Here is a 42,035-nt window from a genome sequence, read left to right as displayed (position 1 = left end):
CCCAGGCCGCCATCCAGCAGCTCGGCGCCGGCGACACCATCACCGACAGCTTCACCGCCGTCTCCTCCGACGGCAGCGACAGCCAGCTCGTCACCGTCACCATCCATGGCACCAACGACAGCGCGGTGATCACGGCCAACGGCGCCCAGGACACGTCCGTCACGGAGAAGAGCGGCGTTGCCAACGGTACGCTGGGCGATGCGACGGCCTCGGGCGACCTCAACGCAACCGATGTCGACAACGCGGCGACCTTCAACGTCCAGGCTGCCGTGGCCAAGAGCTATGGCACGTTCTCGATCGATGCTGCCGGCACCTGGAGCTATACGCTGGACGACAGCAACGCCACTGTTCAGGCGCTGAACAGCAGCGGCGCGAACACCACGCTGCATGAACTGGTGACGGTCACCACCGTCGACGGCACGCAGCAGGTGATCGACATCACCATCCACGGCGCCAACGATGCCGCGGCGATCACCGGCACGGCGACCGGAACCGTCGTCGAAGCGGGCAGTTCCAATGGCGGCGGCACACCGACAGCGACCGGCGACCTTCTGTCGACCGATGTCGACAACACCACGGACGCGTTCCAGGCCGTCAATTCCGCGACGGCCAGTGCGTCCGGCTACGGCACCTTCACCGTGACATCAGCCGGTGTCTGGACCTACACGCTCGACAATTCGAACCCGACGGTCAACGCGCTCAGCAACGGGCAGCCCTTGAGCGACAGTTTTACCGTCTATTCGGAGGATGGCACCGCAAAGCTGGTCTCGGTCTCCATCACCGGCGCCGACGACGGCCCGCCGCGCTTTGCGCCGACCGATATCCAGCTGACGCCGAGCACAACAACGGATAATCTGAATTTCAATTCCTTCCAGTTCACGGGAACCCTGAGCGCGACCGACTCAGATCCTGGCAGCTTTGTCTACAGCATCACCTCGCAATCGAATACGAACCTGTTTTCGATCAGCGGGAACACGCTCAGCTCGGGAAGCCTCACGACGAACAGCATATCCACCGTGACCGTGCAGGCCACCCAAGTCGGCGACCCGGTCGGGCCCGCATATCAGTACAGCGAGACGTTCCAGATCATAACGGGCAGCAACGGCTTGAACGCGGGAGAAACACTCAACGATCCCAGCAACAACAACGGCGACGACGTCCTCTACGGCAATGGCGGAGCGGACTCGATCTTTGGCCTGGCCGGTAACGACACGCTGTTCGGGCAGGACGGCAACGACACACTGAACGGCGGCGATGGCAACGACCGATTGGTGGGCGGCGTCGGCACCGACACGCTCACTGGCGGGGCGGGATCCGACACGTTCTACTACGGATCGGCCATCTCGGATTCCCCGGCAAGCGCCGCGAACGACACCATCACCGACTTCGTACATGGCGTCGACAAGATCGACCTCTCCTCGATCGATGCCGCTGCCGCCGCGGGCGATCAGGCCTTCCTGTTCGGCGGGCAAAACGGGGCTACCGTCGCCAACAGCATCACCTGGTCCGAAAGTGGCGGCAACACCGTCATCCACGTCGACGTGACCGGCAACACGACGGCCGACTTCCAGATCACGCTGACCGGCACCGGGCTTGGACTGACAGCGAGCGATTTCGTGCTGTGATGAAGGAGGTGAGCCGGCGGCTCCGCCGACTCACCTCATCTCTCTCCAGCCGCGGATTCGGCCTGCGAATTAAGGTTTACATCAGGTTTACAAGCGGATCGCGTGGCTGGCGGGAAGATCGGGAGTAGTATCGGTTCGGGCGTGTAGACAGGGGGCGGTTCTCCGCTGGGCATTTTGGGCATCGATAACAAATCGCAGATCGTGAAGGACGCGCTTGGGGCGTGCCGCCGCTATTTCCTGGTCGCGGCGGCGTTCAGCCTGGCGATCAATCTGCTCTATCTCGCCTCGCCGCTCTACATGCTGCAGATCTACGACCGGGTGGTTACCAGCGGCAGCCAGACGACGCTGGTCATGCTGACGATCGTGCTGCTGGCGGCCTTCCTTGCGCTGGCCGGCCTCGATCTGGTGCGCGCCTGGATCCTGACGCGCGCCAGCGCGCGCCTCGATCGGCTGCTTTCGGCGAGGATCCTCGCCGCATCTGTCGAAACGCCTTCGCAGGGCGCCGCGCAAAGCCAGCCGATCCGCGACTTCGACACCTTCCGCCAGGTCATCACCGGCAGCGGCATCCACGCGCTGTTCGACCTGCCCTGGTCGCCGATCTACATCGGCATCATCTTCCTGCTGCATCCCTGGCTGGGCTTCTTCGCGCTCGGCTCAGCGCTTCTGCTCATCGCCATGGCCGTGCTCAACGAATACCTGGTGCGCGCGCCGCTGAAGCAGGCCAACGACATCGCCACGACCAACTACAATTTCACCGAGATGAGCCTCAGGAATTCGGAGGTCGTGCGCGCCATGGGCATGATCGACGGCCTCGTCCGCCGCTGGGGCCGCGACCGCAACCTTGCACTCTTGCGTCAGGCACAAGCCAGCGACCGCGCCGCGCTGATGACGGGGCTGATCCGCTTCCTGCGCCTGACCATGCAGTCGCTCATCCTCGGCCTCGGCGCCTATCTGGTCATCGAACGGCAGACCACCGCCGGCTCGATGTTCGCGGCCAGCCTGTTGCTCGGCCGCGGGCTGCAGCCGGTCGAGCAGATCGTCGGCCTGTGGCGCAGCCTGATCCTGGCGCGCGCCGCACTTGCGAGGGTGCGCAAGCTGGTCGATGGCGGCGGGCAAAGCGAGCGGTCTTTCAACCTGCCGAAGCCCACCGGCAGGATCTCTGTCGAGCAGGTGAGCTTCGCCGTTCCCAGTGTGCAGAAGGTGCTGCTGCGCGACGTGTCGTTCCGGCTGGAGGCCGGCGAGGCGCTGGGCATCGTCGGCCCTTCGGGCGCCGGCAAATCGACGCTGGCCAGGCATCTGGCGGGCGTCATGCAGCCCAGCCGCGGCACCGTCAGGCTGGATGGGGCCGACATGTCGCATTGGGGGCGCGATGCGCTGGGCGACCACATTGGCTATCTGCCGCAGGATATCGAGCTCTTCGCCGACACCGTCGCCGCCAACATCGGCCGCTTCAAGACCAATGTCGACCAAGAGGTGATCGAGGCCGCGCGGCTGGCCGGCGTGCATGAGATGATCATCCGTCTGCCGCAGGGCTACGAGACGCAGATCGGCGAAGGCGGTGCGGTGCTGTCCGGCGGCTATCGCCAGCGCATCGCCCTTGCCCGGGCCGTGTTCGGCACGCCGAACCTCATCATCCTCGACGAGCCGAGCTCCAATCTCGACGCCGATGGCGACCGCGCGCTGAGCGACTGCGCGATCGAGCTAAAGAGGCGCGGCAGCACCGTCATCATCGTCTCGCACCGGCCCTCGACACTCGCCAATGTCGACAAGATCCTGCTCTTGCGCGACGGCGCCGTCGAAGCCTTCGGCATGCGGAACGAAATCGTGGCACTGCTCAACCAGCGCCAGGCTCCAATAGCGGTGGCAACCCAATGAGCTGCGAGGGGAGAGACGTTTGAGCGACAGCGCCCTCATCTATCGCAGCCTGCCCGGCGAAGCCGGTATCCCGGCCCCGGATTCGATCCGGGTGCCGGCCCTGATCGGCCTGTTGATCATCCTCGCCTTCTTCGGCGTCTTCGGCGGCTGGGCGGCCTTCGCCCCGCTGAACGGCGCCGTGCTCGCCGATGCTGTGGTCAAGGTGGAAGGCAACCGCAAGAGCCTGCAGCACTTCGACGGCGGAACGGTGAAAGAGATCCGCGTCAAGGACGGCGACATCGTCAAGACGGGCCAGGTCCTGCTGCTGCTCGACGACACCAGGCTGCGCTCCGAGTTCAATCTCTACGCCCAGCAATATGCGCTGCTGCGCGCCACCGACGCCAGGATCCGGGCGGAGTTGGACGGCAGCCAGGACGTTGCCTTCCCTCAGGACATCGCCGGCGAGCACCAGGCCTATCTCAAGGACGCCATGGCCAACCAGGTCGCCGACCTCGAAAGCCAGCGCGCTTCGATGGCCGGCGCCAGGCAGATCCTCCAGAAGCGGATAGCCGAGCTCGACGAGCAGATCGACGGCAAGCAGGCCCGCGTCGATTCATACCGTGCCCAGTTGCAATCGACCGTCGACGAGAAGGCGAGCCTGTCGAAGCTGCTGAAGGCCGGATTGACCACCCGCCCGCGCATCCTGGAACTCGACCGATCCGCCTCGGACCTGCAGGGCCTGATCGACGAGAACCTCGGCGCCATCGCCGGCAGCCGGCAGACCAAGGCCGAACTCGAGAGCCAGATCGCGCAATTGACCAACGAGCGCCGGGCCAAGCTCTCGGCGATGCTGATCGAAACGCAATCCAATCTCGCCGACCTGGTGCCCAAGATGTTCGCGGCTCAGGCCGCCATGGACCGCGCCGAGGTCCGCGCGCCCTATGACGGCCAGGTGATGGACCTCACCGTCTTCTCGATCGGCGCGATCGTCGCGCCGGGCCAGACCATCCTCGACATCGTGCCGACCAAAAATTCGCTGATCGTCCAGGCGCAGGTTCGCGTCGAGGACATATCGAGTCTCAGAGCCGACATGACGGCCGAAGTCCGCTTCACCTCCTACAAGCAGCGTTCGATACCGATCATCCACGGACACGTCACCCGCATATCGGCCGACCGCATCACCGACAGCAAGACCGGCCTTCCCTATTATGTCGCCGACATTGCGGTCGATCCGGCCGAACTGGCGGCCGCCCCTGAGATATCGCTCTATCCCGGCATGCCGGCCTCGGTGATGATCGTCACCGAGGAGCGCACGGCGCTCGACTATATCCTTGGGCCGCTGGTGACATCGTTCCACACCGCCTTCCGGCAGAAATAGCCCCGGACCGGATCAAAGGGACGCTCGGTCGTTCTGATCCGGGACACGGCTCTGCCTGAAAGCGCGCGCCGGCTCGGCGACCGGGTAGAGCCTGTGATATCGGGCAGTCAGACCAGCATGCCCATCGGGTTTTCGATCATGCGCTTGAAGGCGCCGAGCAGTTCGGCGCCGAGCGCGCCGTCGACGGCGCGGTGGTCGGTCGACAGCGTCACCGACATGACGTTGGCGATCTTGATCTCGCCGTTCTTCACCACCGCCCGCTGCTCGCCGGCGCCGACCGCCAGGATCGTCGCATGCGGCGGGTTGATGACGGCGGCGAAATCCTTGATGCCGAACATGCCGAGATTGGAAACAGCCGTGGTGCCGCCCTGGTATTCTTCCGGCTTCAGCTTGCGGCTGCGGGCACGGCTGGCCAGGTCCTTCATCTCGTTGGAGATCGTCGACAGCGTCTTTTCGTCGGCATGGCGGATGATCGGCGTGATCAGGCCGCCGGGGATCGACACGGCGACGCCGACATCGGCATGTTTGTGCTTGACCATGGCGCTGTCGGTCCACGAGGCATTGGCATCCGGCACCGCCATCAGCGCCATCGCCATCGCCTTGATCACCATGTCGTTGACCGAGAGCTTGTAGGCGGGAACCTCGCCCTTCTCGGTCTTCTTCACCGGTGCTGCGGCATTGAGCTGCGTGCGCAGCGCCAACAGCGCGTCGAGCTCGCAGTCGAGCGTCAGGTAGAAATGCGGGATGGTGCTCTTGGCCTCGACCAGGCGGCGCGCGATGGTCTTGCGCATATTGTCATGCGGCACGAGTTCGTAGGAGCCTTCGGCAAACAGCTTCAGCACCTGGTCGTCCGACATCGGCTTCGGCGCCGGGGCGGAGGCAACAGCGGCTGCGGGAGCCTCCGGCGCGACCCTTGGGGTGGCGTTGGCGATCGCCGCGTCGATATCCGCCTTCACCACACGGCCGTACGGGCCGGTTCCAGCAATATTGGAAAGCACGATGCCCGCCTCACGAGCGAGACGACGGGCCAGCGGTGTTGCACGTGCGCCCAACGGCGATTGGCTGATCTCCCCCCTCGTGGGGGAGATGGCCGGCAGACCAGAGGCGGGCGCGGCAGAATGAGATGCTGGCGGGACAGCGCCCCCCTCTGTCGGCTTCGCCGACATCTCCCCCACGAGGGGGGAGATTGGAGCCTCATCCTGCTTCGCCACAGCATCAGCCCCATAAGCCTCGCCGTCAGCATAAATCCAGGCAACAGGCGCGCCGACGGGAATGTCGACGCCCTCCTTGCCGGTGACATCAAGCAGAATGCCGCTCGCCGGCGCATCGATTTCCATCGCCGCCTTGTCGGTCTCAATCTCGAACAGCACGTCGCCCTGCTTGACGACGGCGCCCTCGGTGACAAACCAGCGCGAGATCTGGCCGGTCGCCATGTCCATGTCGACCTTGGGAAGGATGACTTCGACGGGCATCGGCTAGCGCGCTCCCCTGACCAGATCGCGCGCCGCCGCGACAATGTCGGGCACTTGCGGAACGGTCGCCCTTTCCAGGTCGGGATTGTAGGGGATCGGTATCTCGGCGCCTCCCAGCCGCACGATCGGCGCATCGAGGAAGTCGAAGGCCTCGCTCTCGGCGATCATGGCGCTGACCTCGGCGCCGACGCCCAGCGTCTTCACCGCCTCGTAGACGCAAAGCAGCCGCGAGGTCTTCTTGACGCTTTCGATGATGGTGCGCTTGTCCATCGGCCGCACGGTCCTGAGGTCGATCACCTCGATGTCGATGCCCTCGGCTTGCAGCGCTTGCGCCGCCTCCAGTGCCTTGTGCACCATGATCGAGGTCGCGACGATGGTCAGGTCGCTTCCCTCGCGCCGGACATCCGCCTTGCCGATCGGCACCGTGTAGTGGCCCTCGGGCACCGGCCCCTTCATCTTGTAGAGCAGCTTGTGCTCGAAGATCATCACCGGATCGGGATCGGCGACCGCCGCCAGCAGCATGCCCTTGGCATCGTAGGGCGTCGCCGGCTGGATCACCTTCAATCCCGGCACATGGCCGAGCCAGGCTTCCAGGCTCTGGCTATGCTGCGCGGCCGCGCCGGTGCCCGAGCCGGCCGGGAACCGCATCACCACCGGCACCGAAACCTCGCCACCCAGCATGAAGCGCATCTTGGCCGCCTGGTTGACGATCTGCTCCAGGGCAAGCGTCGCAAAATCGGAAAACTGGAATTCGAAGATCGGCCGCAAGCCGGTCATCGCCGCGCCGACGGCGACACCGGCGCCGCCGAGTTCGGAGATCGGCGTGTCCATCACCCGGTCGACGCCGAAACGCTCGACCAGATCGCCCGTCACCTGGAAGGCGCCGCCATAGACGCCGATGTCCTCGCCCATCAGCAGGACGCGCTCGTCGGCCTCCATGGCGATCGCCATCGCCTCCTGGATCGCCTGCGCATAGCTCAGTTCGCGCACCTCGGCATCCATCACGCCAGCTCCGTATAGACGTAGTTCTGAAGATCGCCGATGTCCGGAGTGGGGCTCGCCTTGGCGAATTCGATGGCCTCGATGATCTCCCGTCTGACAGCTTCGCGCACCGCTTCGATGCCGTTGTCGTCGATGATGCCGAATTCCTTCAGTTCAGTCTCGAACAGCGTGATCGGATCGCGGTTCGACATCCAGTCCTCGATCTCCTCCTTGCTGCGGTAGCGGTTGCGGTCGCTCTTGGAGTGGCCGCGATAGCGGTAGGTCTTGGATTCGATCAGCGTCGGTCCCTCGCCCGCCCGGGCGCGCTCGACGGCGGCATGCGCGGCTTCCGCGACTTCCGAGAAGCTGTTGCCGTTGACGATGACGCCGGGCATCGAATAGGCCGCAGCCCTGTCGGCGATGTTCCTCACAGCGGTCGAGCGGGCGGTCGATGTCGACATGCCGTAGCCATTGTTCTCGCAGACGAACACCACCGGCAGCTTCCAGATCGACGCCATGTTCAGCGCCTCGTGGAAGGCGCCCTCATTGTTGGCGCCGTCGCCGAAGAACGAGACCACCACCTTGCCGGTCTTCAGCCGTTTGGCGGAAAGCGCCGCGCCGACCGCGATCGGGATGCCGCCGGCGACGATGCCGTTGGCGCCGAGATTGCCCTTGGCGACATCGGCGATGTGCATCGAGCCGCCGCGCCCTTTGCAGTAGCCGGTGGTCTTGCCGAAGAACTCCGCGAACATCTTTTTGACCTCGGCGCCCTTGGCGATGCAGTGGCCGTGGCCGCGATGGGTCGAGGTGATCTGGTCGTCCTCGGCAAGCGGCATGCAGATGCCCATCGCGCTTGCTTCCTGCCCGATCGACAGGTGCATGGTGCCGTGGATCAGGCCGCGCATGTAACAGTCCTCAGCGCCCTCCTCGAAGCGGCGGATGAGGTACATCTTGCGCAGCACGTCCCTGAGCTGGCCGGCGTCGTAGTGCCGGTAGGCAAAGGGCAGATTGGTGGGCGCAGCCTTTTCCAGCACGGCTTTCCTGGCCATCGGTCATGCCCTCCCGTAGACCAGCTGGTCCTGTCGTGCCCTGAGCTCCGCGATCCTTGAACCCGGCGCGGGCGCCGCATTGGCATAGGTGATGAGATCGCCCTTCCTGATCGGCGCACTCACCGAGGCGCCTTGCAGCAGGCCGCAGGGAACGGCTCCGGCCGCCTTCGCCTCCGGCGCGGTCATGATCCAGGCGCGGTAGCAATACTCGCCGATCGCATCGAGCCGTTCGCCCGGCTGCATGTCCTTCTTGGCGACCGCGCAGACCTCCGCCACCGGCTTTGCCAGCGGCACCATGTCGGCCTTGCCGTAGAGGACGACGCGCGCGCAGGTCAGCGGCACTTCGAGCGAGGTCAGGTGATACGGTCGATGAAAGGTGAAATATGGGCCCTTGCCCATCTTCAGGTCCTCCATGCGCTCCGAGATGCGCGGATGCGACATGTCGGCGACGACGAAGACACCCGGCGCGACGCCCTTGCCGATCGAATAGTCGACGACGCCGACCTTCGACAGCACGCCGCCATCCTTCTGCGGCACCAGCACCTTCGACAATTCGCCAAGCGTCGCAGCGGGCCCGTGCATGCCGGGCCTGTCGGGCACCAGTCCGGTGGCATTGGCGATCGCCGCCATCTCGACCATCGTCTTGGAGCCGTCGACGAATTCCACCAGCATGCGAACATTCATGTGGCGGCGCGCGGCCTCCTCGGCATAGTCATGCGGGACGGCGTCGATGTTGAGCGGGTTGTTCTTGCCTTTGCCGGCGGCGACGATCGGATGGCCCATCGCCGAAACGAACTCGATCAGTTCCATGCAGGAGGACGGCTCGTCGCCGGCGCCGAGCGAATAGGTGACGCCCAGCCTGTCGGCCTCGCTCTTCAGATAGGCGCCGATGGTCACGTCCGCCTCGACATTCATCATTACCAGATGCTTGCCGTGCTCCATCGCCCGCAGGCCGTATTCGGCGCCGACCGCCGGAACGCCGGTGGCGTCGATCACCACATCGATCAGCTCGTTGTTGATGACGAGGTCGGCATCGCCAGTGACCGCGACCTTGCCGGCCTCGATCGCCGTGCTCATCGCCGCGACGCTTGAGACCTCGCGCGAATGGCCGCTCTCCTGAAAGGCGATATCGACCGCCTTGGCCGCCGCCGGAAGGTTGAGTTCCGAGATCGCACCGATCTCGATGCCGGTCATGTGGACGACCCTGGTCACGATGTCGGTGCCCATCTCGCCTGAACCGATCAGCCCGATGCGGATCGGCTTGCCGGACTTCGCCCGCTCGGAAAGATCGCGCGCAAGGCCGGTCGGCGCCACGTTGATGGTCATTGCTATATCCTCCCAGGGGCGTCTTGCCTCCGGTCTGACAAATACTGAACATCTGTCTCCATATCAAGACGAATGTACAAATCTTTGCGGCAAAATCCGCAGCAGGAATTGCCTGCCGGATGAGAGGTCACGCACCTCGCGAGGGCATTGCTGCTTTCCGGCCCGAGGACCGGTTGCCCTCGCCTGAAAATCAGATCGAATCGCTCGGACGTGACTGCCCGAACGCATCGCCGGGCCGTAGGGCGACAAGCCCGGCCCGTAGGCCGATTGGGCTGAACCTGCTCCCTGGACCGGAGCGCCGACAGACCGACGCAGCGGAAAACGCAAGAACGGACTCGGCGCGCCGCAGCCTATCTCGTCGCTGCCGGAGGCAGGCGGTCGAGCGCCGTTTCGCGGGGAGCGGCGAGCGCCTTCTTGATCGCCGCCCTCTCCTGCGCCATCGCCGGGAAGAGCCAGTTCGGTTCCAGGCCGACGAACTGGTCGAGGAAGGCGATCGACATGTTCGGATCCTCCTCGGCGTTTTCCCGATAGGACCACCAGACGCGCAGATCGGAGGCGGCCTTTTCGAGATCGCGGGATTGCCCGAACTCCTGTTCCTGGACCGCGGCAATGCCGCAGACGCAGAAATTCGTATAGAGAAAGCCTTCCGGCCAGAACCGCGCGATCTCGAGCGTGGCCTTGTCATCCGCCTCGCTCGTCCCGGCATCCGAAACCATGACCGCCGGCTTGGTCCGGATCAGCTCGCGCAGGGCTAGCCCCGCGACGAAGACGATGTAGTCGGCCCGGTCGATCGCTGCCGAATCGTCCTGCTGGTCGATCGCCGCCAGCCAGTCGAAGAAGACCTGGTTCAACAGCTTGTCGTCGATCCGGTAAGAGAACCCAAAGTGCTCCTTCACCAGTTCCGCATTGTTCCGGAAGGCCTTGGAAAACCACCGCAATTGGCGGAGCCGGTGCCGCAGGTCGGGTATCGAGGACAATTTGTCCTTGGGTGTCAGATCCATTGTCCAGTTCCAACTGAGGCGCCCGCGATACCCAACCGCGACAGGGCATCAACATGTACATCTGTTGCACAAAAAATGCAAAGGTTCATCTCCGCCAATTTCGCGACAACCTCTCGCGAACGACCCGCTACGGAAGATGCGGGATCAGATCGGCAAAGACCCGCGCCAGGTCTCCAGGCCGATCCTGGCTTGCCAGCGCCTTGCTGAACAGCACGTAGCGCGCGTCGACCGCAGCGCAGACGCCCGCATAGATATCGTCATCCGCCGTGACGTCGGCGCTATAGCTGGCGACGGCGGTGGCCAAGGCGAGTGCCGCCGCGACATATATGCCCGTGTCCAGCATCCGGCCGCTGGCCGCGTCATCGATGTATCGCGGCGACTCGACCGGACGGGCGCGAAGAATGGCATGGGCCATGGCGGCCGCCTGCAGGGCAATGTCGTCGAGCGAGGCATCGTCGGTGCCTTTCGATCGGCCGGCCGGGGCCGGCTGCTCGGTTCTGGCCGCGAGGCGATGGGCTTCGCCGAACAGTTCCTCGCTCAGCCGCGGATTGGCGACCCCTTTCGCCAACAGGATCTGCTTGGCGGCGAAATAGCAGTCGCGCGCGAACAGCGCCTGGGAGGTCGCATTCTCGGTATCGAAGTAACGGCCAAGCGGATAGGCGGACGCGCTGCCGAAATGCGCCTTGGGGTCGGAAGAGAGCAGCCCAATGGCGACAGATTCCAATGCCGAAAGCGCGCTGTCGGAGAAGTCGGCGATCGCCGTCACCAGCCCGGCCGGGCCGGCGGCGCGGTCGCTCCGTTCTGGCGATTGGTCGTCCTGCCCCTTGCGGGTGGTCGCACGCATTTCGCGCGCCACGAACCGGGCGTCGCGCAAGCGCTCCTTCACCTTGGTCCGCAGTTCCTCCGGCAAAAACGGCGCCATCACCTCGGTCCCTTTGACTGCCAATCGCTACTCCTTGCAAAGATAGACAATTATGGGCTGCAAAGCTATGACATCGTCATCCGCGCATCCTGTGTTCCGGCTGTGACAGGTGGGCTGGAATGACGGGAGCCAAGGGGACCATGCGCCAGAGGAAACGGGGCTCGAAAGATCCCGAGATGCCGTTTGGCGAGAATGTCCGCGGCTCGAGTCAGGCCGACCGCGTCCGCATCCGGACCGCCTGGATGTACTATGTCGAGCAGCTCACCCAGAGCGAAATCGCGGCCATCCTCAATGTCGGCCGGGTGACCGTCGTCAGGCTTCTGGCCGATGCCCGCGCCCGCAACGAAATCAAGATCACGATCAACGCCAAGGTCGCCGACACGACCGAGCTGGAGCGCGGCCTCGAGGAACTGTTCGACATCCAGAAGGCGATCGTGGCGCCGCTGTCCGGCCAGCAAGCCGATCCGGTGCCCGTCATCAGCGCCGCGGCGGGCGACTATATCTCGCAGATCGCGACATCGAACATGCGCGTCGGCGTCGGCTGGGGACGGACCCTCTACAACACCTTGCCCTTCATCAAGGGCCAGTCGCTCACCGGCTTCCGCGTCTACTCGCTGCTGGGCGGCATCATCCAGGCGCGCCGCTTCAATCCGGCCGAGTTCGCCTGGCAGCTGGCCGAGCTCTTCCAGGGCGAGGGCTTCCTGGTGCCGGCCCCGGCGATCGTCGACAGCGTCGAGACGAAGCGCACCCTGATCGAGCGCTGCGGCCTCAACACCATCTTCGAAATGGCCGAGGATCTTGACGCCGTGCTTCTCAGCGTCGGCGGAACCACGTCGACCGCCACCTCGTACCAGGTCGGCTACCTGACCGATGCCCAGCACGACTCGCTGGTTGCGGCCGGCGCGATAGGCGACCTTTTGTTCCACTTCTTCGACGAGCGCGGCAACCTCATCGATCACGAGATCAACGACCGCGTCATGTCGGTCGGCCTCGACCGGCTGCGCCGGGCGCCGATCCGGCTGCTCGCATCCGGCGGGCCGGAGAAAGTGGGCGCCCTGATCGGGGCGATGAAACTGGTCAACCCGACGGTTTTCATCACCGACGAGGTCACCGCGGCGAGCATGATCGAAAAGACGCGGCTGAACGGATCGCGGAAGAAGGCATAGAGCGCCCGACGGCACGGCCGGCGCCCGAGCCGCGCCTCAGGCGGCGAGCGTGTTGGTCTTTTTCCTCGTGCGCCGCGCGAAGTCCATCGTGTGCTCGAACGACACCACTCCGGCCTGGCTGCCGAGCCCGGTTGCGTTCAGCGCCGAGGTCGCCTGCGCCAGCGTGACCGCGCTTTCCGCGTCGAGCCTGCGATGCAGGCCCGCCGCGAAGCCGGCGTTGAAGGCATCGCCGCAGCCGCAGGTGCAGATCACATCGACCTCGAAGGCCGGGATATGGAAGCGCGTGCCGTCGGCATGGTGATAGTAGGCGCCGTGTTCGCCAAGCGTCAGGATGCAGCAGCCCACGCCGCGATCGAGCATGAAGCGCGCCACGTCCTGCGTGTCGGTGAGACCGGACAGCAGCCGCGCCTCCTCGACCGAGGGCAGGAAATAGTCGACATGCGGCAACAGCCTTGCGATCATCGGCATGTCCTCATGCCTCGCGGAAGCGACGTCGAGCGTGGTCACGCAGCCGCGCTTCTTGGCGCGCGCCAGAAGGTCGAGGGTCGGCTCGCCATCCATGCGATCCATCAGGCCCGCGCCGCCGACATGCACGAACGATGCATCGAGCACCCGCTCGAACTGGTCCGGCGTGACTTCGAAGAAGCCGGTCGCGCCCTTCATGTGCATGGCCGGCCGCTGGCCGTTGTCCTGGACAGCGACGATGCTGGACGAGGTGCCGACACCGTCGATGCGCTGCATCATGCTGGTGTCGACGCCGTAGCGGTTGAGCCGGCCAAGCACCCAGTCGCCCATGTCGTCGGCGCCGACGCCGCCGACGCCGAGCACCTTCATTCCGTATTTCGCCGCCACGATCGCCGCCGCCCCGGCGGCGCCGGAAACGGCGATGGTGATCTCCTCGAGGAAATCGAATTCGGTCGGACCCGGAATGCGGCGCACCGGCCGCCCGAGGCAATCGAAGGTGAAGAAGCCGATTGAGGCGTAGTCGTAGAGCACGGTGGTTCCCGTCAGTTGAGGCGGATGCGCTGGCCCGATTCCGCGTCGAAGAAATAAAGCCGCTCGGGGTCGAGCTCAATGGCGATCGAGGTGTCGAGCGGCTGCCGGAAATCCCGGTCCGCCTTCACCTCGACGACCATCGCATCGGTGCGAACCGAAAGGAAGGTCTGGTCGCCGGTCGGCTCGAGCCCGTAGAGCTGCCCCTTGAGGTGAGCGGCCGTGCCGGTCGCCACTTTCGCGTCCTCGGGCCGCACGCCGAGAATGACGGCCCGGCTGTCCGGCAGATTGATGCCGGCGACCTCGACCCCCGGAGCGGAAAACCGCTTGCCGCGCACCTCGCCCTTGATCAGGTTCATGGGCGGCGAGCCGATGAAGCCGGCGACGAAGGTGTTGTTGGGATTGCTGTAGATCTCGTCGGGCGTTCCGAGCTGCTGGATGCGCCCCTTGTCCATGATGACGATCCTGTCGGCGAGCGTCATCGCCTCCACCTGGTCGTGGGTGACGTAGATGGTGGTGATCTTCAGCTGGCGCTGGACATGTTTCAGCTGCACCCGCATCGCGTTGCGCAGCTTGGCGTCGAGATTGGACAGCGGCTCGTCCATCAGGAAGACGCGCGGCTGCCTGACAATGGCGCGGGCAAGGGCCGCGCGCTGCCGCTGTCCGCCCGACAGCGCGCCCGGCTTGCGGTCGAGGTAGGCTCCGAGCTCGACCATGTCGGCGGCCCGGCGCACCCGCGCGTCATGCTCGGCCTTCGGGATGCCGCGCATCCTGAGCGGAAAGCGGATGTTTTCGTAGACGGTCATGTTTGGATAGAGCGCGTAGCTCTGGAACACCATCGCCACGTCGCGGTCGCGCGGATCGAACTCGTTGACCAGTTCGCCGTCGATCCAGATTTCGCCCGAGCTCAAATCGTTGAGGCCGGCGATCATGCGCATCGTCGTGGTCTTGCCGCACCCCGATGGTCCGAGGAAGACCATAAACTCCTCGTCGCGGATATCGAGGTCGACATTGTCCACGCCGACGACCGATCCCCACCCCTTGGTTACCTTCTTGAGCTGAATCTGAGCCATGTTCGTCTTTCCGGTTCTTTCTTTGGCCGCGCCGGAGCCCTTTGGGCCGGCGCGAAATCTCAGCCCTTGACCGCGCCCATGGTCAGGCCTCGCGACAGGTGCTTCTGGATCAGCACGACCAGAAGCATGATCGGCACGAAGGCGAGGAAGGCGACAAGCGCGATCGCGTTGTAGATGATGCCGTCGGACCCGCCGGTGAAATTGGCCAGCGCCACGGACAGCGTGTAGGCGTTCTTGGTCGACGCGATCAGCAGGGTGAAGAGGAACTCGTTGACCGCGAAGATGACGGCGATCACCGCAGCGGTGATGATGCCCGGCAGGCACATCGGCACGATGATCGACACCAGGATGCGCAGGTCGGACGCGCCATCGGTGCGGGCCGCGTCCTCGATCTCATGCGGGATGTCGAGCATGTAGGAGCGGATGATCCAGGTCACCAGCGACAAGTTGATCGCCGCATAGACCAGCATCAGCGCCCAGACCGAGTCGAGCAGGCCAAGCTGGCGGAACAGGAAGAAGATCGGGATGGCGACGATCGCCGGCGCCATCATGCGGGTCGACAGGATGTAGAAGCCGATGTCCTCGCGGAACCGGTAGTTGTAGCGGGCGAGCGAATAGGCGGCCGGGATCGCGAGCAGAAGATCGATTACGACGCTGCCGCCGACCGCCACGACCGAATTGCGCAGATAGTTGCCCATCGGCCAGTCGGTCCAGATCATGTCCCAGGCATCGAGCGACAAGCTCGGCCAATAGATCGGCTGGGCGGCGATGATTTCGGTCCTCGGCCGCAGTCCGATCGACAGGAACCACAGGATCGGGGCCAGGCAGAACACCGCCCAAGCGCCAAGCACCAGGTAGCGCAGCAGCAGGCTTTCGGAGGATTTCGCTTTGGCGGCCATGGGCTATTCCCGTCCCGAGCGGAAGAAGCGTTTCACGAACAGCTGCGCGACGATGACGGTCATTGCCAGCATCACCACCGAGACGGCCGAGGCGTAGCCGAAGTTGAAGGTCTTGAAGCCGATGCGATAGATGAAATAGCTGATCGTCTCGGTGGCGCCGCCGGGCGTCCCGCCGGTGATGATGAAGACCGAGGCGAACATCGTGATGATGTCGATGGCGCGCAGGATCAGCGCGACGACGACGATCGGCATCATCAGCGGCAGCGAGATGTTCCAGAAGATCTGCCGCCATTTGGCTCCGTCCAGCCGCGCCGCCTCTTCCATCTCGGCGTCCTGGCCCTGCAGCGCGGCGACGAAGATGATGAACAGGAAGGGCGTCCACTGCCAGACGTCGGCGACGATCAGCGTCAGCCGGGCAAGCCAGACCGAACCCAGGAAATCCAGGTTGCCGTCGATCAGCCCCAGCCGCATCAACAGGTCGCTGACGACGCGGCCGTCGTTGAAGGCAAGCTTCCAGATGAAGGCGACGGCCGAGGGCATGAACAGCATCGGCATCAGGAAGATGATGCGCCACGACCGCACCCAGGGATCGCGATAGGCGAAGGCCGCGATGCTGATGGCGATCGTGCATTCGAGCGCGAGCGCGATCGCGCCCATGACGAAGGTGTTCCACAGCGCCTGCCAGAATTCCGGATCCGACAGCAGCTTGCTGTAATTGTCGAAGCCCGCGAAGGTCCAGTTGTTGAAACGGACGTGGAAGAAGCCCTGATAGATCGCATAGATGCCGGGATAGAGCGTGATCCCCAGCAGGAAGATCACCGAGGGCGCCACCAGAAGATAGGGAAAGACCTTGCGGCGCCACCGGCTCCGGGGTCGGAGCCTGACGCCGGGATGAGCGGCCTTGGCCGCCCATCCTGTACTGTTCTGGACCGCGGAGTCCTGCATTACGTGAAGTCTCCCTGGACCAGTCGGCAAGCCAGCATCGTTCAATCGTCAGACCGGCGGGGTCTTGCCCTTGCCGGCCCAGGTCGCCGGAGCCACGGCGGCGTATTTGAAGGGTTCCTTGTCCGAGAAGAAGCCATTCTTGGTCATGATCTCCTTCCAGGCCTTGGCGCCGGCATCCAGCGCCTCCTTCGGCTTCGCCTGGCCGACGATCGCCTTGTTGATCTCGTTTCCGAGCGCCTGTTCCATCTCGAACATGCCGGGAATGCGCGGCGCGCACCAGGCATAGTCCAGCGAGTCCGCCCAGACCGCGGCGGGCTGGGAAACCGACCGCAGCTTATCGTTCTTCAGCACCGACTTGTAGCCCGGCGCGACGCCATTGGCGTTGGCCTCGTTCATCGCCATGATCGATGCCGTGGTCAGGAAGGCGAGCATCAGGAAGGCGCCCTCCGGGTTCTGCGACGTGGCCGTCACGCAGGAGGTCGACCCGGCAATGTTCGGCGGCGCGAAGCGGGCGCCTTCGATCTGCACGCGCGGCTCATAGATGGTCAGCACGTCGCCGACGATGCGGCTCTGGTCCGGGCGTGTCGCCTGGGTGCCGGAATCCTGCCAGGAGATGTTCATGGCGAGCTGGCCGCCGAGCCAGGCGGCGCGGTTCTCGCCCCAGCCCCATCCGGCCACGCCTTCCGCCGAAGACGCCTTCAGCGCCAGGATGGTTTCCAGCGCCTTGACGCCGGCATCGCTGTTGAAGACCGGCTCCCAGGAATCGTTGAACAAATCGACGCCGTGCTGTGCGGCGATGTGCTCCCAGGTGTAGGTGGACCAGAAGCCGCGGGCGCCCATCAGGCCGACGCCGGCAACGCCCTTCTCAACCTTGTTGAGCTCCGCCGAAAGCCGGATCATCTCGTCATAGGTCGGCACGGTCAGCTTGGTGTCGGCATCCTTGCCCGTCACCTTCTTCAGGAGCGACGGACGCACATGCACCATCTGGATATCGCAGTCGAACGGGATGCCGTACAGGCCCTGGTCGCCGAAATAGCCGTAGTTCAGGCGATAGGTGTCGTAGAAGTCGTCGAGCGGCAGCTTCCACTTCGCGGCATAGTCGTCGAGCTTGGCAAGGAAGCCCGGGCCGGCGAAGTCGCCGAGCCACGGCGAGAAGAACTGCAGCGCGTCGAAGCTGGCGTTGCCGGAGATGAACTCGGCCAGCACCTTGTCGTACATCGAATCGTCCGGGATCGGCACCAGCTCGACCTTCATACCCGAAAGCTGCTCGAAGGGCTTCAGCCCGTCCGCGGCCGATTCCATGTCGGCGGCGCCGATGGCGAACTTGACCGTCTTGCCGGAGAATTCGCTGCGCACCTTCTCCCAGTCGACGGTGCGGATCCAGTCCTTCGCCGGATCCCAGAGCTCATCGCCATCGGCGAGCTTGTAGAGATCGCGGTATTCCTTCTTGACGTAGCCGCCGACATTGATCTTGGCGAGAATGTCGGCGGGGTTCGCGGCTTCCTGCGCGAAGCTGCGCCGCACATTGAACAGCGACACGCCGCCGGCCGCCACAGCCGAGGCGCCAACCGCCGCCGTCGACATCAGAAACGACCGACGCGATACATCCTTCCTACTTCCCATAGGCATTGCAGATCCTCCCAAACGCCCGCCAGAAAAATCATGCACCGTTGCGGGCCGACGACGATGCTAGCTTCGCGGACAGGGCCGTTGCGGACCCTGCATTGATTCAACCAATCACGCCATATCTTGCCGGGGCCGCGCGGAAATCAGTCCACGCCGGTGCAATCCCGAAACAACACGAACAGACATGTGACTGGGCCTCCCAACTCCCCCGATTTCAGCCGAGGTCGCTTGCCTCTGCATGAACATCGTTATTCTCACAAAGTCAAATGTTCATATCAGCGGGGCGTTGTCAATACGCTCTCGACGGACTTCCGCGCATCTTGGCGAGGCGAGCGCCGGTTAGAGATTGCATGCGGGAAGTGGCGCAATTCGACGTGCTGTCATCCGCCTTCGCCCTCACCGATGGCCGCGCCAATGCAACGCCTCCCGATCCGTCCAGACCGGGCCGGTGAGCAGGGCCTTGCCGGTCACGTGCAGACCGGGGGCGATGGCCGCCCCGCAGGCGCGTTGGTGTGACTATTCGAACGAGTAGGTGAACCCGTCCGCGGAAGCGCCGACGGTCACTTTCGTCATCTTGGCGCCTTCCAGCGAACGGTTCAGGACGCCACGGCTCAGTTCCGGCAGCAGCGTGTTGGTCAGGATGGCGTCGATCATCCGTCCGCCGGATTCGATCTCGGTGCAGCGCGCCTTGACCAGATCCATGACGCCCTCGCCGATCACCAGCTCGGCATCGTTGGTCGCCCGCAGCCGGCGCGCGATCTTGCCGAACTGGTGCCGGGCGATCGCCTCGATCATCGAGTCCGAGAGCGGGTAGTAGGGTATGGTCACGACACGACCGAGGAAGGCCGCCGGAAAGACCTTGAGCAGCGGGCCGCGCAACGCGGTATCGAGATCATCGATCCCGGTCCGCACGGTGCCGTTCTTCGTACGGTCCATGATGACCTCGGAGCCGACATTCGAGGTGAGCAGGATCAGCGAGTTCTTGAAATCGATCCGCCGGCCCTCGCTGTCGTCCATCATCCCCTTGTCGAAGACCTGGAAGAAGATCTCGTGCACGTCCGGATGCGCCTTCTCGACTTCGTCGAGCAGGATCACCGAATAGGGTTTCCGGCGCACCGCCTCGGTCAGGATGCCGCCCTTGCCGTAACCGACATAGCCGGGAGGAGCGCCCTTCAGGGTGGAGACCGTATGCGCTTCCTGGAATTCGGACATGTTGATGGCAATGAGGTTCTGTTCGCCGCCATAGAGCGTCTCGGCGAGCGCCAGCGCGGTTTCGGTCTTCCCGACGCCCGAGGGACCGCAAAGCAGGAACACGCCCACCGGCTTTTCCGGCGCGCCGAGCCCGGCGCGGCTGGTCTGCACGCGTCTGGCGATCATCTCCATAGCGTGATCCTGGCCGACCACGCGTTCGGCAAGCGTGGCGGCGAGCTTGAGCGCCTTCTCGGTCTGGCTGGACAGCATCCGTCCTGTCGGGATGCCGGTCCAGTCCTGCACCACGGCGGCGACCGCGTTGCGGTCGACGGATGGCAGGATCAGCGGCGTCTCGCCCTGCGCCGCGGCAAGTTCCGCCATCAATTCGCGCAGTCGTGCCAGGTCGGCGGCGGAATCCGGTGGCGAGGCGACGACCTCGGCAACGGGCGCCTCGACCTTGGCTGCCTTCGTTTTCGCGGCCTTCGTCTTCGAGGTCTTGGCTTCCGCGGCTTTCGCCTCCGACGCCTTGGCCTCGAGCACCTTCTTCTCGGGCGCCTCTGCTCCCGTCGCGGCAGCCGTTTCGTCGCCGGCAGCACCCTCGGCGTCCACCGGATCGAGCGGCACGCCCTCGCCGCGCAGCCGTGCGCGCAGCTCTAGGATCTCGGCCACCAGCGCCTTTTCCCGGTCCCAGCGTGCCTGGGCGGCGGACAAAGCGGCTTCGGTTTCGGCCAGGCCGGCCTCGACCTTGGCCTGCCGGTCGGCCACCTCGATGCCGATTGCCGCCTCGCGGCCGATGATGCCGCGCTCGACTTCGAGCGCCTGGCGGCGACGCAATATGTCCTCGACCTCGGCCGGCGTGGCATGCTGCGAAACGGCGACGCGGGCGCAGGCGGTGTCGAGCAGGCTGACCGCCTTGTCCGGCAGTTGCCGCGCCGGAATGTAGCGATGCGACAAGGCAACCGCCGCCTCGATCGCCTCGTCCAGGATCTGCACCTTGTGGTGCTGTTCCAGGACGCCGGCGACGCCACGCAGCATCAGCACGGCCACGACTTCCGACGGCTCATCGATCTTGACCACCTGGAAGCGACGGGTCAGCGCCGGATCTTTCTCGATATGCTGCTTGTATTCGGCCCAGGTCGTGGCCGCGATGGTGCGAAGCTCGCCGCGTGCCAGGGCAGGCTTCAAGAGGTTTGCGGCATCGCCGGTTCCGGCGGCACCGCCAGCGCCGATCAGCGTGTGCGCCTCGTCGATGAACAGGATGATCGGCGTCTCGGAGGCCTGGACCTCGTCGATCACCGCCTTCAGCCGCTTCTCGAACTCGCCCTTGACGCTGGCACCGGCCTGCATCAGCCCGACGTCGAGCATGCGCACGCTGACATTCTGCAGCGTTGGCGGCACGTCGCCCTGGGCAATGCGGAGCGCAAAACCCTCGACCACCGCGGTCTTGCCGACGCCGGCCTCGCCGGTCAGGATCGGGTTGTTCTGCCGGCGTCGCATCAGGATGTCGACGATCTGCCGGATCTCGGGATCGCGGCCGACGACCGGATCGATCTTGCCGTCATGGGCGCGCTGGGTCAGGTCGGTGGCATATTTCGCCAGCGCCGAATCCCCGCCGGGGCCGCGTTTTACCGGCGTCTCCGTGGCTGGGGTGGCCGGGGCAGCGCCGGCCTCCAGCGAACCTTCCATGACATCGGCGAAGCGGGAAATGACGCCGTCCGCATCGATCCGGTCGAATTCGGCGCTGATCTTCGACACCAGCCCCTCCAGCACCGGCGTCTTCAGGCAGGCAAGCAGGATATGGGAGCTGCGCACCTCTTCCACGCCGAACTCCAGTGTCGCCAGGTTCCAGCCTTCCTGGATGGCGTGGAAGATGTGGTCGGAGAATTCCTCCACCGAGGTGGCGCCGTAGGGCAGCTTGTCGATGGCACGGGTCATGTCCGCCGTCAGCCGGCTGGCGTCCAGCCCGGCATCGGCGACGATCATCTGTACGTCCGAGCGCTCCGACAGCACCAGTTGCTGAATGAAATGGACCAGTTCGACATAGGGATTGCCGCGCAGCTTGGCCGTGTCGGCCGCGGCCTTGAAGGCACGCACCCCCGTGGCATTGAGCTTGGCGACCAGTTCCTTGCGCTTGAAGCTCTGCGATGACCGGCGCTGTTCCATCGAACGTGCTCCCGAAATCAGCCAGCCGATACCCTGCCATAGAAGCAGCAGGTTGACAAAGCATGTGATGGATGACGCGCCTCGATCCCCGATTCGGTCGGCATCTTCCGTTTTAAGGAAAGCCCAGCATCCCCAAGCAAACAAACACGAAATTGCCCCTGCCTATGCGACGCATTTCACATACGGCGCCGGACAATCACGCCATGGGTTTCGACGACAGAACGGCCGCGTTTAGCTTCCGTTAGTTTTTGAGCAGTCCTTGAATTGTGATAAAGTGACGCAGTGTGATAACCTCACGTCACGCAAGGTCTAAAGGCCGCTCCTGGGGGTTGGTGTGATTGATCTCGCACTCTGGCTGAATCCTCTCGACGGTGAGAATCCGTCAGGTGAGGATTTGCGCAACGACCCGGCTTTTCATGAGCTGGAGCGCCTGACCGAACAGCAGACCAAAGTCGAGTATGACGAGCGCAACAAGCCGTCCGCGGAAGCGATCATCCCGATCGACTGGCCCGCCGTGCTTGCCAAGACCGAGGAATTGCGTCCGCGCGGCCGGGATCTGCGCCTTCTCGTCATCGTCACGCGTGCCCTGGCCAATGAATACCGGCTGGCCGGACTGGCCGAGGGCCTGAGCCTGATTGCGCAGACGTTCGACGCCCACTGGGAAACCCTGCACCCGGCGCTGCGATCCGCTGCGACGCCGCGCGACGCCGCCTTGCGTCGTATAAATGCCCTGCTCGACCTCCAGAACGGCCAGGACGGCCTGCTGGCTAACCTGCGGCAGATGATCTTTTTCGCGCCGCGCCCGATCGGGCCGATCAGCGGCCGCGACCTTGAACAAGGCGCTCTCGACGAGCGCGTCATGCTCCAGGAGGCGGCATCCGGGCTGAATGCGACCGAAAAGGCAGCGCTTGCAAGTGCCCACAGCCAGTTGCTGAACCGGGTGCGCAGCGGATGCGCGGCGCAGATCGATCAGGCCGGCGCCGAGATGACCTCGCTTCTGGCCGACGCCCGCGCGGCGATCGCCGCTCTCGATGCGGTCGAGACGGCGCTCAACGCCCGCATCGAAGGCAACGGCCCTGCCGTCCCGGACTTGAAACGGTTCCTGCAGCGTTTGCTGACCACGCTGGAAAGGAATTCGGCCGGCGCCACGGTGGCGAATGGCGCGGCCAAAGCATCCCCCTCACCTGCGGAACCGGCAGTGCCTGCTCGAAACGGTCATGGAGCCGATACGATGGCAAGTGTGGCAAGCTACGCGGAACAGAGCACCGGGCTGCCCGACCGGATTTCCTCGCGCGACGACGTCGTCAAATGCCTCGACCTGGTCGTCGCTTTCTATGACCGCACCGAGCCGTCCAGCCCGATCCCGCATCTCGCCCGCCGTGTGCGCCGCATGGTGCACATGGATTTTGTTGAACTGATGGAAGATCTCGCCCCGTCGGGACTGAAGGAATTCCGGCTTCTGGCCGGCGTTCCCGATGCCAAGAAGACGGCCCAGAAGGATGAAAGGTAGCAACACATGCCAGCCGAAAGCAAAGCGAAGGTCATCGAACGAAATCGCGCGCCGCGGGTGCAGATCGCCTACGACGTCGAAACCTACGGCAGCCCGACGACGATAGAACTGCCGTTCGTCATGGGCGTGATGGCCGACCTTTCCGGCGCTTCGCAGACCAGGGAGGCTTCAAAGTCGCTGCTGGACCGCGCCTTCGTCGAGACCGACGCCAACCGCTTCCCCAAGTTCATGGAGGCGATGGGGCCACGCGTGAAGGCGCGGGTGAAGAACACGCTGCCGCAAGCAGAAGGCGCCGAGAAGGACGAGGAACTGGCGCTTGATCTCACCTTCACCAAGATGGGTGATTTCGCGCCGGACAAGATCGCCGAGCAGGTCCCGCAACTGGCCGAGATCCTCAAGATGCGTCGCCAGCTCGAGGAGCTGCTCGGCTTCATGGATGGCCGTGTCGACGCGGAGAAGCGCATCGCCCAGCTTCTGAACAACGAGCCGCTTCTGAGCAAGATCGCCAGCCAGGCAATATCTGACGACGACAAGGTTGGGGAATAAGTCATGGCCGAACAGCAAAAGACCGCAGCCGTCACCGCCGAGGCGGAAGCCATCGACCTCGGAGAGTTCAGCGGGCTCCTCGAGAAGGATTTCAAGGTCAAGAAGGACGACAGCGAGAAGCTGCAGCAGTTGGTCCGCAATCTCGCGCTGGCGGCACAGTCCCGCTCCGAGACCACCACCATCTCGTCCAATGCGATCAAGTCGATCAAGTCGCTGATCGCCGGCATCGACAAGATGCTGACCACGCAGGTCAACGAGATCCTGCACGCGCCGGAAGTGCGCGAGATGGAAGGCACATGGCGCGGCCTCTGGTATCTCATCAACAACACCGAGACCGATGCCAAGCACCTCAAGATCCGGGTGATGAACATCTCCAAGGAGCAGTTGGCCGACACGCTCGAGGATTTTGAAGGCCAGATGTGGGATCAGAGCCCGATATTCAAGAAGGTCTATACGGACGAGTATTCGATGCTGGGCGGCGAGCCGATCGGTTGCATCGTCGGCGCTTACGAATTCTCCAACCATCCGCGCGATGTCGGCCTGTTGCGCAACATCTCGGGCATCTGCGCCTCCGCGCATACGCCGTTCATCGCGGCCGCCTCGCCGCGCCTGTTCCGTATGGACAGCTGGCAGGAGCTGCCCAACCCGCAAGACCTGCAGATGATCGTCAACAACCCTGCCTACGCCTCGTGGCAGTCGCTGCGCGAGAGCGAGGATGCGCGCTACATCGGCCTGACCATGCCGCGCGTGCTGGCCCGGCTGCCTTACGGCACCGAGACCGTCCCGGTGAAGGGCTTCACCTTCGAGGAGGAGGTTGAGGGCGACCACAACAAATATGTCTGGATGAACGCCGCCTTCCCGATGGGCGTCAACATCAACCGCAGCCACAAGCTCTATGGCTGGGGCACGCAGATCCGCGGCGTCGAGAATGGCGGCACCGTGCTCAACCTGCCGGTGCATGCCTTCCCGACCGACGATGGGTCGATCGCGATGAAGTGCCCGACGGAAGTCGCCATCGACGACCGCCGCGAGGCTGAACTGGCCAAGCTCGGCCTGATGCCCATCCTGCACCGGAAGAACACCGACCTCGCGGCCTTCATCGGCGCCCATTCGCTGCAGGACGACGAGACGCGTGCCGGGCGACTGGTCGATCCCGACGCGCAGTCGAACGAACGCCTGAGCGCCAATCTGCCTTACCTGTTCCCGGTGTCGCGCTTCGCGCATTACCTCAAGGCCATCGCGCGCGACAAGATCGGGTCGTTCAAGGAACGCTCGGACATGCAGATCTGGCTGACCGAGTGGATCAACCGCTACGTGCTGGCCAACCCGGCCTTCGCCGACGACAAGGCGCGCGCAAAGCGTCCGCTTGCCGCGGCCGAGGTCCAGGTGGACAGCGTGGAGGGCCGGCCGGGCTACTACAACGCCCGCTTCTATCTGCGCCCGCATTACCAGTTGGAGGGCATCAACGCTTCGCTCCGGCTGGTGTCAGAACTCCCGTCAGTGAAGGGTTGAACTAAAGCAATGTGATCTTGTTTCGTTTTGAGAGCGGTGGAGAAAGACAATGCCTGTGAAGATCGATGGATTCCTGAAAGTTCCGGATATCAAGGGTCCGAGCGTGCGAGACGGCCACGAGGACGAGATCGAAATCCATGGCGTCGACTACAAGATGGTCGCGCCATACGATCCGAATTCGCTCTCGCGCCGCGGTCGTGTGGCCTTGGGGATGATCAAGTTCACCAAGCACTATGACAAGTCCTCGCCCTATCTGAAGAAGGCGCTGTTCGAGAACAAGGCTCTCGACGAGGTGGTGTTTTCCGCGCGTCGGACCATCGACGGCGAGACCAGCGACTATCTGGTCGTCACGCTCACCGACGCCTCCATTATGGAATACGACATGCAGCAGGCCGAGGACGAAGCCGACCTGATCGAGGAGGAAGTCAGCTTCGCCTATAAGAAGATCAAATTCGTCTACGACAAGGACGACGAAATCGAAATGGATGTCTATGTCGGCAAGTGAGGTCCGGCGGCCCGGCGCGAACAAGCCGCGGCTTGCCGGCAGCTCGCGAGCGACGCGCGAGGCGGTCCAGCCCTCTCTCTGGGACCGCCTCGTCAACGACCTGCCCGGGCTGACCTCCGAGATAGACGGGCTGCGCCAGCTCCTGCAGGACGAGCTTGGCGCGGACCGCCTGGAGACATTTCTTGCCGGTAGCGCGCGGGCCATCGACGCCGATGCTGAGCTGACGCCTGACCAGAAGCGGCGCCTGCACCGTTTGACCTTCCAGACCCAGCATCGCGCCGAGATCGAGAGCCGCGGCGTGGTGGTGTCGGCGCGCGTGCTGAGGGAGGCCGTGCGGCGCGACATCGAGGCCCTGTTCAACACCGAGCGCTTCGAATCCGTTCCGCTGTTTTCCGATCTCGAGCGCGAGCAGGCGTTGGACGATCCGCCGTCGCTGGCGGATTTTCCGGAAGTCCGCCGAAGCGTGGTCAACTACGGCGTGCCTTCCTTCTCCGGGCGTTCATCGCGCGACTTCGACCGCGACGTGCTGGCGCGCGAGATCCGCGCGGTGCTCGCCACGTTCGAGCCACGCCTGAAGGAAAGCGCCACCACGGTCACCGTCACTCTTGGCGACAAAAGCGTGGGTCTGAAGATCGAGATAGACGCGGTGCTGATCATGACGCCGACGCCGGAGCGGCTGCGCCTTCGCACCACGATCAATCTCGACAACGGCCTGGCGCGGACCGAATTCGGGGAAAGCTGAGATGGATCGGGTCTTCGTAGAATATTACGAGGAGGAACTGACCCATATCCGCGGGCTGGCAGCGGAATTCGCCGACATGCATCCGGCGATCGCCCGCAACCTTTCTCTCGATACGGTGCCGTGCCCTGACCCCTATGTCGAGCGCCTGCTCGACGGTGTGGCCTTCCTCGCCGCGCGCACCCGGCTGAAAGTCGATGCCGAGCGCTCCCGCTTCACCCGCGCCGTGCTCGACGTCCTCTATCCCGATCTGGTCACACCGGCGCCGGCGACCGCGATGGCGGTGCTGAAACCCGGCCAGCAAGTCCAGTCGATGATTGCGGGGCATGTCGTCAAGCGCAACACCAGGCTGGTTTCCAGCCTGCAGCCCGGCCTGTCGACACGCTGCACCTACACCACCGCGCAAGAGATCACGCTGTGGCCGATCGCGGTCAGTTCCGTCAGCTATTTCCAGGATCGCAGCGGACTGGCGGCGGCCGGTATCCCGCCGATCGGCGGCGTGGCCGGCGAAGCTGCGCTGCGCGTGGCATTCACCCGGACCGGCAAAGGCAAATTGAACGAACTCGCGCTCGATCGGCTTGATCTCTATTTGGCCGGCCGCGCCAAGGCGCCGCTGATTTTCGACGCCATTTTCGGAGCCTGCTCGGCGGTTGGCGCACGGGCCGAAGGCAAGACCAATCCGATATCGCCGCTGCCGGAGCCCGAAATGGTCGGTATCGGCGACGACGAAGCCTTGATGCCCCGTACCCGCCCGACATTCGAAGGCTACCGCCTGCTGCGCGAATATTTCATGATGCCCGAACGCTTCCACTATGTGCGGGTGTCCGGCCTGCAGCCCGTCGTGCGCAAATGCGACGGCGGGCTCGAGATCATTTTCATGTTCCGGCGCCCGGTGCCCGAGCTTGCCGACCTCACGCCCGGCGATTTCGAACTCTTCGTCACCCCGATCATCAATCTCTTCGAGCGCGAGTGCAACGTCGTCGAGCTCGACCCTCGCAGGACGCGGCAAGTGCTGCATGCCGACCGCACGCGCGCGCGCGACTTCGAGATCTACCGGGTCACTCGCGTCGAGGACGCCGAGAGCGAAGGCAGCGACGCCGAAATACCCGAGCTCTTCAGCCTCGGGCAAAACCGCGGCAGCGGCTGGGTCTATTCCACCGAGCGCCGCCCGCGCCGGGCGACCGAGGATGAGCGGCGCGATGGCCTGACCCGCACCTCCTACACCGGGGACGATGTCTTCCTGGCGATCTCCCGTCCGGTCACAAGCCCGGCGAACCGGGCCATAAGGCGGCTCGACGTGATGGCGCTTTGCACCAATCGCGACCTGCCGATCCTCGACGACACCCCAACGCTGACGCTGGAGACGGCCGATCCGGTCGAGGCGGTCAGGCTCATCGGCGCGCTGCGGCCGCCGCAGCCGGCGATCCCCGCCGCGTTGCCCGCGGGCGCCGAAGGTGAATCGAGGGCCGACAATCTCGCCTGGCGGCTCGTCGCCCAGCTCGGGCTCAACTTTCTCAGCCTCGCCAAGGAGGGTCGCGGCATCGATCCGCTCCATGCCTTGCTCGACCTCTATGCCGACCGGGGCGATCCGGGCCTTGCCCGCAACGTGCATTCGATCGTTCGCATCGACTCGCGCCCGGTCATCGAACGGCTGCAGATCGACGGACCGATGTGCTTCGGCAGAGGCACGGAAGTGACCTTGCATGTGGACCAGTCCGTGCTTGCGGGGCAAAGCACGCTGCTGCTTTCGGCCTTGCTTGCGCGGCTGTTTGCCCGCCACGCCGGGATAAACGGCTTTGTGCGGACCCGTACACGGCTGCTGCAGAAGCAGGAGGATGTGCCATGGCCGATGACGCCCGGCAATCGCTACCTGATCTAGACAAGGTCGGACCGGACCGGACCGAAGATTTGTCTCAGTCGTTCGACTTCTTCGAGCTGCTGCGCCGGCTTGAACGCAGGGGTGGCCTGTTCGGCTATTCCGGCCGCTTGGAACGCGAGCCGGCAAGGCTCGGTCAGCATGTGCGCCTGAGCTTTTCGGCCAGGGACGTGGTGGACTTCCAGGAAGCAGCCGACAACGCGCCGGCGCGGGTCACGGTTGCCAATCTTGGCCTGATGGGACCCGAAGGCCCGCTGCCGCTGCATCTGACCCGCTGGGTGCTCGATCGCCTGTCGCAGCGCTGGTTCACCGGCGCCGATGCCAGGCAGACCAGCGACACCACCTTTGTCGACTTCGCCAACATTCTGCAGCATCGCATGATTGCGCTCTACTACCGGGCCTGGGCGGATGCCCACCCGGCGGTGCAGGTCGAACGGGCCGTCGGCGGCCGGGTTCGCGCAATGCTGGAAGCGATGGCCGGCATTGGCCTTCCCGGCACCCAGAATCCCGAGCTCGACACAGTCAGGCTGCGCCAGGCCGCTTCGCTGGCCAGCCAGGTCGACGGCCCCGAGCGGCTCACCCTGTTCCTGGCCGAAGCCTTCAAGGTGCCGGTGCAGGTCAAGGAGTTCATTGCTGCCTGGATACCGCTGCCGGCCGCGCTGCAGAGCAGGCTTGCCAAGGCCTACGCGGTCCTCGGCCGCGGGGCGACGATCGGCCCGCGCGTTTTCAGCCGCCAGAGCCGGATCGAGCTGCGCGTCGGTCCGCTCGGCCTGGAGGATTTCAAATCTTTCCTGCCGGGCGGCCAGCGCCTGGCGCTGTTCAAGCAGGCGGTTCGCGAGATGCTCGGAGAAGCGCTCGACGTCGACCTGCGCATCGTGCTCGCGCGCGAGGCCGTGCCGCCGCCGCGCATCGGAACCGTCCAGCTTGCCCGCACTGCCTGGCTTGCGCGGCCCGCCGAAAGGGGGGATGCTGACGATCTGCGGCTGCGCACGATCGTCGGATGGCGGCCGGAGATAGCGGGGGTCGCGGCATGAGTCTGCTGCTTACGCTGGAGCAAGGGCCACGCACCCAGGCGGTAAGGCAGACCCGGCTGGACGAGGGTGAGCTGGTGATCGGCCGCAGCGCCGACGCCGGCTGGCAGATCGACGATCCGGACATGTTCGTCTCGCGCGCCCATTGCAAGATCAGCGGCGGGCAGGACGGCTATTTCGTCACCGACACGTCGAGCAGCGGGCTGTTCATAAACGATTCCGACAGCCCGCTCGGTGCCGGCAGATCGGCGCGTCTGCAAAGCGGCATGCGGCTGAGGCTCGGTGACTACATACTGTATGTCGACCTGCAGACGCCAGCCATGCAATCGCCAGCAACCACCACCCAGCCGGTCGCCGAACGGTCGCCGCCCGCGTCCCGCGCGCCGTTGAGCATCGGCAACGACGATTTCTTTTCGGCCAGGGCCGAGGAAGAGCCGCGGCGGCCGCGCCCGGCCGATCTGCCCAACCCGTTCGAGCAGCCGCTGCCGGGTGCATTCGAGCGCGCCAACGCCAACCAGGGCAGTTCGCAGGCCTTCGACGACCCGTTCAGCCTCGACCCGGTGCCATCCCTCAACGGCGGGGCCGAATCCGCCCCGGCAAAGCCGTCGGCCGTCGAAGACGATTTCGGCTTCGGGCCGGCCGCCCCCCCCGCTCCGGCGCATGGCGAATGGCCGGCGGGCCAGCGCGAGCGCGTCGCCGAAAGACCGCAACCGGCGAACCCATGGGATTTGCCGGCGCAGGCGCCCGAGCCCCCTCCCGCGCCACGTGTGGCCGCCAGTCCACGACCGGTCCGTCAGCCGCCGGCGGCCCCGTCGCAGTCGCACTCGGACATGGCGCTTCGCGCCGCCTTCCTGCGCGGCATGGGCGTCGAGGAAGCCGATCTCGCCGGCCGCGACGCGATCGCCGAGATGGAGAAGTTCGGGCGCGAGTATCGGCTGATGCTGGAAGGCCTGATGCAGCTTCTGCGCAAGCGCTCCGAGGAAAAGGGAAACGCGCGTGTCGCCCAGACGATGGTCGGCGCCTCCGAGGTCAATCCGCTCAAGTTCCTGCCGACGGTCGACGACGCGATCGTGACCATTCTTGGCGAACGCAGCCCCGGCTTCCTTGCCGGCGAAGCGGCAATCTCGGATGCGGTCCGCGATCTCGCGCAACATCACGTGCGCGCCTGGCGCGGCGTGCAGGCCGCGCTTCGCCAGATGGTCGACCGCTTCGACCCGGCGGCGATCGAAGAAGAGCTGAAATCGAATTCCGCGATCGGCACGCTGCTCTCGGGCGGGCGTGGCGCCAAGCTGTGGGAGCTTTACCAGAAACGCCATCGTGAAATCGCCGAGAGCGCGGAAAAGAGTTTTCTCGGCGAGGTCGGCGCTGATTTTAGGGATGCATATGAGGAGGAGTGAGACATGATCGATCGACGCGAATTCATCATTGCCCTTGGCGCCACCGGGCTGGTTTCAGCCTGCCAGAGCGGTCCGCCGAAACCATCCGTGATCACGGTCAATGTGAGCGGCGGCGCCGGCATGAATCCGGGGCCGGGCGGCGGTGACCGGCCGGTGACTGTCCTGGTGATGCGGCTGAGCAGCACCGGCAAGTTCAATTCGGCCGACTATTTCGCGCTGCAGGGCGATGCTGGGTCCGCGCTCGGGGCCGACCTCATCGGGTCCGACACGGTCTCGGTCGCGCCGGGAAAGACCGCGGCCAAGACCATCACGGTCGAACCGAACGCGACGGCGCTCGGCTTCGTCGCGCTGATCCGCGAGCCTGGCGGGAGGAACTGGCGCACGACCAAGTCGGTCTCGCCGGGCTCGAAATTCACCATCAACGTGACGCTCGGCAGCGGTGGCATCTCCGCCTAGCGGCCGGACAGGAAGTGGCTCCGTGCGGAGAGTAACGGCATGAGCGATGCAAACAGGGTGCTGTGGTCCGAGGGCCTGTTTCTCAGGACCCAGCACTTCCAGCAGCAGGACCGGTTCTTCGAGGCGACCGTGCGCGGCGCCTTGCAGGCCGGGCAGCTCCACACGTTCGGCTTCCAGCAGCTGACGCTCGACCAGTCCCTGCTCGACGCCGGCCAGATCTCCATCGTGTCGGCGCGCGGCATCTTCCCGGATGGCACGCCCTTTTCCATTCCCGAGATGATGGACGCGCCACGACCCTTGCCGGTCACCGCCGACACCGGCGCTGGAGCGGTGCTGGTCGCGCTGCCGCTCGAACCGCCCGGCGGCGTCGGCTTCGATCCGGCGCACGCCGCATCCACGGGCGCGCGCTATCATGGGCGGATCGTCTCGGTCCGCGACGCGGTGCACGGAGGATCGGACCCGGAGGAGATCGAGATTGCCCGGCCGCAGGCAGTGCTCTTGGCGCCGGGCAAATCGGTCGGCGGCTACACCGCCCTGCCCGTCGCCGATGTCAAAGGCGTGCGCGCCGATGGCGGCGTCTCGCTGGATGAGGCGTTCCTGCCGCCGACCCTGATCACGGGCGCGGTGGCCTGGTACCGGCAATTGCTTCTGGAAGTCGTCACCGGCCTCGACCAGATCGCCGAGGCGCATGGCAAGATGGTGATGGGCGGGCCCGGGCGCAGCGTGGAGGACCTGTTGATGCTCCACCTTGCCAATGCGGCACGGCCGCGGCTGGCGCACATGCTGGCGCAGGACGTCTTCCACCCGGCCGAGCTCTACCTGGAGCTTGCCGGCCTCGCCGGCGAGATGGCGACCTACGGCTCCAGCTCGCGACGGCTGGGCGAATTGCCGGCCTATGACCACATGGCCCCCGGGCCCGCCTATTCGGCGCTGGCCGATGCCTTGCGCTCGCTTATCCTGAGCCTGCGCTACATCGAGCCCAAATCGCGCGCCCTGCCCGTCATGCGGCATTCGACCAATGTCTGGAAGATCCGCATCGACAATCCGAAGCTGCTGGTGGCGAGCCGCATCGTCATCCGGGTCGGCTCCGAACTGTCGGAAGATGCGCTGCGCAAGATCTTCGTCAATCAGGCGACGGTCGGCGCGGCCGACCAGTTCGAGGGCCTGTGGAAATCGCGCCTGCCCGGCATCCCGCTGAAGCCGCTCCATTCGCAGCCGCGCGAAATCCCCTACGACGGCGACCGGCTGTGTCTCGAGCTCGATCAGAAGAGCGAGCATTGGGCCTCGCTGCTCGACGCCCCCGGCTTCGTCATCGGCGTCTCGGGTGTCTTGCCAAGCGAGCCGCAGGTGGACTGCTATTCGGTGAACAGGTGAGATCATGAGCCGGGATGATCCCTTCGGACTGTCGGAGGATCGCGAACGCACGCGCATCAGGCTGACCGGCGCCCAGATGCCGCGGCCGACGGCGCCGATGCTGACGGGTGTGCCTATCAAGCGCTCGCGCACCCATCCCAATGCGCTCATCAACGCCTTTGCGCCGCTGCTCGAATTCGCGCCCGAGCTCGAAAGCGCGCTGGCGCCGGAGAACCCTGAAACGTTGCGCACGCGTCTGCTCGAAGAGCTGGTTCGGGCGCGCGATGCCGCCATGACGTCGGGATCGTCTCTGGAGCGCGCCGATCAGGCGGCCTGGGTGGTGGCGGCGCTTCTCGACGACCTCGCGCTCAACACGCCCTGGGGCGGCGCCAGCGCGTGGCCGCGCCAGCCGCTGGTGGTCATGCTGCGCGGCGACGTCGATGCCGGCACCCAGTTCTTCACGCGCCTCGACGAGCTGGAGCGCCACCCGAACCGGGACCGCGAGCTATTGGAACTGCAGTACCAGTGCCTGGCGCTTGGCTTCCGCGGCAAATACCGGGTGCCCGGCCGCTCCGGCGACCGCTCGCTCAATGCCGTTCGCGTGGCGGCGGCGCGCTTCCTGCGCGATGCCGACGCCGAGGGCGCGCCGCTGTCGCCACATTGGAAAGGCGTGATCGCCTCGGACGAGCCGCAGCGCTTCATCGTGCCGATCTGGGTGATGGCGCTCGCCGCCGCAGTGATCGCCACTGTGGTCCATATCGGGCTCTCGATGGGTCTGAGCAGCCAGGCCGTCGAGCTCTCGGCGCTGGTCCGGGCGCTGCCGCCGCCTGCGCGTGCCGATATCACCCGCGCCGCGCCGAAGGTTGACGCGCCTGCGCCGCCCGAGCCGGAGCCAGTCGATTTCGCGCTGCTGCCGGAATTCAAGGCCGAAGCGCCGGACGACCTCAGGGGGGCGCTCAGCGGCACCGAGAGCGTGTCGCTGGCCAAGCTGGTCATCCAGGCCTCCAACCCCGAATTGTTCCAGTCGTCGCGACCGACACTGACGCCAGGCTTCGAGCCACTGGTCGAATCCATCGCCAAGGTCATCCTCGCCAACCAGGAGCTGATCGGAAACATCACCGTCGTCGGCCACACCGACAACGTGCGCCTGCAACGATCCAACCCGCTGTCGACCAACCAGCGGCTCTCGGAAGCGCGGGCCGAGACCATAGCCGACCTCCTGGTGCGGGCCGGCGTGCCGCAGGAGCGTATCCATTCCGAAGGGCGCGCTGAGACCGACCCGGTGGCCGACAACTCGACACGCGAGGGCCGCGCGCTCAACCGGCGCGTCGAGGTCCTGGTCGAGAAGAGGCTCTGAGATGTTCATCCTGCGCTTCCTCTGGGCTGTGCTCACATCGCGCTTCCTTTGGACGCTGATCGGCATCGCGCTGCTTTCGCTGGTCATCTGGATCTTCGGCCCGATCGTCCAGGTCGGTCCCTATTCGCCCTTCGATTCCGACAATGTGCGCATCGGCATGATAGCCGGCCTGATCATCCTGTGGCTGATCTGGCTGATCATCGCCCAGCGCCGCGCGATCCGCGCCAACCGCATGTTCGTCGCCGAGATCGCGGCGCCGGCGGCGGAGAAGCAGCTCACCCCCGGCGAGGAAAGCGTCGCCGCCGTCGGCGCCAAGTTCGCCGATGTGATGGCCGAGCTGAGGCGCCGCAAGCTCGGCGGCCGCAAATTCCTGCGCGAAATGCCCTGGTATGTGATCGTCGGGCCGCCGGCGACCGGCAAGACCACGGCGCTGCGCCAGTCCGGCCTGAACTTTCCGATCGACCTCACCGACGACCTGCAAGGTGTCGGCGGCACGCGCAACTGCGACTGGTTCTTTTCCGAAAACGCGGTGCTGATTGACACCGCCGGCCGCTACGTCCAGCAGGAAAGCCAGCCGGATGTCGACGCAACCGAGTGGCTGGGTTTTCTCGACCTGCTCAAGAAGCACCGCGGCCGCCGCGCGCTGAATGGCGTCATCGTCGCGCTCTCGATCGACGCGCTCTCGGAAGGCGACGAAGCCATCAAGGCGCACGGCCGCAAGATCCGCCGCCGGCTGGCCGAGCTCAACGACCGGCTCGAAATCCGCCTCCCTGTCTACCTGATGCTGACCAAGGCCGATCTGATCAAGGGCTTCGAGGCCTTCTTCGGCGGCCTGTCGACCACCGCGCGCGAGCAGGTGTGGGGGACGACCTTCGCGCTCGACGCCCGCGTCGACGCCAAGACCATCGAGAAGGAAATCGCCACGCTGGCGACCGAACTCGAGCGGCGCCTGGTGCCGCGTCTTGAGGACGAAGACAAGCTCGCCACGCGCGCCGAGATTTTCCGCTTCCCGGCCCAGCTCGCGAGCCTTTCCGAACCGATCCAGGTGCTGATCGAGGCGATGTTCGGCGAAAGCCGCTACGAGGAAGCCGCCTGGCTGCGCGGCCTTTACCTGACGTCGGCGACGCAGGAAGGCGCGCCCATCGACCGGCTGACCGCGGCGTTGTCTTCATCGTTCGGTCTTCCGCCGCGCCGCGCCATGCCCGCGCCAAGGGTCGAGAAGCGCAGCTTCTTCCTGCGGAATCTGCTGACCGAGGTGATCTTCAAGGAAGCCGGCCTCGGCACGTTCGACCCGCTGGCGCAGCGCCGCCGCGCCTGGATCTGGCGCGGCGCCGCCACCGCCTGCGCGGCAGCGGCGTTGCTGGCCGCCGGCCTGTTCTCCTGGTCCTACTACGATAACCGCACCGCTATCACCGCGCAGGCTGGCCAGTTCGAGGCGCTGCAGGAGCCGCTGACCGCCGTCACCGCCGCCCCGGCATCGGTGGAGCAGCCGGCCATCGACGGCGCGCTGGCCGCGATGGACGAGGTCGCGAATGCCCGCACCGCGCCGCCGGACGCGCCGCATGACCTGCTCGGGCCCTCGGCCTCGGCGGAATTGGTGCGCGCGCAGGCCGACACCTACGATCATGCGCTGCGCAACGTCCTGGAACCCCACATGGTCGCGCTGCTCGAGGCGACCATGTGGCGGCAGATCCGCGATCCGGACTTCATGCTGGGCGCGCTGAAGACCTATCGCATGATGACCGGCCTGTCGCAGATGGACACCGACTTCGCGCAGGGCTGGTGGGTCAACAGCCTGCCCGAATTCGCGCCCTCGCCGCCTTTCCCGAGCCCGGACGCGGAAGAGCACCAGTTGGCCGCGATCCGTCGCATGGCGGTCGACGACAACTACATCGCGCCCGACAAGGAACTGGTCGCCGAGGCACTGAAGACGGTGTGCACGATCTCGCTGCCGGCGCGCGCCTACAAGCAGTTGCTGGCCGATCCGGAAGTGGCGGGGGTGAAGGAATGGATCCCGGCCAATTTCGCCGGGCCGAACGGCGCCAAGGTGTTCGCACGGCGCTCCGACAAGACGTTGCGCGTCGGCGTTCCGGGCGCCTTCACCTATGCCGGCTTCCACGATGCCGTTCTCGACCGGGTCGAGGACGTGGCCGCCCAGGCGGCACTCGATCGGGCAGTGTTCGCCGGCGGCTGCTCGGAGAATTCCGAAACCTCCGTCTCGGCGCTGTCCGAGGACATACTGAAGCTCTACTACGACGACTACATCGCGCAATGGGACAGCTTCCTGCGCGATATGCGGCTCGCGCCGTTGGCCGACCTCAATGTCGCCAGCGAGAACCTCAAGGACCTTTCAAGCGCCGATTCCGCGCTGAAGCGCCTTTTGACCGCGGTGGTTCAGGAGACCGACCTTACCCGGTCCGACGAAGCCCCGGCCGACGACAAGGCGGCCGCGAAGGGCGGCTCGAAACTGCTCGGCAAGCTCGGCAAGCTGGGCAAGGTCGTCAAGACCGGGGCAAAGCTGCTGCCGCGCGCCGGTTCTGCCGACAAGGTGGACCTGACCGGCAGCCTGGTGGCCGAACACTTCAAGCCGCTGAAGGGCGCGATCGCCGAGGTCGACGGCCAGCCTCCGGCGCTCGACGCTGCGGTGGTGGCGCTGACGGCGCTTTCCAACGTGCTGCAGACGGTGACCGCCAATCCCGACCCGCAGGACGCCATCAAGAAACAGGGCGGCCTGGCCGAGCTCACCGGCGCCGTCGCCAGGCAGGCGCAGATCCTGCCCGACCCGATCGACGACTGGCTCGGCGGCATCGCCGGCGACACCAGCGGCCTGACGCAGAAGGCCGTCACCAACGAGCTCAACGCCATCTGGCGCGCCGACATCCTGCCGTTCTGCCAGGCGGCGCTCAACGACCGCTATCCGTTTAGCCCCGAGAGCGCGGTCGACGTCAATGTCCGCGACTTCGCCCGCCTGTTCGGACCGGCCGGCATGATCGACGCTTTCATCAACGACCATTTGATCAGCTATGTCGACACCGCCAGCCAGCCCTGGAAATGGCGTGCCGACTTCGGCCTCGACCCTGCGGCGCTGGCGGCGTTCGAACAGGCCAGGCACATACGCGACGATCTCTTTCCCGGCGGGACGGGACCGGTGATGAGCTTCACGCTGGAGCCGAAGGACCTGTCGCCCAATGTCACGCGCGTGACGCTCAATCTCGACGGCCAGAACCTCGTCTATTTCAACAACGCGACGCGGCCGCAACCGATGACGTGGCCCGGCAAGGACGGCACCGGCGTGATCTCGCTCGCCTTCCAGCCGGTCGACGGCTCGCCCGAAATCATGCTCAACGAGACCGGCAGCTGGGCGTGGCTGAGGATGCTGCGCGCCGGCCGCTTCACCGGCACCTCGCTGGCCGACGTCTACAGCCTGCGCCTCGGCACCAAGGGCATGTACGCCGATTTCGAGCTCAAGGCGGCAAGCGTCGAGAACCCCTACAACCTCGAAATGTTCAAGAAGTTCACATGTCCGCCGCAGATATGAACACCGGTTTTTTCGGCAAGATTCCGGGGACCGGAGATTTCGTCTCCGCAAACCTGCCGCGGACTTTCATCGACCGCTGGGATCGCTGGATGTCGATGGAGCTGCGTGCCCGGCCCGATGAGGGTGAGCTTGACCAGCGCGTCTGGCGCTTTGTTGTCCGGGCCGGGATTTTTGGGGACCAGTCCTGCGCCGGTGTCTGGCGCATGAGCGAGGACCGCGTTGGCCGCCGTTATCCCTTCGCGATCGTGCGGCTAGGCCCGCCGCCGGATCCTGCCAACAAGTGGTTCGATACGCTGGCTGAACTGCTCCAGCGCTGTGTGGACGAACATTTCTCGCACACACGGCTGGAAGACTATCTTCAGGAATTGGAGGCACCTATCGCAGGTGACGACACGCGCGGGATCGCGTTCTGGAGTGACGATTGGGAGGTGAGGGAGTTCAGATTCGCCGACATCCACGATCTCGCGGCCAACGCCCTGCCGGCCATGCGCGCGGCGCGGACTGAAGTCGGGGCACGCTGATCATGGGCAACAGCGTTTACGCCGATGGCATGGGCTTCTTTCACCAGGGTAGCAATGGGAAGGGCATCGCGCCTGGCGACGTCTGCCTGTCACCGCCTACTCCACCCGGAGTCCCGGTGCCGGTTCCGTATGTCAACATGCTGTCGGCAAGCGATCTCACCAAGGGCAGCAAGAGCGTAAAGATACAGGGCAATCCGACCGCGCTGGAGAGCTCTTCGGAAATCGCTACCAGCACCGGCGACGAGCCGGCCACACAGGGTCTTGGCGCCGGCGTCGTAACCCACAAGATCAAGGGCAAGGGCGCGTTCAAGCTTTGGTCGTTCACGGTGAAGGTGGAGGGCAAGGGCGTCGATCGCCATGGCGACCCCATGGGCCAGAACGAGATGAGTGACCCGCCCAACTGCATCGACAGTTCGGCGCTGGTGAATTTCTTCAAGAGTCTCCCAAAGGGAGACCGCTTGAGGAAGTGCGCGCGCAAATACAATGGCCGCAAGCACCGCCCGAGCCGGAAGTCGAAACAAGCCAAGAAGGTAAACGGGAAGGTCTGCTGGGAATGCCAGCGCGACCTGGCAAACATGAAAAAGCGGCTGGCGAACGGCGCCAAGCTGCAAACCAGGATCGCCAGGCTAGAGGCCAAGATCAACAAGCAGAAAACCAAGGGGCACTATATGATCCACGACCACCAGCCGCCGCTGGTGGTCGCTTGGAAAATGGGCGGATGCCACATGGGCGCGGCGGCGTTCAAGAAGCACTTCTCGAAACCGGAAACCGTCAAGCCGCACTGCACCAGCCACCAGCGAAGCCAAGGCTCAAAAGCCAGGGCGTTTTCCAAGCGCATGAACGCATCACACTTCGCATAGGGGAAAACCAAATGGCTGCACTCGACGACGTTCAGACCCGCTACGTGGCAGAGTTGCGCGCCATCGCACCCGAACTTCGCGCCTGGTGGAAACATATGTGTGCCCTGAGGGGCGAGCAAACCATGCTCACCAGATGGCCAACTGGCATTTCAGGCCATCCGCGCACGCTTGCCGTCTTCCGAAAATACTACTTTGAAATCGAGGCGCTAAACGACGAGGCGATCCTGGATGAAGGGGAGGAAAATGAGGACGACGATGACGATGTTACCGAGGATATGTGGGGCGAGGACGACGACGACGAGGGGGCCGACATTGGCGACCACGCGGAGCTGTTGATCTACGACATAGAAGAGCTGGCGCCCGATATTTACGAGCTTGTCGACGGCATCTGCTACGTGCCGGTCGGTCTGACCCCGGATGAGGACCCTGTGTGACATGGCACTGATCACACTTTACAGCACCGAGGACGGAATAGAGAGACTGCTGACGCAGCCGGGTGACGTGCGCGCTCAGGCTGTACCTTTCGCCGACATTCCATTGGAACAGGCTTCGCCGGAACACCGCCAGGCGTTTGCCGACTATGTCAACGATCTGAAGCTCGCCTATGACATCGCCGAAGCCTGGTGGGAAGATACGATCGAGACCCAGAAAGACCTTGGCCTCAGCCAGAAAAAGGCGATCGCCGAGGCCTTCGACGAGCGCCTCGCGGGTCCCGCATCCAACCCTCATGTGGTCTGGGCCGTTCGTGGCTACTGGATGGAATGCGACCGCATCAACAGATTGGTCGGAAGCGGCAAGGCGGTTCCACCCGAAAAACTGCTCCTCAAATGGCTGATCGAGGCAGGCGAGACGGATCTCGTCAGGCTGATCGCGTGTATGCCCTACTGGCCGGTCGGGATCGATGAGAAGGGAGAGTGGTGCTGAACCATGGCCTTTGACGTCTGGCTCGAAAACCGTACACCTTTCGCCGCTGCCACCCACGTGCAGATGAGTGCCGACGGCCAGGAGGTATTGCTGGCGATGTTTTCCGCGAGCTTCGAAGCGCCGGGTCAAAATGCCGAACTGAAGCCCGCGGACGAGCAGCTGCCCGTGACTTTCGGCGATGTGCCTTTCGGCGATCCGACCCTGTCCTCCAACCGCTACGAGGCCGATATCGTGCCGAAGAAGCCCTTGGCCGAAGTTATCGTCAACGGCACAGCCCATGCGCCGAACGGCAAGCCGATCCGCGAGATGCAGGTCGGCCTGAGTATCGGCAGCGTTCGTAAAGTGCTGAACGTCGTCGGCGACCGCGTCTACGAAGCCGGCAGCTACAGCGCGCCGCATCCGTTCAGAGCCATGCCGATCGTTTACGAACGCGCCTATGGCGGCACCACGCCGGATGGGAAGATGGAACTGCGCAATCCGGTCGGTGTCGGGTTTCATCAGGCCCGGTCGGCCGACCCGGCGGTCAAGACGCAGGCCCCCAATATCACCTATCCGGGAGAACCTTTCCTCAGCCCTTCCGACCGCCCGAAGCCTGCCGGATTTGGCGCGCTGGGTCGCGGCTGGCAGCCACGCATCGGCTATGCCGGAACATACGACCAGGCATGGATCGACACGCAATGGCCCTTGCCGCCGGCGGATTTCGACCTGCGATATAATCTCTGTACCGCGCCCGACCAGCACTTGCCGCAATTTAGCGGCCGCGAGACCGTATCGCTGATTGGCCTCACCGCGACCGGACGGTGGGACTTCCGGCTGCCTCGCATCGTGGCTCCGATACGACTGGTATATGACGACCGTGTCGAGGAACACGCTTTCCACGCCGATACCGTCATCATCGAGCCTGATCTGTGGCGCGTATCGCTGAAGGCACGCCTTGCGCTGATAACGAAACGCAACGCCCCTGCCCTGCGCGAGATCGTTTTCGGTCATGTCTCGCCGGTTCTCCTCAGCGCAGTGCGCAAGCGCAAAGCCTATTTGAATCCGCTCGGCGGTGACGGCACGCTGCGCGGCCAACCGGTTTGGCAGCCATGAAACGGCCACTCTATGTCGTGGGTAGTGGCGCGGTGACCGCTGCCGGGCTCGACGCCAGGCAGACGCTTGCGGCAATCCGGGCAAGCCTTTCGGCTTTCGAGGAGATGACCCTGGCTGAACCTTTCGGCGCTGTTCAGATCGTCTCGCGGATTCCCACGCATCATCAGCTACGTCGCACCCAGGGGAAATGGCTGGTCAACATGGCGGCGCGGGCAGCCAAGGAAGCATTCCGCACCGGCGCGCGCGCCTCGGAAGCAACCGCTATCCTGCTCACGCCGCCCGAAAGCTTTCGCAAGCACCCAGCCTATGAGGATATTGCGCCGCCGGAGTTCCTGGCTGCGGTGATCAAGGCTACCGGACAGCGTTTTCATGCGGCTTCGCGCGCTGTCGACGGCGGCGCGGCCGCAAGCATCGGCCTGCTCGAACGTGCCCGGGAAATCATGGAGCGGCAAGGTGTCGAGCAGGTTCTGCTCGGTGGCGTGGATAGTCTCGTCAACGATACGGATCTGGCCCGACTGGAACAGGCCGGGCGCCTCAAGGGAGAAGACAACGCGCAGGGCCTTGTTCCGGGGGAGGCCGCAGCCTTCGTCCGGCTGACCCTCAATCCCGAAGGGGGATCACCTGTCCACGCCACCATCCACGGCGTCGGTGTGTCGGAGGAAAAGGATAGCGTTCTGTCGGATCGTTACAGCCAAGGCCGAGCCTTGCTCGCCGCCCTGCATGACGCAGTCAGGGGATCCGGTCCGTCCGAGTCCGACATCGATTTCGTCGTCAGCAACAGCAATGGCGAGCGTTACAGCGGCCTGGAGCAGTTGATAGCGCGACCGCGTTTCTACCGCACACGCCGCGAAAGGCTGCCGACCGCCTATCCAGCCATGACTATCGGTGATATCGGCGCTGCCGGCGGAGCGCTCGCGCTGATGCTTGCGGCCGACAGTTTTCTCAACGACTACGCGCCGGGCCCCACGGTTGCCTGCGAACTCTCCTCCGAGAATGGATTGCGGGCGGCTGCGGTTATGGCCCGCATGACCAAGCGATAAAGTTGGAGCCGTTCACAGGTTGCCGCTTGAGTTCGATGCTTTCGAAATTACATCCATGCAGGAAATCGGCGTGTGCAGCGCCAATCCGCCAGCGACGCGGAGGGTGTAGCGATT

At 64.9% G+C, this 42,035-nt stretch carries 35 protein-coding genes (1 of these 35 cut by a window edge); 22 read left to right on the top strand and 13 right to left on the bottom strand.

Annotation, left to right across the window (positions count from 1 at the left end):
- Positions 1-11 precede the first annotated feature (11 nt).
- From EN786_RS08425 to EN786_RS08415, 3 genes are all read left to right on the top strand, one after another.
- Positions 12-1,625, top strand: coding sequence for a VCBS domain-containing protein (locus EN786_RS08425; RefSeq protein WP_281405014.1), 1,614 nt, complete (start codon positions 12-14; stop codon positions 1,623-1,625).
- Positions 1,626-1,805: 180 nt separating this feature from the next.
- On the top strand, positions 1,806-3,500 hold the full coding sequence (locus tag EN786_RS08420; RefSeq protein ID WP_127286883.1) for a type I secretion system permease/ATPase: 1,695 nt from the start codon (positions 1,806-1,808) through the stop codon (positions 3,498-3,500).
- Positions 3,501-3,519: 19 nt separating this feature from the next.
- On the top strand, positions 3,520-4,857 hold the full coding sequence (locus tag EN786_RS08415) for an HlyD family type I secretion periplasmic adaptor subunit (RefSeq protein ID WP_127286882.1): 1,338 nt from the start codon (positions 3,520-3,522) through the stop codon (positions 4,855-4,857).
- 107 nt (positions 4,858-4,964) lie between these two features.
- On the opposite strand, the gene EN786_RS08410 is transcribed toward EN786_RS08415, so the two are convergent.
- The 6 genes from EN786_RS08410 to EN786_RS08385 all read right to left on the bottom strand — a co-directional run bounded on the left by EN786_RS08410 (position 4,965) and on the right by EN786_RS08385 (position 11,632).
- Entirely contained in the window at positions 4,965-6,329 is a 1,365-nt protein-coding gene (locus EN786_RS08410; protein WP_127309200.1) for a pyruvate dehydrogenase complex dihydrolipoamide acetyltransferase, read from the bottom strand.
- A 3-nt stretch (positions 6,330-6,332) separates the two neighbouring features.
- Complete coding sequence (locus EN786_RS08405; RefSeq protein WP_127284102.1) at positions 6,333-7,331, bottom strand: alpha-ketoacid dehydrogenase subunit beta; 999 nt, start codon at positions 7,329-7,331, stop codon at positions 6,333-6,335.
- Positions 7,331-8,359, bottom strand: coding sequence for a thiamine pyrophosphate-dependent dehydrogenase E1 component subunit alpha (locus tag EN786_RS08400; protein WP_127309201.1), 1,029 nt, complete (start codon positions 8,357-8,359; stop codon positions 7,331-7,333). The genes EN786_RS08405 and EN786_RS08400 overlap by 1 nt, the downstream gene beginning before the upstream one ends.
- Positions 8,360-8,362: 3 nt before the next feature.
- Complete coding sequence (locus tag EN786_RS08395) at positions 8,363-9,685, bottom strand: NAD(P)H-dependent oxidoreductase (protein WP_127284104.1); 1,323 nt, start codon at positions 9,683-9,685, stop codon at positions 8,363-8,365.
- A 350-nt stretch (positions 9,686-10,035) separates the two neighbouring features.
- Positions 10,036-10,686 (bottom strand): hypothetical protein, encoded by a 651-nt coding sequence (locus EN786_RS08390; RefSeq protein ID WP_127284105.1) that lies wholly within the window; start codon positions 10,684-10,686, stop codon positions 10,036-10,038.
- A gap of 127 nt (positions 10,687-10,813) precedes the next feature.
- On the bottom strand, positions 10,814-11,632 hold the full coding sequence (locus EN786_RS08385) for a hypothetical protein (RefSeq protein ID WP_127284106.1): 819 nt from the start codon (positions 11,630-11,632) through the stop codon (positions 10,814-10,816).
- A gap of 116 nt (positions 11,633-11,748) precedes the next feature.
- Here EN786_RS08385 and EN786_RS08380 point away from each other — a divergent pair, with 116 nt between their 5' ends.
- A complete protein-coding gene (locus EN786_RS08380; RefSeq protein WP_127309203.1) occupies positions 11,749-12,774 on the top strand; it encodes a sugar-binding transcriptional regulator in 1,026 nt (341 codons plus the stop codon).
- Between the two features lie 36 nt (positions 12,775-12,810).
- On the opposite strand, the gene EN786_RS08375 is transcribed toward EN786_RS08380, so the two are convergent.
- The 6 genes from EN786_RS08375 to EN786_RS08350 all read right to left on the bottom strand — a co-directional run bounded on the left by EN786_RS08375 (position 12,811) and on the right by EN786_RS08350 (position 21,664).
- A complete protein-coding gene (locus tag EN786_RS08375) occupies positions 12,811-13,770 on the bottom strand; it encodes a sugar kinase (protein WP_127309204.1) in 960 nt (319 codons plus the stop codon).
- Between the two features lie 11 nt (positions 13,771-13,781).
- On the bottom strand, positions 13,782-14,840 hold the full coding sequence (locus tag EN786_RS08370; protein ID WP_127309205.1) for an ABC transporter ATP-binding protein: 1,059 nt from the start codon (positions 14,838-14,840) through the stop codon (positions 13,782-13,784).
- Between the two features lie 59 nt (positions 14,841-14,899).
- Positions 14,900-15,739, bottom strand: coding sequence for a carbohydrate ABC transporter permease (locus EN786_RS08365; RefSeq protein WP_127309206.1), 840 nt, complete (start codon positions 15,737-15,739; stop codon positions 14,900-14,902).
- Positions 15,740-15,742: 3 nt separating this feature from the next.
- Positions 15,743-16,684, bottom strand: a complete 942-nt coding sequence (locus EN786_RS08360; RefSeq protein WP_245478149.1) for a sugar ABC transporter permease — start codon at positions 16,682-16,684, stop codon at positions 15,743-15,745.
- A gap of 48 nt (positions 16,685-16,732) precedes the next feature.
- Positions 16,733-18,268, bottom strand: a complete 1,536-nt coding sequence (locus EN786_RS08355; protein ID WP_245478150.1) for an extracellular solute-binding protein — start codon at positions 18,266-18,268, stop codon at positions 16,733-16,735.
- A 558-nt stretch (positions 18,269-18,826) separates the two neighbouring features.
- A complete protein-coding gene (locus EN786_RS08350) occupies positions 18,827-21,664 on the bottom strand; it encodes an ATP-dependent Clp protease ATP-binding subunit (RefSeq protein ID WP_127309207.1) in 2,838 nt (945 codons plus the stop codon).
- Between the two features lie 334 nt (positions 21,665-21,998).
- Here EN786_RS08350 and tssA point away from each other — a divergent pair, with 334 nt between their 5' ends.
- Genes tssA through EN786_RS08260 form a run of 18 tightly spaced genes read left to right on the top strand, consistent with a single transcriptional unit; the run spans position 21,999 to position 41,921 of the window.
- Entirely contained in the window at positions 21,999-23,174 is a 1,176-nt protein-coding gene (gene tssA / locus EN786_RS08345) for a type VI secretion system protein TssA (RefSeq protein WP_127285562.1), read from the top strand.
- Positions 23,175-23,180: 6 nt separating this feature from the next.
- Positions 23,181-23,720 (top strand): type VI secretion system contractile sheath small subunit, encoded by a 540-nt coding sequence (gene tssB / locus EN786_RS08340; protein WP_127285563.1) that lies wholly within the window; start codon positions 23,181-23,183, stop codon positions 23,718-23,720.
- Between the two features lie 3 nt (positions 23,721-23,723).
- Positions 23,724-25,232 carry a type VI secretion system contractile sheath large subunit gene (tssC, locus tag EN786_RS08335; protein WP_127285564.1) on the top strand — a complete coding sequence of 503 codons (1,509 nt, stop codon included), beginning with the start codon at positions 23,724-23,726 and terminating at the stop codon, positions 25,230-25,232.
- A 49-nt stretch (positions 25,233-25,281) separates the two neighbouring features.
- Positions 25,282-25,737 carry an Hcp family type VI secretion system effector gene (locus EN786_RS08330; protein ID WP_127285565.1) on the top strand — a complete coding sequence of 152 codons (456 nt, stop codon included), beginning with the start codon at positions 25,282-25,284 and terminating at the stop codon, positions 25,735-25,737.
- Positions 25,724-26,479 (top strand): type VI secretion system baseplate subunit TssE, encoded by a 756-nt coding sequence (tssE, locus tag EN786_RS08325; protein WP_127285566.1) that lies wholly within the window; start codon positions 25,724-25,726, stop codon positions 26,477-26,479. Before EN786_RS08330 ends, tssE begins: the two co-directional genes overlap by 14 nt.
- A 1-nt stretch (position 26,480) precedes the next feature.
- Positions 26,481-28,355 carry a type VI secretion system baseplate subunit TssF gene (tssF, locus tag EN786_RS08320; RefSeq protein WP_127309208.1) on the top strand — a complete coding sequence of 625 codons (1,875 nt, stop codon included), beginning with the start codon at positions 26,481-26,483 and terminating at the stop codon, positions 28,353-28,355.
- On the top strand, positions 28,319-29,386 hold the full coding sequence (gene tssG, locus EN786_RS08315) for a type VI secretion system baseplate subunit TssG (RefSeq protein ID WP_127309209.1): 1,068 nt from the start codon (positions 28,319-28,321) through the stop codon (positions 29,384-29,386). The genes tssF and tssG overlap by 37 nt, the downstream gene beginning before the upstream one ends.
- Positions 29,383-30,780: a type VI secretion system-associated FHA domain protein TagH gene (tagH, locus tag EN786_RS08310; RefSeq protein WP_135908153.1), complete on the top strand. Its 1,398-nt coding sequence runs from the start codon at positions 29,383-29,385 to the stop codon at positions 30,778-30,780. Before tssG ends, tagH begins: the two co-directional genes overlap by 4 nt.
- A 3-nt stretch (positions 30,781-30,783) precedes the next feature.
- A complete protein-coding gene (tssJ, locus tag EN786_RS08305) occupies positions 30,784-31,236 on the top strand; it encodes a type VI secretion system lipoprotein TssJ (RefSeq protein ID WP_127308960.1) in 453 nt (150 codons plus the stop codon).
- Positions 31,237-31,275: 39 nt separating this feature from the next.
- The gene (gene tssK, locus EN786_RS08300; RefSeq protein WP_127308961.1) at positions 31,276-32,610 is read left to right on the top strand and encodes a type VI secretion system baseplate subunit TssK; all 1,335 of its coding nucleotides are present in this window, start codon (positions 31,276-31,278) and stop codon (positions 32,608-32,610) included.
- Positions 32,611-32,614: 4 nt separating this feature from the next.
- Positions 32,615-33,946 carry a type VI secretion system protein TssL, long form gene (tssL, locus tag EN786_RS08295; protein WP_127308962.1) on the top strand — a complete coding sequence of 444 codons (1,332 nt, stop codon included), beginning with the start codon at positions 32,615-32,617 and terminating at the stop codon, positions 33,944-33,946.
- Between the two features lies 1 nt (position 33,947).
- A complete protein-coding gene (gene tssM / locus EN786_RS08290) occupies positions 33,948-37,484 on the top strand; it encodes a type VI secretion system membrane subunit TssM (protein ID WP_127285307.1) in 3,537 nt (1,178 codons plus the stop codon).
- A complete protein-coding gene (gene tagF / locus EN786_RS08285; protein ID WP_127285308.1) occupies positions 37,466-38,005 on the top strand; it encodes a type VI secretion system-associated protein TagF in 540 nt (179 codons plus the stop codon). The genes tssM and tagF overlap by 19 nt, the downstream gene beginning before the upstream one ends.
- 2 nt (positions 38,006-38,007) lie before the next feature.
- Positions 38,008-38,865, top strand: a complete 858-nt coding sequence (locus tag EN786_RS08280; protein ID WP_127285309.1) for a DUF4150 domain-containing protein — start codon at positions 38,008-38,010, stop codon at positions 38,863-38,865.
- Between the two features lie 11 nt (positions 38,866-38,876).
- Positions 38,877-39,299 carry a hypothetical protein gene (locus EN786_RS08275; RefSeq protein ID WP_127285310.1) on the top strand — a complete coding sequence of 141 codons (423 nt, stop codon included), beginning with the start codon at positions 38,877-38,879 and terminating at the stop codon, positions 39,297-39,299.
- A 1-nt stretch (position 39,300) separates the two neighbouring features.
- Positions 39,301-39,789 carry a hypothetical protein gene (locus tag EN786_RS08270; protein ID WP_127285311.1) on the top strand — a complete coding sequence of 163 codons (489 nt, stop codon included), beginning with the start codon at positions 39,301-39,303 and terminating at the stop codon, positions 39,787-39,789.
- A 3-nt stretch (positions 39,790-39,792) separates the two neighbouring features.
- Positions 39,793-40,881 carry a DUF2169 domain-containing protein gene (locus tag EN786_RS08265; protein WP_127285312.1) on the top strand — a complete coding sequence of 363 codons (1,089 nt, stop codon included), beginning with the start codon at positions 39,793-39,795 and terminating at the stop codon, positions 40,879-40,881.
- Positions 40,878-41,921, top strand: a complete 1,044-nt coding sequence (locus tag EN786_RS08260) for a hypothetical protein (RefSeq protein ID WP_210238897.1) — start codon at positions 40,878-40,880, stop codon at positions 41,919-41,921. The genes EN786_RS08265 and EN786_RS08260 overlap by 4 nt, the downstream gene beginning before the upstream one ends.
- A 47-nt stretch (positions 41,922-41,968) precedes the next feature.
- Here EN786_RS08260 and EN786_RS08255 read toward each other — a convergent pair whose 3' ends face one another.
- Positions 41,969-42,035: the 3' end of a hypothetical protein gene (locus EN786_RS08255; RefSeq protein ID WP_127285314.1), read on the bottom strand. Its footprint extends 1,097 nt past the window's final position; the window shows 67 of its 1,164 coding nt (coding positions 1,098-1,164); its start codon lies beyond the right edge, outside the window — the gene reads right to left on this strand; the stop codon is at positions 41,969-41,971.

Origin of the sequence: Mesorhizobium sp. M4B.F.Ca.ET.143.01.1.1 (assembly GCF_004792275.1) — a bacterium.
Classification (GTDB): domain Bacteria; phylum Pseudomonadota; class Alphaproteobacteria; order Rhizobiales; family Rhizobiaceae; genus Mesorhizobium; species Mesorhizobium abyssinicae.
This window is presented reverse-complemented; position numbering and strand designations above follow the sequence as displayed.

Coding starts and splice junctions, on each gene's coding strand:
- tssG (WP_127309209.1), top strand. CDS start 28,319: ATGGCCGATGACGCCCGGCAATCGCTACCTGATCTAGACAAGGTCGGA.
- EN786_RS08330 (WP_127285565.1), top strand. CDS start 25,282: ATGCCTGTGAAGATCGATGGATTCCTGAAAGTTCCGGATATCAAGGGT.
- tssC (WP_127285564.1), top strand. CDS start 23,724: ATGGCCGAACAGCAAAAGACCGCAGCCGTCACCGCCGAGGCGGAAGCC.
- EN786_RS08360 (WP_245478149.1), bottom strand. CDS start 16,684: ATGCAGGACTCCGCGGTCCAGAACAGTACAGGATGGGCGGCCAAGGCC.
- EN786_RS08280 (WP_127285309.1), top strand. CDS start 38,008: ATGGGCAACAGCGTTTACGCCGATGGCATGGGCTTCTTTCACCAGGGT.
- EN786_RS08390 (WP_127284105.1), bottom strand. CDS start 10,686: ATGGATCTGACACCCAAGGACAAATTGTCCTCGATACCCGACCTGCGG.
- tssK (WP_127308961.1), top strand. CDS start 31,276: ATGAGCGATGCAAACAGGGTGCTGTGGTCCGAGGGCCTGTTTCTCAGG.
- EN786_RS08405 (WP_127284102.1), bottom strand. CDS start 7,331: ATGGATGCCGAGGTGCGCGAACTGAGCTATGCGCAGGCGATCCAGGAG.
- EN786_RS08395 (WP_127284104.1), bottom strand. CDS start 9,685: ATGACCATCAACGTGGCGCCGACCGGCCTTGCGCGCGATCTTTCCGAG.
- tagH (WP_135908153.1), top strand. CDS start 29,383: ATGAGTCTGCTGCTTACGCTGGAGCAAGGGCCACGCACCCAGGCGGTA.
- EN786_RS08400 (WP_127309201.1), bottom strand. CDS start 8,359: ATGGCCAGGAAAGCCGTGCTGGAAAAGGCTGCGCCCACCAATCTGCCC.
- EN786_RS08370 (WP_127309205.1), bottom strand. CDS start 14,840: ATGGCTCAGATTCAGCTCAAGAAGGTAACCAAGGGGTGGGGATCGGTC.
- tssM (WP_127285307.1), top strand. CDS start 33,948: ATGTTCATCCTGCGCTTCCTCTGGGCTGTGCTCACATCGCGCTTCCTT.
- EN786_RS08410 (WP_127309200.1), bottom strand. CDS start 6,329: ATGCCCGTCGAAGTCATCCTTCCCAAGGTCGACATGGACATGGCGACC.
- tagF (WP_127285308.1), top strand. CDS start 37,466: ATGTCCGCCGCAGATATGAACACCGGTTTTTTCGGCAAGATTCCGGGG.
- tssL (WP_127308962.1), top strand. CDS start 32,615: ATGAGCCGGGATGATCCCTTCGGACTGTCGGAGGATCGCGAACGCACG.
- EN786_RS08265 (WP_127285312.1), top strand. CDS start 39,793: ATGGCCTTTGACGTCTGGCTCGAAAACCGTACACCTTTCGCCGCTGCC.
- tssJ (WP_127308960.1), top strand. CDS start 30,784: ATGATCGATCGACGCGAATTCATCATTGCCCTTGGCGCCACCGGGCTG.
- EN786_RS08380 (WP_127309203.1), top strand. CDS start 11,749: ATGCGCCAGAGGAAACGGGGCTCGAAAGATCCCGAGATGCCGTTTGGC.
- tssE (WP_127285566.1), top strand. CDS start 25,724: ATGTCGGCAAGTGAGGTCCGGCGGCCCGGCGCGAACAAGCCGCGGCTT.
- EN786_RS08350 (WP_127309207.1), bottom strand. CDS start 21,664: ATGGAACAGCGCCGGTCATCGCAGAGCTTCAAGCGCAAGGAACTGGTC.
- EN786_RS08275 (WP_127285310.1), top strand. CDS start 38,877: ATGGCTGCACTCGACGACGTTCAGACCCGCTACGTGGCAGAGTTGCGC.
- tssF (WP_127309208.1), top strand. CDS start 26,481: ATGGATCGGGTCTTCGTAGAATATTACGAGGAGGAACTGACCCATATC.
- EN786_RS08355 (WP_245478150.1), bottom strand. CDS start 18,268: ATGTCGACGGCGGCGGTTGGCGCCTCGGCTGTGGCGGCCGGCGGCGTG.
- EN786_RS08260 (WP_210238897.1), top strand. CDS start 40,878: ATGAAACGGCCACTCTATGTCGTGGGTAGTGGCGCGGTGACCGCTGCC.
- tssB (WP_127285563.1), top strand. CDS start 23,181: ATGCCAGCCGAAAGCAAAGCGAAGGTCATCGAACGAAATCGCGCGCCG.
- EN786_RS08270 (WP_127285311.1), top strand. CDS start 39,301: ATGGCACTGATCACACTTTACAGCACCGAGGACGGAATAGAGAGACTG.
- EN786_RS08365 (WP_127309206.1), bottom strand. CDS start 15,739: ATGGCCGCCAAAGCGAAATCCTCCGAAAGCCTGCTGCTGCGCTACCTG.